The sequence below is a fragment of the Streptomyces sp. ISL-96 genome (genome assembly GCF_018614035.1).
Taxonomy (GTDB): domain Bacteria; phylum Actinomycetota; class Actinomycetes; order Streptomycetales; family Streptomycetaceae; genus Streptomyces.
In genome coordinates, this window is record NZ_JAGGPA010000080.1 from 1 (window position 1) to 57,671 (window position 57,671).

43 protein-coding genes and 1 riboswitch (1 of these 44 running past the window's edge) are annotated in these 57,671 nt (G+C 70.6%); of the genes, 11 read left to right on the forward strand and 32 right to left on the reverse strand.

Annotated features, from left to right (window positions below; translation table 11 throughout):
* Positions 1-68: 68 nt before the first annotated feature.
* From J7E96_RS34520 to J7E96_RS34535, 4 genes are all read right to left on the reverse strand, one after another.
* Entirely contained in the window at positions 69-794 is a 726-nt protein-coding gene (locus J7E96_RS34520; RefSeq protein WP_215137461.1) for a GntR family transcriptional regulator, read from the reverse strand.
* 177 nt (positions 795-971) lie between these two features.
* Positions 972-1,787, reverse strand: a complete 816-nt coding sequence (locus J7E96_RS34525) for a M23 family metallopeptidase (RefSeq protein ID WP_215137463.1) — start codon at positions 1,785-1,787, stop codon at positions 972-974.
* A 12-nt stretch (positions 1,788-1,799) separates the two neighbouring features.
* Positions 1,800-1,967, reverse strand: a riboswitch (cyclic di-AMP (ydaO/yuaA leader).
* Positions 1,968-2,190: 223 nt separating this feature from the next.
* Complete coding sequence (locus tag J7E96_RS34530; RefSeq protein ID WP_215137551.1) at positions 2,191-3,558, reverse strand: pitrilysin family protein; 1,368 nt, start codon at positions 3,556-3,558, stop codon at positions 2,191-2,193.
* A 20-nt stretch (positions 3,559-3,578) separates the two neighbouring features.
* Positions 3,579-4,973, reverse strand: a complete 1,395-nt coding sequence (locus J7E96_RS34535) for a pitrilysin family protein (protein WP_215137553.1) — start codon at positions 4,971-4,973, stop codon at positions 3,579-3,581.
* A 215-nt stretch (positions 4,974-5,188) separates the two neighbouring features.
* Here J7E96_RS34535 and J7E96_RS34540 point away from each other — a divergent pair, with 215 nt between their 5' ends.
* Positions 5,189-7,642, forward strand: a complete 2,454-nt coding sequence (locus J7E96_RS34540; protein WP_215137464.1) for a DNA topoisomerase (ATP-hydrolyzing) subunit A — start codon at positions 5,189-5,191, stop codon at positions 7,640-7,642.
* Between the two features lie 140 nt (positions 7,643-7,782).
* On the opposite strand, the gene J7E96_RS34545 is transcribed toward J7E96_RS34540, so the two are convergent.
* Positions 7,783-8,829 carry a GTP-binding protein gene (locus J7E96_RS34545; RefSeq protein WP_215137466.1) on the reverse strand — a complete coding sequence of 349 codons (1,047 nt, stop codon included), beginning with the start codon at positions 8,827-8,829 and terminating at the stop codon, positions 7,783-7,785.
* 124 nt (positions 8,830-8,953) lie between these two features.
* Between J7E96_RS34545 and J7E96_RS34550 the strand changes: the two genes are divergently transcribed.
* Together J7E96_RS34550 and J7E96_RS34555 are read left to right on the forward strand one after the other, a co-directional pair.
* Positions 8,954-10,648 carry a sensor histidine kinase gene (locus J7E96_RS34550; protein ID WP_215137468.1) on the forward strand — a complete coding sequence of 565 codons (1,695 nt, stop codon included), beginning with the start codon at positions 8,954-8,956 and terminating at the stop codon, positions 10,646-10,648.
* Entirely contained in the window at positions 10,645-11,325 is a 681-nt protein-coding gene (locus J7E96_RS34555; protein WP_215137470.1) for a response regulator, read from the forward strand. Before J7E96_RS34550 ends, J7E96_RS34555 begins: the two co-directional genes overlap by 4 nt.
* A gap of 25 nt (positions 11,326-11,350) precedes the next feature.
* Here J7E96_RS34555 and J7E96_RS34560 read toward each other — a convergent pair whose 3' ends face one another.
* The 5 genes from J7E96_RS34560 to J7E96_RS34580 form a co-directional block, all read right to left on the reverse strand.
* Positions 11,351-12,943, reverse strand: a complete 1,593-nt coding sequence (locus J7E96_RS34560; RefSeq protein WP_215137556.1) for a cation acetate symporter — start codon at positions 12,941-12,943, stop codon at positions 11,351-11,353.
* Positions 12,944-12,963: 20 nt separating this feature from the next.
* Positions 12,964-13,443: a DUF485 domain-containing protein gene (locus tag J7E96_RS34565; RefSeq protein WP_215137472.1), complete on the reverse strand. Its 480-nt coding sequence runs from the start codon at positions 13,441-13,443 to the stop codon at positions 12,964-12,966.
* A gap of 97 nt (positions 13,444-13,540) precedes the next feature.
* Positions 13,541-14,206, reverse strand: a complete 666-nt coding sequence (locus tag J7E96_RS34570) for a response regulator transcription factor (RefSeq protein ID WP_215137474.1) — start codon at positions 14,204-14,206, stop codon at positions 13,541-13,543.
* On the reverse strand, positions 14,203-15,375 hold the full coding sequence (locus tag J7E96_RS34575; protein WP_215137476.1) for a sensor histidine kinase: 1,173 nt from the start codon (positions 15,373-15,375) through the stop codon (positions 14,203-14,205). The genes J7E96_RS34570 and J7E96_RS34575 overlap by 4 nt, the downstream gene beginning before the upstream one ends.
* A gap of 94 nt (positions 15,376-15,469) precedes the next feature.
* Positions 15,470-17,590 carry a type IIA DNA topoisomerase subunit B gene (locus J7E96_RS34580; RefSeq protein ID WP_215137478.1) on the reverse strand — a complete coding sequence of 707 codons (2,121 nt, stop codon included), beginning with the start codon at positions 17,588-17,590 and terminating at the stop codon, positions 15,470-15,472.
* 432 nt (positions 17,591-18,022) lie between these two features.
* Between J7E96_RS34580 and J7E96_RS34585 the strand changes: the two genes are divergently transcribed.
* Positions 18,023-18,253 (forward strand): hypothetical protein, encoded by a 231-nt coding sequence (locus J7E96_RS34585; protein ID WP_028814168.1) that lies wholly within the window; start codon positions 18,023-18,025, stop codon positions 18,251-18,253.
* 108 nt (positions 18,254-18,361) lie between these two features.
* Here the strand turns inward: J7E96_RS34585 and J7E96_RS34590 are convergent, their stop codons facing one another.
* From J7E96_RS34590 to J7E96_RS34620, 7 genes are all read right to left on the reverse strand, one after another.
* Complete coding sequence (locus J7E96_RS34590) at positions 18,362-19,192, reverse strand: serine protease (RefSeq protein WP_215137480.1); 831 nt, start codon at positions 19,190-19,192, stop codon at positions 18,362-18,364.
* A 134-nt stretch (positions 19,193-19,326) separates the two neighbouring features.
* Entirely contained in the window at positions 19,327-20,898 is a 1,572-nt protein-coding gene (locus J7E96_RS34595) for an RNA polymerase sigma factor (protein WP_215137482.1), read from the reverse strand.
* 366 nt (positions 20,899-21,264) lie between these two features.
* The gene (locus J7E96_RS34600) at positions 21,265-22,152 is read right to left on the reverse strand and encodes a FadR/GntR family transcriptional regulator (RefSeq protein ID WP_215137484.1); all 888 of its coding nucleotides are present in this window, start codon (positions 22,150-22,152) and stop codon (positions 21,265-21,267) included.
* Positions 22,153-22,312: 160 nt separating this feature from the next.
* The gene (locus J7E96_RS34605) at positions 22,313-24,049 is read right to left on the reverse strand and encodes an ATP-binding cassette domain-containing protein (RefSeq protein WP_215137487.1); all 1,737 of its coding nucleotides are present in this window, start codon (positions 24,047-24,049) and stop codon (positions 22,313-22,315) included.
* A gap of 108 nt (positions 24,050-24,157) precedes the next feature.
* Positions 24,158-24,922: an NUDIX domain-containing protein gene (locus J7E96_RS34610; protein WP_215137489.1), complete on the reverse strand. Its 765-nt coding sequence runs from the start codon at positions 24,920-24,922 to the stop codon at positions 24,158-24,160.
* Positions 24,923-25,021: 99 nt separating this feature from the next.
* Positions 25,022-27,031, reverse strand: coding sequence for a glycogen debranching N-terminal domain-containing protein (locus tag J7E96_RS34615; RefSeq protein WP_215137491.1), 2,010 nt, complete (start codon positions 27,029-27,031; stop codon positions 25,022-25,024).
* A 108-nt stretch (positions 27,032-27,139) separates the two neighbouring features.
* Positions 27,140-28,444 (reverse strand): DUF4192 domain-containing protein, encoded by a 1,305-nt coding sequence (locus J7E96_RS34620; RefSeq protein ID WP_215137493.1) that lies wholly within the window; start codon positions 28,442-28,444, stop codon positions 27,140-27,142.
* Between the two features lie 111 nt (positions 28,445-28,555).
* On the opposite strand from J7E96_RS34620, the gene J7E96_RS34625 reads away from it, so the two are divergent.
* Entirely contained in the window at positions 28,556-30,718 is a 2,163-nt protein-coding gene (locus tag J7E96_RS34625; RefSeq protein ID WP_215137496.1) for a RecQ family ATP-dependent DNA helicase, read from the forward strand.
* Between the two features lie 293 nt (positions 30,719-31,011).
* Positions 31,012-31,641: a hypothetical protein gene (locus tag J7E96_RS34630; RefSeq protein ID WP_215137498.1), complete on the forward strand. Its 630-nt coding sequence runs from the start codon at positions 31,012-31,014 to the stop codon at positions 31,639-31,641.
* Between the two features lie 60 nt (positions 31,642-31,701).
* On the opposite strand, the gene J7E96_RS34635 is transcribed toward J7E96_RS34630, so the two are convergent.
* The 3 genes from J7E96_RS34635 to J7E96_RS34645 all read right to left on the reverse strand — a co-directional run bounded on the left by J7E96_RS34635 (position 31,702) and on the right by J7E96_RS34645 (position 33,802).
* Positions 31,702-32,340, reverse strand: coding sequence for a hypothetical protein (locus J7E96_RS34635; RefSeq protein WP_215137500.1), 639 nt, complete (start codon positions 32,338-32,340; stop codon positions 31,702-31,704).
* Between the two features lie 60 nt (positions 32,341-32,400).
* The gene (locus J7E96_RS34640) at positions 32,401-33,111 is read right to left on the reverse strand and encodes a ribonuclease HII (protein ID WP_215137502.1); all 711 of its coding nucleotides are present in this window, start codon (positions 33,109-33,111) and stop codon (positions 32,401-32,403) included.
* A gap of 61 nt (positions 33,112-33,172) precedes the next feature.
* Positions 33,173-33,802, reverse strand: a complete 630-nt coding sequence (locus tag J7E96_RS34645; protein WP_215137504.1) for a TetR/AcrR family transcriptional regulator — start codon at positions 33,800-33,802, stop codon at positions 33,173-33,175.
* A gap of 121 nt (positions 33,803-33,923) precedes the next feature.
* Here J7E96_RS34645 and J7E96_RS34650 point away from each other — a divergent pair, with 121 nt between their 5' ends.
* On the forward strand, positions 33,924-35,480 hold the full coding sequence (locus tag J7E96_RS34650) for an MFS transporter (RefSeq protein ID WP_215137506.1): 1,557 nt from the start codon (positions 33,924-33,926) through the stop codon (positions 35,478-35,480).
* An 87-nt stretch (positions 35,481-35,567) separates the two neighbouring features.
* Here J7E96_RS34650 and J7E96_RS34655 read toward each other — a convergent pair whose 3' ends face one another.
* The 4 genes from J7E96_RS34655 to J7E96_RS34670 form a co-directional block, all read right to left on the reverse strand.
* Positions 35,568-37,241 (reverse strand): DUF4153 domain-containing protein, encoded by a 1,674-nt coding sequence (locus tag J7E96_RS34655; RefSeq protein ID WP_215137509.1) that lies wholly within the window; start codon positions 37,239-37,241, stop codon positions 35,568-35,570.
* A 233-nt stretch (positions 37,242-37,474) separates the two neighbouring features.
* Entirely contained in the window at positions 37,475-38,386 is a 912-nt protein-coding gene (locus J7E96_RS34660; RefSeq protein ID WP_215137511.1) for an ADP-ribosylglycohydrolase family protein, read from the reverse strand.
* On the reverse strand, positions 38,383-39,057 hold the full coding sequence (locus J7E96_RS34665; protein WP_215137513.1) for a histidine phosphatase family protein: 675 nt from the start codon (positions 39,055-39,057) through the stop codon (positions 38,383-38,385). The genes J7E96_RS34660 and J7E96_RS34665 overlap by 4 nt, the downstream gene beginning before the upstream one ends.
* A gap of 120 nt (positions 39,058-39,177) precedes the next feature.
* Positions 39,178-39,783, reverse strand: coding sequence for a YdbC family protein (locus J7E96_RS34670; protein ID WP_215137515.1), 606 nt, complete (start codon positions 39,781-39,783; stop codon positions 39,178-39,180).
* Between the two features lie 268 nt (positions 39,784-40,051).
* Here J7E96_RS34670 and J7E96_RS34675 point away from each other — a divergent pair, with 268 nt between their 5' ends.
* The gene (locus J7E96_RS34675) at positions 40,052-40,582 is read left to right on the forward strand and encodes a TerD family protein (RefSeq protein ID WP_215137517.1); all 531 of its coding nucleotides are present in this window, start codon (positions 40,052-40,054) and stop codon (positions 40,580-40,582) included.
* Positions 40,583-40,646: 64 nt separating this feature from the next.
* Here J7E96_RS34675 and J7E96_RS34680 read toward each other — a convergent pair whose 3' ends face one another.
* Both J7E96_RS34680 and nrdR read right to left on the reverse strand, forming a co-directional pair.
* Positions 40,647-43,547: a vitamin B12-dependent ribonucleotide reductase gene (locus J7E96_RS34680; protein WP_215137519.1), complete on the reverse strand. Its 2,901-nt coding sequence runs from the start codon at positions 43,545-43,547 to the stop codon at positions 40,647-40,649.
* Between the two features lie 121 nt (positions 43,548-43,668).
* Positions 43,669-44,184, reverse strand: coding sequence for a transcriptional regulator NrdR (gene nrdR / locus J7E96_RS34685; protein ID WP_215137521.1), 516 nt, complete (start codon positions 44,182-44,184; stop codon positions 43,669-43,671).
* Between the two features lie 425 nt (positions 44,185-44,609).
* On the opposite strand from nrdR, the gene lexA reads away from it, so the two are divergent.
* Entirely contained in the window at positions 44,610-45,395 is a 786-nt protein-coding gene (lexA, locus tag J7E96_RS34690; RefSeq protein WP_214972876.1) for a transcriptional repressor LexA, read from the forward strand.
* A gap of 96 nt (positions 45,396-45,491) precedes the next feature.
* Here lexA and J7E96_RS34695 read toward each other — a convergent pair whose 3' ends face one another.
* The 5 genes from J7E96_RS34695 to J7E96_RS34715 are packed head-to-tail and all read right to left on the reverse strand — an operon-like array spanning position 45,492 to position 53,540.
* Positions 45,492-47,462 carry an ATP-dependent DNA helicase gene (locus J7E96_RS34695; RefSeq protein WP_215137523.1) on the reverse strand — a complete coding sequence of 657 codons (1,971 nt, stop codon included), beginning with the start codon at positions 47,460-47,462 and terminating at the stop codon, positions 45,492-45,494.
* A gap of 56 nt (positions 47,463-47,518) precedes the next feature.
* Positions 47,519-49,384: an IucA/IucC family siderophore biosynthesis protein gene (locus J7E96_RS34700; RefSeq protein ID WP_215137525.1), complete on the reverse strand. Its 1,866-nt coding sequence runs from the start codon at positions 49,382-49,384 to the stop codon at positions 47,519-47,521.
* Positions 49,385-49,444: 60 nt separating this feature from the next.
* On the reverse strand, positions 49,445-50,170 hold the full coding sequence (locus J7E96_RS34705) for a GNAT family N-acetyltransferase (RefSeq protein WP_215137527.1): 726 nt from the start codon (positions 50,168-50,170) through the stop codon (positions 49,445-49,447).
* Positions 50,171-50,210: 40 nt separating this feature from the next.
* Positions 50,211-52,118 carry an IucA/IucC family siderophore biosynthesis protein gene (locus J7E96_RS34710; protein WP_215137529.1) on the reverse strand — a complete coding sequence of 636 codons (1,908 nt, stop codon included), beginning with the start codon at positions 52,116-52,118 and terminating at the stop codon, positions 50,211-50,213.
* Positions 52,119-52,148: 30 nt separating this feature from the next.
* On the reverse strand, positions 52,149-53,540 hold the full coding sequence (locus J7E96_RS34715; RefSeq protein ID WP_308296277.1) for a diaminobutyrate--2-oxoglutarate transaminase: 1,392 nt from the start codon (positions 53,538-53,540) through the stop codon (positions 52,149-52,151).
* Between the two features lie 312 nt (positions 53,541-53,852).
* Here J7E96_RS34715 and J7E96_RS34720 point away from each other — a divergent pair, with 312 nt between their 5' ends.
* Together J7E96_RS34720 and J7E96_RS34725 are read left to right on the forward strand one after the other, a co-directional pair.
* Positions 53,853-55,088: a serine protease gene (locus J7E96_RS34720; protein WP_215137533.1), complete on the forward strand. Its 1,236-nt coding sequence runs from the start codon at positions 53,853-53,855 to the stop codon at positions 55,086-55,088.
* A gap of 98 nt (positions 55,089-55,186) precedes the next feature.
* Positions 55,187-56,368 (forward strand): serine protease, encoded by a 1,182-nt coding sequence (locus J7E96_RS34725; protein ID WP_215137535.1) that lies wholly within the window; start codon positions 55,187-55,189, stop codon positions 56,366-56,368.
* A gap of 87 nt (positions 56,369-56,455) precedes the next feature.
* Here J7E96_RS34725 and hflX read toward each other — a convergent pair whose 3' ends face one another.
* Positions 56,456-57,671 carry the 3' portion of a GTPase HflX gene (gene hflX, locus J7E96_RS34730; RefSeq protein WP_215137537.1) on the reverse strand. Its footprint extends 284 nt past the window's final position, so 1,216 of the gene's 1,500 nt are visible here — the last part of the coding sequence; its start codon lies off the right edge, out of view; the stop codon is at positions 56,456-56,458.

The following is a 57,671-nucleotide window of genomic DNA, read 5'->3' on the forward strand; positions in this document are numbered from 1 at the left end:
CGACCATCCAAAACAGTCACCGGAAATAAGCCCCCGCAAATTCACCCTCTTTGTATACGGCGCGGCTGTTAATGGCGGCCACCCACGGTGTTTACGGCATGTTGCGAAGTCCTCACGCGTCCTTGCCCGCGCTCGCGCTCGCGCTCCCGCTCTCGTTCACGCTCCGGGCCGGGGCGTCGCAACCGGTGCGCGGCCACCGCCCGTTCGGCGTGCAGGGCCGTCAGCGACCGGGCCCGTTCCACGTCGCCGCGCGCCACGGCATCGACGATCGCGGCGTGTTCGGCCCAGGCCTCGGCGGGGCGGGCGTGCTGCTCGACGGCGTACATCCAGGCGATCTTGTGCCTGAGCTGGGTGAGCAGGGCCGTGAGGCCGGGACTGCCCGACGCCTGGGCGAGCGTCTCGTGAAACCAGGTGCCCAGGGAGCGCAGATCCTCGCCCTCGCCCCGGAGGGCCCGCTCCCGACCGAGCCTGACCAGGCCGCGCAGCACCTTGAGGTGTGCCTCGGTGCGCCGCTGGGCGGCGCGGGCCGCACTCAGCGGCTCCAGCAGTGTCCGGACCTCCAGGAGGTCGGCGGCCTCCTGCTCCGTGGGCTCGGCCACGCAGGCGCCCGCGTGCCGGCGCGTAGTGACGAACCCCTCGGACTCCAGCGTGCGCAGAGCCTCGCGCACCGGGACGCGCGAGACACCGTAACGGCGCGCCAGCAGCTCTTCGGTGAGCCGGCTTCCCCGCGGGAAGACACCGGAAACGATGTCGTCACGGATTGCCGTGCATACCGATTGCGCGGGAATGCGCATGACCGAACCTCCGCCTTAATCCCCGCGAAACGCGGTCGATCGACGCTTGTCCGGTGACTCTATTGCAGCATTCCGCAATTTCCGACGGGAACGGGAATCCATGGACGGCTTTTGGACATGCACAAGGCCCCGGCGGGAAGCCGGGGCCTTCTGGACGAGGAACAGTCGACCGAGCCGTCAGACGTTCACGCCGTGCGCGCGCAGGTACGCGACCGGGTCCATGTCCGAACCGTATTCGGGCGACGTACGGGCCTCGAAGTGCAGGTGCGGGCCGGTCGAGTTGCCGGTCGAGCCCGAGAGGCCTATCTGCTGGCCTGAGGCGACGCTCTGGCCGACGGAGACGCCGAGGGACGACAGGTGGCCGTACTGCGTGTACGTGCCGTCGGTCATCCGGATGACGATGTTGTTGCCGTACGCCCCGCCCCAGCCGGCCTCGACGACGGTGCCCGCACCGACGGAGACGACGGAACTGCCCGACGCGGCGCGGAAGTCGACGCCGGAGTGGCTGCCGGAGGACCAGAGGTTGCCGCCGGTCTTGTAGCCGGTGGTCACGAAGGAGCCGGCGACCGGGAGGGTGTAGCCGCCCAGGCGCTTGCGCTCCGCCTCGCGGGCGGCGCGCTCCTTGGCCGCGCGCTCCTCGCGCTCCTTCTTGGCGCGCGCCTCGGCCTCGGCTTTGGCCTTGGCTTCCGCCTTGCGCTTGACCTCGGCCTTGCGCGCGGCCTCTGCCTTGCGCTCCGCCTCCGCCTTGTCGGCGGCCTGCTGCTGCTTCTGGGCCTGAGCGGCGATCTGGTCGGCGAGGGAGTCGCCGATGACGATGGCCTGGGTGAGGCCGGTGTCCTCGACGGCGACGGCCGATTCGGCGGCGAGGGCCGGAGCGGCCAGGCCTCCGATGACGCCGGTCGTCGCGAGGGCCGCGACGCCCGCCATGTTCGCGCTTCTGCGCGTCAGACGGCTCGGACGCCGGTGCTTCCCGGTGGCACGGGTGAACGCCATGGAGTGGCTGATCCTTTCCTTCCTTCTCGCCTACCGGGTTAGCTGACGGGTTCGGAGCAGGAAGGTCTCCTACGGACCCCTCCGTACGTACGCACGCAGGACGTCCGATTCACCCCAGGGACTGATTGGGTCCCCGGCTCCCCTGGCTCGCGCCTGACGGGGACTCGGCGATGGCTGCCCGGTGCCGCGGATGCGGCTCACTGCTGACGGACAGCCGGACAGACGCTAAGCGGGACATCTTTTAATCACCAAACAGACACGGCGTTTTGTAACGCACCCCACAGGCCAGACAGGCAGCCTCCACAACAAACCCGGACATACGGGAAGGACCCCGGCAGCCTTTCGGCCGCCGAGGTCCCTCAATCTCCCGCTTTGGGGTGTAACGCGGTCAGGTGTAGCGCGGTCAGCCCGCGACCACCGTCACATCGCCGATGCCGAGCGCCCTCACGGGCTCCTCGATCTGCGACGCGTCGCCGACGAGGATCGTGACCAGGCGGTTCTCGGGGAAGGCGTTGACCACCGCCGCGGTGGCCTCCACGGTGCCCGTCTCGGCGAGGCGGGCGTACAGCTGGGCCTGGAAGTCGTCCGGCAGCTGCTGCTCGACCTGGTCGGCGAGTGTGCCGGCGACGGCCGCGGCCGTCTCGTACTTGAGCGGCGCGACACCCACCAGGTTCTGTACGGCGACGTCGCGCTCGGCGTCGGTGAGGCCCTCGGCCGCGAGGGTGCGCAGCACCTTCCAGAGGTCTTCGAGCGCCGGACCCGTGGACTCGGTGTCCACCGAGCCGCTGATCGCCAGCATCGCGGCGCCCTTACCGTCGGCCGAGGAGCGCAGCACCTGGCCGAAGGCGCGCACGCCGTACGTGTAGCCCTTCTCCTCGCGCAGGACGCGGTCCAGGCGGGAGGTGAGCGTGCCACCCAGGCAGTACGTACCGAGGACCTGGGCCGGCCAGACACGGTCGTGCCGGTCGGGGCCGATCCGGCCGATGAGCAGCTGCGTCTGGACCGCGCCGGGCCGGTCGACGATGACCACACGGCCCGTGTCGTCGGCCGTCACCGGCGGCACGGGGCGGGGTTCGGCCGTGTCGCCCTTCCACGCGCCCAGGGTGTCGGCCAGGATCGCGTCCAGGTCGGTGCCTTCGAGGTCGCCGACGACCACCGCGGTGGCGGTCGCGGGACGCACGTGCGCCGCGTAGAAGCTCTTCACGGCGGCGGAGTCGATGCGCTCCACCGTCTCCTCGGTGCCCTGGCGCGGCCGCGACATGCGCGAGGTCGCCGGGAACAGCTCCTTGGAGAGCTGCTTGGCCGCGCGGCGGGACGGGTTGGCCGTCTCGTGCGGGATCTCGTCGAGCCGGTTGGCGACCAGGCGCTCGATCTCGCTGTCCGTGAAGCCGGGTGCCCGCAGAGCGTCGGCGAGCAGGCCGAGCGCCTTGGGCAGCCGCGAGACGGGGACCTCCAGGGAGACCCGGACGCCCGGATGGTCGGCGTACGCGTCGAGCGTGGCGCCGCAGCGCTCCAGCTCGGCGGCGAACTCCTCGGCGGAGTGCTTGTCGGTGCCCTCGGAGAAGGCCCGCGCCATGATGGTGGCCACGCCGTCCAGGCCCGTGGGCTCAGCCTCCAGAGGGGCGGCGAGGAAGACCTCGACGGCCACGACCTGCTGACCGGGGCGGTGGCAGCGCAGCACGGTCAGGCCGTTGGGCAGGGCCCCGCGCTCGGGGGCGGGGAAGGCCCACGGCGTGGGGGTGCCCCCCTGCGGCTGCGGGTGGAACTTCATGCTGACGGCTGCGGTGTCGGTCACTTGTCCGCCCCTTCCTGCGTTCCGGTCTCGGCGGCGTCGGTGGTGTCGGCTGCGGCTGCGTCTTCCGCCTCGGAAGCCGCGTCCTCGGCGTGCGTGGGCTCGTACACCAGGACCGCGCGGTTGTCCGGGCGGAGCCTGGCCTTGGCGACCGCCTGGACCTCCTCCGCGGTGATGTCCAGGACGCGCTTGACGGCGGACAGGGCGAGCTGCGGGTCGCCGAACAGGACGGCGTACCGGCACAGTTCGTCGGCGCGGCCCGCGACCGTACCGAGCCGGTCCAGCCACTCGCGCTCCAACTGGGCCTGCGCGCGCTCCATCTCCTCGGGCGTGGGGCCCTCGGCGGCGAAGCGGGCCAGCTCCTCGTCGACGGCTCGCTCGATGTCGGGCACCTCGACGCCGGCCGACGTCTTCACGTCGAGCCAGCCGAGCGAGGGGGCGCCGGCGAGCCGCAGCAGTCCGAAGCCGGCGGCGACGGCCGTCCGGTCGCGGCGGACCAGGCGGTTGTGCAGCCGGGAGGACTCGCCGCCGCCGAGGACGGTGAGGGCCAGGTCGGCGGCGTCGGACTCGCGGGTGCCGTCGTGCGGGAGCCGGTAGGCGGCCATCAGCGCGCGGGCCGGGACCTCTTCGCGGATCTCCTCGCGGATCTCCTTGCCGATGATGTCGGGGAGCGTGCCGTCACGCGGCTGCTGCTTGCCGTCGTGGTGCGGGATGGAGCCGAAGTACTTCTCGATCCAGGCCAGCGTCTGCACCGGGTCGATGTCGCCGACGACCGAGAGCACCGCGTTGTTGGGCGCGTAGTACGTACGGAAGAAGGCGCGCGCGTCTTCGAGGGTCGCGGCGTCCAGGTCGGCCATCGAGCCGATCGGCGTGTGGTGGTACGGGTGGCCCTCCGGGTAGGAGAGGGCGGTCAGCTTCTCGAACGCGGTGCCGTACGGAACGTTGTCGTACCGCTGGCGGCGTTCGTTCTTGACGACGTCGCGCTGGTTCTCCATGGACTCTTCGTCGAGCGCGGAGAGCAGCGAGCCCATCCGGTCGGCTTCCAGCCACAGCGCCAGCTCCACCTGGTGGGCGGGCATCGTCTCGAAGTAATTGGTGCGCTCGAAGCTGGTCGTGCCGTTGAGCGAACCGCCCGCACCCTGCACCAGCTCGAAGTGGCCATTGCCCTTGACCTGCGCCGAGCCCTGGAACATCAGGTGCTCGAAGAGGTGAGCAAGACCGGTGCGCCCCTTGACTTCGTGGCGCGAGCCCACGTCGTACCAGAGGCAGACCGCGGCGACCGGGGTCAGGTGGTCCTCGGAGAGCACCACGCGCAGGCCATTGGCCAGCCGGTGCTCAGTCGCTGTCAGGCCGCCGGAACCGGCCTGCGCTGTGGCCGTGTGACCCATGGGCATGTACGTCCCTTCGATCGCGATATGAAGAAGTCCTGCCACTGTATGCAAGCGCACTGACACCTGGCGAAGTTCCCGGCCGGTGTACGCCCTCAGGGAACGCCCGAGCAGGCGCTACGGACGGGTCGAGGTCGGCGTTGTCAGTGCGTCGGTCCACAATGGTCGGCATCAGACCCAAGAACTCAGCCCGACAGAACCGCGAAGGAGCCGCAGCCGCGATGGCCCGCCGCAGCACGAAGACCCCGCCGCCGGACGATGCGTTCGAGGAGAAGATCCTCGATGTCGACGTCGTCGACGAAATGCAGGGCTCCTTCCTCGAGTACGCGTACTCGGTGATCTACTCGCGAGCGCTGCCCGACGCCCGCGACGGCATGAAGCCGGTGCACCGACGCATCGTCTACCAGATGAACGAGATGGGGCTGCGGCCCGACCGCGGCTATGTGAAGTGCGCCCGCGTCGTCGGCGAGGTGATGGGCAAGCTGCACCCGCACGGCGACGCGTCGATCTACGACGCCCTGGTGCGGATGGCGCAGCCCTTCTCGATGCGCCTGCCGCTCGTCGACGGGCACGGCAACTTCGGCTCCCTCGGCAACGACGACCCGCCGGCCGCCATGCGGTACACCGAGTGCCGGATGGCCGACGCCACGTCGCTGATGACCGAGTCGATCGACGAGGACACGGTCGACTTCAACCCGAACTACGACGGGCAGGAGCGGGAGCCGGTCGCGCTTCCCGCGGCGTATCCGAACCTGCTGGTCAACGGCGCGTCCGGGATCGCCGTCGGCATGGCGACGAACATGCCGCCGCACAACCTGGGCGAGATCGTCGCCGCCGCCCGGCATCTGATCAAGCACCCCGGCGCGGATCTTGAGACGCTGATGCGTTTCGTGCCGGGTCCGGACCTGCCGACCGGCGGCCGCATCGTCGGCCTCGGCGGGATCAAGGACGCGTACGAGAACGGCCGCGGCACCTTCAAGATCCGCTCGACGGCCACCGTGGAGAACGTGACGGCGCGCCGCAAGGGCCTGGTGATCACCGAACTGCCCTTCACCGTCGGCCCGGAGAAGGTGATCGCGAAGATCAAGGACCTGGTCTCGTCGAAGAAGCTCCAGGGCATCGCGGACGTCAAGGACCTCACGGACCGCATGCACGGCCTGCGGCTGGTCATCGAGATCAAGAACGGCTTCGTCCCCGAGGCCGTCCTGGAGCAGCTCTACAAGCTGACGCCGATGGAGGAGACCTTCGGCATCAACAACGTGGCGCTGGTGGACGGTCAGCCGCTGACGCTGGGCCTCAAGGAGCTGCTGGAGGTCTATCTCGATCACCGCTTCGAGGTCGTACGGCGTCGCAGCGAGTTCCGCCGCACCAAGCGGCGCGACCGGCTGCACCTGGTGCTCGGCCTGCTCGTCGCGCTGCTCGACATCGACGAGGTCATCCGCCTCATCCGCTCCAGCGACAACTCGGCACAGGCCAAGGAACGGCTGATCGAGCACTTCTCGCTGAGCGAGATCCAGACGCAGTACATCCTGGACACGCCGCTGCGCCGGCTCACCAAGTTCGACAAGATCGAGCTGGAGGCCGAGCGGGACCGGCTCACCACCGAGATCGACGAGCTGACCGCGATCCTGGAGTCGGACACCGAGCTGCGCAAGCTGGTCTCGACCGAACTGGCAGCGGTCGCGAAGAAGTTCGGCACCGACCGGCGCACCGTGCTGCTGGAGTCCGGAAGTTCGCCGGTCGCCGCGGTGCCGCTGGAGGTCGCGGACGACCCGTGCCGGGTCCTCCTGTCCTCGACCGGCCTGCTGGCCCGTACGGCCAATGGCGAGCCCCTCGCCCTGGACGACGCCCGGCGAACCAAGCACGACGTGATCGTCTCGGCCGTGCCGGCCACGGCGCGCGGCGACGTGGGCGCGGTGACGTCGTCCGGCCGCCTGCTGCGCCTCGCGGTCATCGACCTGCCCCAGCTCCCGGACACGGCCTCCGCGCCCAACCTCTCGGGCGGGGCGCCGGTCAGTGAGTTCCTGACCCTGGAGCCGGACGAGACGCTGGTCTGCCTCACCACCCTCGACGAGTCCTCACCGGGGCTCGCGCTCGGAACCGAGCAGGGCGTGGTCAAGCGGGTGGTCCCGGACTATCCGTCCAACAAGGACGAACTGGAGGTCATCACCCTCAGGGACGGTGACCGGGTCGTCGGCGGGGCGGAGCTGCGCACGGGCGAGGAGGACCTGGTCTTCATCACGGACGACGCCCAGCTGCTGCGTTACCCGGCGGGACAGGTCAGGCCGCAGGGCCGGGCCGCGGGCGGTATGGCGGGCATCAAGCTCGCCGAGGGCGCCAAGGTGATCTCGTTCACCGCGGTGGACCCGGCGGCGGACGCCGTGGTCTTCACGGTGGCCGGCACGGCCGGCACGCTGCTCGGGGACACGGAGACGTCGGCGAAGCTGACGCCGTTCGACCAGTACCCGCGCAAGGGCCGGGCCACTGGCGGCGTGCGCTGCCAGCGGTTCCTCAAGGGCGAGGACATCCTCATCCTGGCCTGGGCGGGCCCGGCTCCGGCCCGCGCGGCAACGAAGAACGGCGCCCCGGTGGAACTGCCGGAGCAGGACCCCCGCCGCGACGGCTCAGGCACCCCCCTGACAACCCCGGTCGCGGCCCTGGCGGGCCCGGTGTAACAAACCGCAGCTGTCCTCACCGCCGGGGCGGGCTGCCTCCGCAGCCCGCCCCGGCGGCCAGGACACCCCCGCTTCCTTCCAGCCCGTCCGGCGGTTGAGGACTTCGGGAAGGGGCGGGGTGGGGAAGAAAAAAGCCGCCCTCAGCTCTCGCCCTGCACGTACCGCAGCACGCCCCACATGCTGTGTTCAGCGGCCGGGGCGTCCTGCGGAGCGTCCGCCCGACAGGCCTCGAGCTCCTTGCCGAGCGCTTCGGCGTCCGTCCCGGACCCGATGAGCACAAGCTGCGTGATCCTCGGCTCGTCGCGCCCCCAGGGCTCTGGGTAGAACCGCAGGAACCGGCCGACCGCATGCACCCCGTACCGGTTCCGCGAGTCGGCCGTACCGAAGTCGACGTACCCCTTGATCCGGTAGAGCCCCTCCGGCCTGGTGTCGAGGAAGTCCATCAGCCGGCGCGGATTCATCGGCACGTCGGAGCTGAAGGAGACGCTTTCGTACGCCGCGTGCAGATGATCGCCGTGGCAGTCGTGCGCTTCGTCCTCGCTCCGCAGGTCGTCGAACGACAGCTGCCGCACCTTCTCCTCGCCGTCCACCCGCACCGCCGGGTCGAAGAGCAGCTCCGGGTCGATCCGCCCGTACGACGCGAGGACGACAGCCGTACCGCCGCTCAGCTCCCCGACCGTGTCCAGGACGCGCCCGAGCTGCTCCTCCCCCACTCGGTCCGTCTTGTTCAGCACGACGAGGTCGGCGACGGCGAGATGCCGGTCCAGCTCGGGATGACGCTCCCGCGTCGCCTCGAACTCGACGGCGTCGACGACCTCGGCCAGCCCCCCGTACACGATCCGATCGTTCTCGCTGGCCAGGATCATCCGGACCAGCTCCTGCGGCTCGGCGAGCCCGCTCGCCTCAATGACGATCACGTCGAGACGCGCGGCGGGCCGGGTCAGCTTCTCCAGGTACTCGTCGAGCTCACTCACATCGACGGCGCAGCACAGACACCCGTTGCCCAGCGAAACAGTGGAGTCCCCGAGCTGCCCGGCAACCGCCATGGCGTCGATCTCGATGGCCCCGAAGTCGTTGACGATCGCACCGATCCTGGTGCCCCGGCTCTGCGCGAGCAGGTGGTTGAGCAAGGTCGTCTTGCCGGAACCCAGGAAGCCCGCGAGGACGATGACCGGGATCTGCTTCATGCTCACCAGGGGGGCCTTTCTCATGGCGCGGGAACGGGCCGCCCCAGGATATTGGCGCCCCGGACGCGCTCCGGACGCCCGCGGAATTTCGGAAAGGTGTGCCAGCCGCTTACCGTTCGTAGACATGAGCGCCGCACCGACCTCCACCCGCAGACGGCTCCGTCTGGGCTGGCCCCAGCGCGTCTTCTCGCAAGTCCTCCTGATGCAGCTCGCCATCGCCACCGGCGTCACCGTGCTCGCCACCGGCCTCTTCCTCGCCCCGCTCAGCGCTCAGCTCGACGACGAGGCGATGCGGCGCGCGCTCGCGATCGCACAGACCACCGCGGCCCAGCCGCAGCTCGCCGGCGCGGTGACCGGGTCCCGGCCCGCGGCCGAAGGGCCCGTACAGGCCGAGGCGGACCGCATCAGGCGCTCCACCGGCGCCGAGTACGTCGTGATCATGGACGAGCGCGGCGTCCGCTGGTCCCACACCGACCCCCGCCAGATCGGCAAGGTCGTCTCCACCGACCCCAGCGAGGCGCTCGCAGGCCGCGAGGTCATGGAAATCGACGAGGGTACGCTCGGCCGCTCCGCCCGCGGCAAGGTCCCGCTGCGCGACGCCGGCGGCGAGATCGTCGGCGCGGTTTCGGTCGGCATCGAGTACGACAGCGTCCGCGCCCGGCTGCTGGCGGCGATCCCCGGGCTGCTGGCGTACGCGGGCGGCGCACTCGCCGTCGGCGCGGTGGCGGCGTATCTCATCTCCCGAAGACTCCAGCGGCAGACCCATGACCTGGCGTTCTCCGACATCTCCGCGCTGCTGGCCGAGCGCGAGGCGATGCTGCACGGCATCCGCGAAGGCGTCGTCGCCCTTGATGGCGCCGGCCGGATCCGGCTGATGAACGACGAGGCCCAGCGATTGCTCGGCCTCGGCGCCGAGGCCACCGGGCAGCCGCTCGACGAGGTGCTGGGGGAAGGGCGTACGGCGGATGTGCTCGCGGGGCGGGTGACCGGCGACGACCTGCTGATCGTGCGCGGGCAGCGCGTGCTCGTCACCAACCGGATGCCGACGGACGACGGCGGCGCCGTGGCGACGCTGCGCGACCGTACCGAGCTGGAGCGGCTCGGCCGCGAGCTGGACTCCACGCGCGGTCTGATCGACGCCCTGCGCGCCCAGGACCACGAGCACGCCAACCGGATGCATACGCTCCTCGGCCTGCTGGAGCTGGGCATGCACGAGGAAGCGGTGGAGTTCGTGACGGAGGTCGCGGGGGTGCACCGCGCCACCGCCGAGCAGATCACCGAGAAGATCCACGACCCGATGCTGGCCGCGCTGCTGGTCGGGAAGGCCACGGTCGCCGCCGAACGCGGGGTCGCGCTCCGGCTCTCCGACGCGACGCTGCTACCGGACCGGCTTGTGGACCCGCGCGGCCTGGTCACCGTCGTCGGCAATCTGGTGGACAACGCGCTGGACGCCTCGGCAGGGTCCCCCGACGCCGAGATCGAGGTCGAGCTGCGGGCGCGCGGGCGTACGGCCGTGCTGCGGGTGACCGACAGCGGGGCCGGTGTCCCGGCCGCTCAACGCGAGCTGATCTTCACGGAGGGGTGGTCGACCAAGCAGCTCCCGGCCCACGGGAAGCGTGGCCTCGGCCTCGCGATGGTGCGCAGGCTCGCGGAGCGGCAGGGCGGCAGCGCCCGGGCCGGCGAGGGGGAGCGGGGCGGCGCCGAATTCACCGTCGTACTGCCGGAGGCTCTGACGGATGCCGGGCTGACGGACGCAGGGCCGAGCGACTCGGACCTGACCAAGGCGGCGGCGCTGGACACGGCGGGAGAGACGCGGTGATCGACGTACTGGTGGTGGACGACGACGTCCGCGTGGCGGAGATCAACGCGGCGTACGTAACCAAGGTCGCCGGCTTTCGCGTCGCCGGCCTGGCCCATTCCGCCGCCGACGCGCTGGCGCAGCTCCGGGCGACCCACGTCGACCTGGTGCTCCTGGACCACTACCTGCCGGACCGGAACGGACTCGCGCTCGTCCAGGAGTTGCGCACCCTCGGCCTCCAGACCGACGTCATCATGGTGACGGCGGCGCGCGACATCGGGACCGTCCAGGCGGCGATGCGCCAGGGAGCCCTCCAGTACCTGGTGAAGCCCTTCAACTTCGCCGGGCTGCGGACAAAGCTCGAGGCGTACGCTGCGCTGCGCCGGACCCTCGACGGCGGCGGCGAGGCGGAACAGGCCGAGGTGGACCGCATCTTCGGAGCGCTCTCCGTGACCGGCTCCGCCGACCTGCCCAAGGGACACTCGCCCACCACGGCGGCCATGGTCCGGCAGGTGCTGCTGGCCGCCGGAGGGCCACTGTCCGCCCAGGAGATCGCCGAGCGGGCGGGCATGAGCAGGCAGACCGCGCAGCGTTATCTGAAGCTGCTGGAACGGTCGGGGCGGGTACGGCTCAGCCTCAAGTACGGCGAGACGGGCCGCCCGGAGCACCGGTACGCGTGGACGGCGAGCGGCAGCTGAGCTCGCTCGTGCGGCCCCCGCCCGGTCACACCGCGCCGGCGCCCGTCAGCGAACGCACCTCTGTCTCCGCGTGTTTGGCCTCGTCCGGCGGTTCGGGCGACAGCACCGTACCGGCCCAGCCCGCGAGGAAGCCCAGCGGGATCGAGACCAGGCCCGGATTCTGCAGCGGGAAGAGCTGGAAGTCGACGCCGGGGAACAGCGCTTCGGGGCTGCCGGAGACGACCGGCGAGAGCAGCACGAGCAGCACGGCCGGGATCAGGCCGCCGTACACCGACCAGACCGCGCCGCGGGTGGTGAAGTTCCGCCAGAACAGCGAGTAGAGCAGCGCCGGCAGATTGGCGGACGCGGCGACCGCGAAGGCCAGGCCGACGAGGAAGGCGACGTTCAGGTCGCGCGCGAGCAGGCCGAGCGCGATGGCCACGGCTCCGATGCCCGCCGCCGCGATACGGGCGACCGCGACCTCGCTGTGCTGCTTGGCGCGGCGCCGCTGGAGGGAGGCGTACAGATCGTGGGCCACGGAGGCGGAGGAGGCCAGCGTGATGCCGGCCACGACCGCGAGGATGGTGGCGAAGGCGATGGCCGCGACGACGGCGAAGAGAACCGTTCCTCCTGTGGAGCCCGCGCCGCCGCCCAGGTCGAGCGCGAGCAGCGGAACCGCCGTGTTCCCCGCCGCGTTGGACGCCCTTACCGCGTCGGATCCGACCACCGCCGCCGCGCCGAAACCGAGCACGATCGTCATCAGGTAGAAGCTGCCGATGAGGCCGATGGACCAGACGACCGAGCGGCGGGCGGCGCGCGCGGTCGGCACGGTGTAGAAGCGGGACAGGATGTGCGGCAGACCGGCCGTGCCGAGGACGAGCGCGAGACCGAGGCTGATGAAGTCGAAGCGGGCCGTCCAGTCCCCGCCGTACCGGAGGCCGGGCGACAGGAAGTCCCTGCCGTGGCCGCTGCGCTCCGCGGCGGAGAGCAGCAGTTGGTTGAAGTCGCCGTGGAAGCGCACCAGGACGAGCACGGTGAGTGCGACCGTACCGGCCATCAGCAGCACTGCCTTGACGATCTGAATCCAGGTGGTGGCCCGCATCCCTCCCAGCGATACATAGATCACCATCAGCGCGCCCACGCCGATGACCGTCCAGGAGCGCGCGGCCTCGCTGCTCCCGCCCAGCAGCAGCGCGACCAGGCTGCCCGCCCCCACCATCTGCGCCACCAGATAGAGAACGGACACGGTGACCGAAGAAGTTCCCAACGCGATACGGACAGGTCGCTCGCTCATCCGCGCGGCGACGACGTCCGCGAGCGTGAACCGGCCGCAGTTGCGAACGAGTTCGGCGACGAGCAGCAGGACGACGAGCCACGCTACGAGGAAGCCGACGGAGTAGAGCATGCCGTCGTAGCCGAAGAGCGCGATCAGCCCCGAGATGCCGAGGAAGGACGCGGCTGACATGTAGTCGCCCGCGATGGCGAAACCGTTCTCCATCGGCGAGAACAGCCGGCCCCCCGCGTAGAACTCCTCCGCGGAACCGCGCCGGTTGCGGCTCACCCAGGTCGTGATGGCCAGTGTCGCCGCGACGAAGGCGCAGAACAGCACCAGCGCGAGCGTCTGGTGCTGCGTGGTCAGCGTTTGCATCGCCTGGCCGCTCATCGCTTGATCCCCCGGGTCAGTTCCTGCGTGTCCCAGCGGAGATCGAGTGCCGCGCGGTCCCTGCGCAGCCGCGCGTGTCGTGCGTACGCCCAGGTCAGCAGGAAGGTGGTGAGGAACTGGCCGAGTCCGGCGACCATCGCGACGTTCACCGCGCCCACGACGGGGCGCGCCATCAGGTCGTGCGCGGTGGTCGCCGCGACGACGTAGACGACGTACCAGGTGAAGAAGGCGAGGGTCGCGGGAACGACGAACCGCCGGTAGCGGCTGCGTACTTCCTGGAAGGCGGCGCTGCGCTGCACCTCCAGATAGATCTCGGCCGCACTGGGACCGGGTTCGGGGCCCGCGGGCGCCGTCGGCGTGACCGGCGCGGGGGCGCCCGTACCGTCCAGTTCGCCCCAGCCCGAGGCGAGGGCGTCGTACCAGGGATCGTCGAACCGCACCGCTGCGGCGGCCTCGCGCCCTTCGTGCTTCTCCACCCGACAACTCTCCTTGTCCGCGAACGAATTGTCCGCGTGCCCAAGGATGGACAGAGTGGGAAGATCCGGGACTCTTCAATCCCTTCACTTCACCCCATCAGGTGACGGATGTACCAGGTGGCTGTGCGAGCCCGTGCCGGTAGGCGTATCGCACCGCTTGGGCCCGGTCGCGCACGCCCGCCTTGGCGAAGAGGTTGTTGATGTGTGTCTTCACGGTGGCCGTTCCGATGTGCAGCGCGCGGGCGATCTCGGCGTTGGACAGCCCCTCCGCGACGAGCGCCAGCACCTCGGCCTCGCGCCGGGTGAGACCGTCGGGCAGCTCGGCCGGCGCGCTCCTGACGGGGGCCGTGACCTGCTCCAGGAGGCGCAGTTGGACCGCGGGCGCGAGCCCCGCCCGGCCCGACATCACATCGGCGACGGCACGCGCGATCTCCTCGCCGCCCGCGTCCTTGGTGAGATATCCGCGCGCCCCCGCCCGCAGCGCCGCGAAGAGCGAGTCGTCGTCCGCGTACGTCGTGAGCACCACCACCTGGGTCGCGGGATGGGCGGCGCGGATACGGCGAGTCGCCTCCACGCCGTCGCAGCGCGGCATCCGCAGGTCCATCAGGACGACGTCGGGCGCGTGCGCGGCGACGAGTGCCACCGCTTCGTCGCCGTCCTTCGCCGCGCCGACCACCTCGATGCCGGGCAACAGTCCGAGGATCAGCACGATGCCCTCACGCACCATCGCCTGATCGTCGGCCACGACGACTCTCGCGGTCATGCCGGCACCCGCAGCAGCACCGCGTAACCCTTGCCGTCCGGACCGGCCTCCAGGCTGCCGCCGAGCAGTTCGGCCCGTTCCCGCATCCCCAGCAGGCCGTAGCCGCAGCCGGAGGCCGTGAGTTCGCCGGCATGGCCCGCCGCGCCGGTCGCGCCCGAGTCCCGTACGTCCAAAACCACTTCCCCCTCCCCGTACACGAGCAGGATACGAACCGTCGCCCCCGGCGCGTGCTTGCGTACGTTCGTCAACGCCTCCTGCGCCACCCGCCGCACCGTCTGCGACGCCTCGGCGGACAGCGGCCTGCGCTCCCCCGACACTGCGAGCGTCACGCCCCCTGAAGGCACCACCAGTTCGCGCAGGAAGGGCTCCACGGCCGCCATCTCACCACGCAGCGCGGAGAGCGCCTGGCGGGTCTCCGCGAGCCCCTCACGTGCCATGCCGCGCGCCGCCACGACCCGCTCCAGGATCTGCGCCCGGTCCGCGCCCTGCTCGATCTGGATCCGCGCGGCCTCGAGGTGCACCATCTGCGCGGAGAGACTGTGGGCCAGAACGTCGTGGATCTCGCGCGCGATGCGGGCGCGCTCGGCCAGCGCGGCGGACTCGGCCTCCGCCGTACGGGCGGCCCGCTCCTGCGCCAGCAGCCGGAACCCGGCGCCGCGGGCCTGGGCGTCGAGACGCAGCGCGTAGCCGATGATCACGATCCCGAACCCCAGGAAGGCCGGCTCCATGCCACCGTCGTCGTTGACGGCGTGCGCCGCCAGGACGGCCGCGGACACGGGCAGGGCGGCGGCGAGCGGCAGCCGCGCCATGGCCTGCACGGCGCACATGATCCACAGAATGGAGGCCGGGCTCCGTGCCCCGGCGGCGTACGAGCCGGCCCCGACCAGGGCCACCACGCCGAGCGCCCCCACCGCCGGCAGCAGCCGGTTGAGCCTCGTGAGCCTTTCGTACGCGTGGGCGGCGACGGCGCACAGCGCGGCCCCGGCCACGGGGACCACGACGGCGGCGCCCCGGAAGACCCCCGCGCCGTACGCCGTCCAGAGGACCCAGATGGTCATCGACGCCCAGACGATGCCGTCGATGACCATCCGCACCCTCGGCACACCGAGCCGCGACAGGGCCTCCGCGGAAGGCCACGCGGTCCAGCCACCGTTCCCCTGCGATGTCATGGAACGACCCTACGGACCGGGCTCGCACACGGGATCGGCTCGTGGGTGGAGCTGTGCGCTCCACCCACGGGTGGACTCCGCGGCCCGTCGGGACTCAGGCGTCGATGCGCGAGCGGTCCAGGGTGGCCGCCGAGCTGGTGATGAACTCCTTGCGGGGCGCGACCTCGTTGCCCATCAGGAGATCGAAGACCTGCTCGGAGGACTCCAGGTCACCGATGTTGATCCGGCGCAGGGTGCGGTGGCGCGGGTCCATCGTGGTCTCCGCCAGCTGGTCCGCGTCCATCTCGCCGAGGCCCTTGTAGCGCTGGATGGAGTCCTTGTAGCGCACGTTCTTGCGCTGGTACTCCAGCAGCTTCTGCCGCAGCTCGCTGTCCGAGTACGTGTAGACGTACTTGTCCTGGCCCTTCTTGGGCTGGATGAGCTCGATCCGGTGCAGCGGCGGTACGGCGGCGAAGACGCGTCCCGCCTCGACCATCGGCCGCATGTAGCGCTGGAAGAGCGTCAGCAGCAGGCAGCGGATGTGCGCGCCGTCGACATCGGCGTCGACGAGCAGCACGATCTTGCCGTAGCGAGCGGCGTCGATGTCGAAGGTCCGCCCGGACCCCGCTCCTATGACCTGGATGATGGCGCCGCACTCGGCGTTCTTGAGCATGTCCGAGACGGACGACTTCTGGACGTTGAGGATCTTGCCCCGGATGGGCAGCAGCGCCTGGAATTCGGAGTTCCGGGCGAGCTTGGCCGTACCGAGCGCCGAGTCTCCCTCAACGATGAAGAGCTCGCTGCGCTCCACGTCGTCGCTGCGGCAGTCGGCGAGCTTCGCCGGCAGCGAGGAGGACTCCAGCGCGGTCTTGCGGCGCTGCGCCTCCTTGTGCTGGCGGGCCGCGATGCGCGTCCGCGCGGCGGCGACGATCTTCTCCATGATCGAGCGCGCCTGCTGCTTGGCGTCGCGCTTGGGGGAGGTCAGGAAGGCCTTGAGCTCCTTGGCGACGACATTGCCGACGATCCGCGCGGCCGCCGACGTACCGAGGATCTCCTTCGTCTGGCCCTCGAACTGCGGCTCCGCCAGTCGCACCGTGACGACCGCGGTGAGGCCCTCCATGGCGTCGTCCTTGACGACGTCGTCCTCGGCGACGCGCAGCAGCTTGGCCGAGCGCAGTGCCTCGTTGACGGTCTTGGTGAGGGCACGCTCGAAGCCGGAGATGTGGGTGCCGCCCTTGGGGGTGGCGATGATGTTGACGAAGGACCGGACAGTGGTGTCGTACCCCGTGCCCCAGCGCAGCGCGATGTCGACGCCCAGCTCGCGGGTGACCTCGGTGGCGGTCATGTGGCCGCGGTCGTCGAGGACCGGCACGGTCTCCTTGAAGGTGCCCTGTCCGGTCAGCCGCAGGACGTCGCAGATGGCCTTGTCCTGCGCGAGGTACTCACAGAACTCGCTGATGCCGCCGTCGAAGCGGAAGACCTCCTCGGTCTTGCCCTCGCCCTCTATGGCGCGCTCGTCGCGTACGACGATGGTCAGGCCGGGGACGAGGAAGGCCGTCTGGCGGGCGCGCTGGTACAGCGTCTCCAGGTTGAGCTTGGCGTCCTTGAGGAAGATCTGGTGGTCGGCCCAGTAGCGCACGCGCGTGCCGGTGCGCGTCTTGGGGACCCGCTTGCCCTTGCGCAGGCCGTTCGCCGGGTCGAAGGGGGAGTCCGGGCCGGACTCGATGAACATGCCGGGGACGCCGCGCCGGAAGCTGATGGCATGCGTGGCGCTGTTGCGGTCGACCTCGACGTCCAGGCGGGCGGAGAGCGCGTTGACGACGGAGGCGCCGACGCCGTGCAGGCCGCCGGAGGCCGCGTAGGAGCCGCCGCCGAACTTGCCGCCGGCGTGCAGCTTGGTCATCACGACCTCGACGCCGGACAGACCCGTCTTGGGCTCGACGTCCACCGGGATGCCGCGGCCGTTGTCCTGGACCTCGACCGAGCCGTCCTCGTGGAGGATGACTTCGATGTGGTCGCAGTAGCCGCCGAGGGCCTCGTCGACGGAGTTGTCGATGATCTCCCACAGGCAGTGCATGAGGCCACGGCTGTCGGTGGACCCGATGTACATGCCAGGGCGTTTGCGGACTGCCTCCAGCCCCTCGAGTACGAGGAGGTGCCGCGCGGTGTAGTTGGAGCCGTCACGGTCTGCACCGGTCAGAAGCGCAGTGGACGGCACGGACGTCTCGGCGGTCACGCGGTTCGCTCCTCGCTGAATTTCAAATGTGTCCCGATGGGGTACGGGCCCGGCGTGGGTCGCCGGTCAGAGGGTACCGAGGCCTGGTAGAGCCGATGTAACGCCACCCTCAGGAAAACTCATGCTAGTCCAGAGTCGTATGCACGTTCGATCCCTCGATGGGGTGACGTGGACATCACGTTCCCTTCTAGGCATGAACCATTTAGGCTCCGGGCACGTCCTCCTGAACAACCGGCAAGCCAGCCGGGAGGGCAAATACCCAATAATCGACGCGAAACCGTAGAGCGACGCAATACGGCTCCTTCGCCGCTAACCGGCAGCAGACAGCCACCTCGGAAGATTTTTCAAGGAAAAGCCACGAGCGGGAACGTTTTCGGCCTGGTTGGATGTTGACCCTGGTACGACAGCTCGTCGAGCTAGAGAAGAGGCGACGTGACTACTGTTCTGACCCCCGCGAGCCCCCTGACGGCCGCTGACCGATGCGACCGCTGCGGCGCCCAGGCTTACCTGCGCGTTGTCCTGGCCAGCGGCGGCGAACTGCTCTTTTGCGCCCACCACGGACGCAAGTTCGAGCCGGAACTCAAGAAGATCGCCGCTGAAATACAGGACGAGACCGACCGGCTGACCCCCGTGCCGCCGTCCCCGGAAGACGAGGAACGCTGACCCCTTCCTCGCGATCCCGACGAGCCAAAAGCCGGCTACCAGCCGGCTGACGGGCGGTCTCCCCGATTTCCGGGGAAGGCCGCCCGTTCTCGTACGCTGCAAGCGTAATCAGCTTCTTGCGGCCCAGGATTCAGGGGCCGCCGAGAGGCGTCCGTACACTCCGGGGTTCTGGGCCTGACCGCAGCCGCTCCCCCAGGAGACGAGCCCGATCAGCCGGCCGTCGGCCACCAGCGGCCCGCCGCTGTCCCCCTGGCAGGCGTCGTGGCCCCCTTTCTCGTCCCCCGCGCACAGCATCGTGGCAGCGCTGTACGTGCCGTCGGCGTGCCCCGGGTAAGCCTTCTCGCAGGCGCTGTCGGGCAGCACCTTCACCGGCGCGGCCCGCAGGTCGTCCGCGTACGCCCCGCCGCCCGTCGTATCGCCCCAGCCGTAGACGACCGCGTCCGTCCCCGCCGTGTACGCGGCATGCCCCGGCCCCGCCGCCTTGATGGCGTGTTCCGCGGGAAGCGGGCTCGCCAGCGTGAGGAGCGCGAAGTCCCCGGCGTTCGTCCCGGGGTCGTAACCCGGATTGAGCAGGACGCCGCTCACCGCGATCTCGCGGCCACCCGACCCCTTCAGCTCGCTGCGGCCCGCGATGACCTCCAGATCGCGCACCTGCCCCAGAGGTACGCCGAGCACCTCCTTGGTCACGCAGTGCGCCGCCGTCAGCACCCTGTCCGGCGCCACCTGCACTCCCCCGCAGAATTGCCCCGCCCGCGTACCCCCGAACCGGTCACGGCTGGAGAGGGCCACCACCCAGGGCGCCTGCGAGATCTCTACCAGCTTGCCCCCGATCACCACACCGTCCGGGATGGTGGTACCGCCCGAGGCCTGTGGCGCCGCAAGGGCCACGGCCGTCAGGGCCAGCGCCCCTGTCAGTGATCCGGCGAAAGAGCGACGCATACGGCCTCCTGGCTCGGTCCTGCGATGGCACCCCCAGCGTCGGCCGGACACCTGCGCGCCGCACCCGCGAAAAACCGCCGGGCCCGGAGTCTCACGTACGAGACTCCGGGCCCGGCGGTGATGGAACGTACGACCTAGTCGAGGTAGTCCCGCAGGACCTGCGAGCGCGACGGGTGGCGCAGTTTCGACATCGTCTTCGACTCGATCTGGCGGATGCGCTCACGCGTCACGCCGTAGACCTTGCCGATCTCGTCCAGCGTCTTCGGCTGACCGTCGGTGAGGCCGAATCGCATGGACACGACACCCGCCTCGCGCTCGGACAGGGTGTCGAGCACCGAGTGCAGCTGCTCCTGGAGGAGCGTGAAGGAGACGGCGTCGGCCGGGACGACCGCCTCGGAGTCCTCGATGAGGTCACCGAACTCGCTGTCGCCGTCCTCGCCGAGCGGGGTGTGCAGCGAGATGGGCTCGCGGCCGTACTTCTGGACCTCGATGACCTTCTCGGGGGTCATGTCGAGTTCCTTGGCCAGCTCCTCCGGGGTGGGCTCGCGGCCCAGGTCCTGGAGCATCTGACGCTGGACGCGGGCCAGCTTGTTGATGACCTCGACCATGTGCACCGGGATACGGATGGTGCGGGCCTGGTCGGCCATCGCGCGGGTGATCGCCTGCCGGATCCACCAGGTGGCGTACGTCGAGAACTTGTAGCCCTTGGTGTAGTCGAACTTCTCGACCGCGCGGATCAGACCGAGGTTCCCCTCCTGGATCAGGTCCAGGAAGAGCATGCCGCGGCCGGTGTAGCGCTTGGCCAGCGAGACCACGAGACGGAGGTTGGCCTCCAGGAGGTGGTTCTTGGCGCGGCGGCCGTCCTCGGCGATGATCTCCAGTTCGCGCTTGAGTTTCGGTGCGAGTTTGTCGCTGCTGGCCAGCTTGTCCTCGGCGAACAGGCCCGCCTCGATGCGCTTGGCGAGCTCCACTTCCTGCTCGGCGTTGAGGAGGGGAACCTTGCCGATCTGCTTGAGGTAGTCCTTGACGGGGTCGGCGGTGGCACCGGCGACAGCGACCTGCTGCGCGGGAGCGTCGTCCTCGTCGTCGTCGGAGAGAACGAAGCCCTTGGCCTCCCCGCCCTCTTCCTCTTCGTCGGTGCCCGGCTTGGCCGGGGTCTCCTCGGCGGAGTCCTCGCCGGCCTCGTCCGCGTCCTTCTTGGCGGAGGTCTTCTTCGGGGCCGTCTTCTTGGCCGCCGTCTTCTTCGCAGTGGTCTTCTTGGCTGCCGTCTTCTTGGCGGCGGCCTTCTTCACCGGCTCCGGGGCGACGGCAGCTACGGCGTCGTCGTCGGCCAGGGCGTCCACGAGTTCCGATGCCGGGGCGGCGGTGGCCGCGACCGTCCTGGCGGGGGCCGGCCGGTCCGTGTCGGTCGCGACGGCCTTGGTGGCGGTGCGCTTGACCGGGCTCTTCGCTGCGACGCTCTTGCGGGGGCGCTTGGGCGACTCCGCGGCAGTGACCATCAGCGTCACACCCTCTTCCTCGAGGATCTGGTTGAGGCTGCGCAGAACGTTCTTCCACTGGGCCGCCGGAATCTGGTCGGCCAAGAATGCCTGGCGCACGTCATCGCCCGCGATCTGCCCATCAGCCTTTCCCCGCTCGATAAGCGCCATCACAGACTCGGACTCGGCGATCTCCGGCGGGAGCGTACGGGATGTGCTGGCCGACACGAACAACCTCTCGGAACGATGGAAACGGCTTCCGGCCCCGCCCTGAGTACGGGCTGCGACCGACGACATCGGCTGGGGATGTACCGACGGCGCAGGTTGAACCTCGGACTGGTTACAGCGCCACGTTCAGCGGCTGTATTCCCTCTTCGGCTGTCACCTCTTAGGTCATCGCACAGTTCCGCGGAGTGTTACGCCCAATCTGCGTGGCCCGAGTCACACCCCGTACGAAATGAGGAGGAACAGAAGGGACATCGGCTCTGAATCAGCTCACAATCGTGTCGCCGGACCCCATGGGATCCGGCGACACGAGGTTCGTTCGTCAGCGCAGCCGGGCCGCAAGGCGCACACCCTGGCCGTGGTCCGCGGTCAGTGCTCGCGCGGCGCCGGCACCACACGCTCCACTTCCGGGTGAACGGTGAGCAGTTGGCGCATGGCGGTCTCGGCGGCCATGGCGTCTCCCGCGGCGAGTGCGTCGACCGTGCGGGAGTGGTGCACGAGCGCGGCCTCGGTGGGGCGGTCACAGCCGGTGAGAGAGCCGCCGGACACCTGGAGGGCGGCGGAGACGATGCCGGAGAGGTGCTCGAGCATGCGGTTGCCCGCGAGCTGGATGAGCAGCGAGTGGAACTCGGCGTCGGCGCGGGAGTACGTCAGGGAGTCGCCCTGAGTGAGGGCGTGGCCCATGATCTCGACCATGTCGCCGAGTCGCTGCTGGAGGTCCTCGCGTCCGTGACCGGCGGCGAGGCGGGCGGCGAGCGGCTCGATCATCCACCGCAGTTCGCCCAGTTCGCGACGCTGGTCGTCACGCTGCGGGCCGAAGGCCCGCCATTCGATGATGTCGGGGTCGAGCAGATTCCAGTCACTGACGGGGCGAACCCGCGTGCCGACGTTGGGGCGGGCGCTGACGAGGCCCTTGGCCTCGAGTACGCGCAGCGATTCGCGTACGACGGTACGGGAGACCTCGAAGCGCTGGCCGATCTCCTCGGGGACGAGCGGACGGTCGGCGCCGAGGTCGCCGGAGACGATCATCTGGCCGAGCTGCTGGACGAGTTGGCCGTGGAGCCCGCGGCCCCGGCTGCCCGCAGAGCGGCGGCCCATCCGGCCCAGGTCCGCGTCGGCCCCTTCCCAGGAGGGCACGCCGACGCGATCGGCGCCCGGCGCCTCTGCGTAGGGGTAGCGGTCGAGTTCGCCCGGCCCGGCGAGGCCGGAATCGGCGGGGCGGGCGGCGGTCATCATGGTGTGCGCAAGGGTACTCACGGATCCTTTGTCGGCGTGACTCCCGCGACCCTTGAGGTCTTTGGTGAAAAGCACACGAAAGGGTGATCGGCGCCCGCCCTGCAATTGACGACTTATCGGAAAGAAACGGGCGCTCTCAGGGGAGTTGTGAGCGGCCGAAGGCCTTCACAACACGAGCCGGTCACCAATAGGTCCTGCGGCGAAGACCGGTGAACAGATACGCACAGAGCAGGGCACACAGCGACAACGTCAGCGCCGCGCCGACCGGTTGGGCCGCGACCCTCATCGCGGCCACCAGCCACGGATCGATCTCGTACGGCCATTGCAGCCACGCCACCTCGCGCAGCCTGCCCGGGAGTCCGGCCACCGACCGTGCGGACGGGCCCACGACCACCTGCTGCGTGAGCGGCGCCACGAGGACGGGTACGGCGAGCACCGCGGCCACACCGGCGGCCGTGGCGCGGAAGACCCCGGCGCCCAGTAGCCCGGCCCAGGCGCAGCCCACGGTGAGGCCGGACCAACTGACCGCCATGGAGAGCCATTTGTCCGGGACGCGGGTCAAGTCTTCGCCGTACACCAGCCTCAGGGCCTGGGCGTCGGCCACCGCGACGAGGAATCCCAGCAGCAGCGCGGCGGCCGCGGAGACGCCCAGTTTGGCGAGAAGCAGTCCGACGCGGCGGGGAACCGTGCCGCGGGCGGCCGCGAGGGCGGGGTACCGGAACTCCTCACCGAAGGCGATTGCTCCCAGCAGTCCGGCGCCGAACGCGGCGGGTGGCAGAGGCAGGATGTCCGGCCAGGCGGCGAGCAGGGCCGGCAGGGGGGTGCTGCCGGTGCGGGCCAGCAGTACGGAGATGGTCACGGAGGCGGCCAGGACGGCGGTGGCGATGAGGAGCGTCGTTCGCGTACCGAGGAGGCGGTGCAGTTCGTAGCGCAGGGGGCGGAGCGGGCTGCGGGACGGGCGGCGGGGCAGCGACGGCAGCGACTCAGCCGGTGCTCTGACCGGCGCCTCGGCCGCGGGTCGCTGTTCCTGCGACACGGGCCCTGGTCCCGTGTCGCCGCTCTCGTCGGCGAGCCGGTGGACCGGGATTCCGTGCCGGAAGGCGATCTCGCCGATCTGTGCGCAGTCGCTGCCGTAGACGGAGAGGCGGGCGCCGCCCTCGGTGACGACCTCGACGGAACGCCGGGCGGCGCGGGCCTCCCGGGTGACCAGGGCGCCGAGCCGGGCGGCGTGCGGTGTCCTGACGGCGACGCGGGGGCGGAGCCTGGTTCTGGCGAACTCGGCGGCGTCCTGGTCCGCGACGAGGCGGCCGCCCTCGATGGTGACGACCCGGTCGGCCGTACGGGCGGCTTCCTTGGCGTCGTCGGTGGTGTAGAGCACGGTGCCGCCCTGGGCGGCGTGGCCGCGCAGCAGCCCGTACAGCCAGCAGTTCTCGCGCGGCGACAGGCCCTTGGCCGGCTCGTCGAGGAGGAGCGTGTGCGGGTCTCCCAACAAGGCGGAGGCGAGGCCGAGTCGGCGGTCCATGCCGAGGGAGAGCATGCTGAGGCGCTCGTCGGCGAGGGCGGCCAGCCCGACGAGGTCGAGCATGTCGTTCGCGCGGGCGGCCGGCACGCCGACCGCGGCGCAGAGCATGCGGAGCTGGCCGCGGGCGGTACGCGCGGGGTGGCCCGGGACGTCACCGAGGAGCGCCCCGACCTCGCGGGCGGGGTGGGCGATCCGGTACAGGGGGCGGCCGCGGAAGTACGTGACGCCGCGGCCGGGCGCGAGGTCGAGCATCAGCCTGAGAGCCGTGGTCTTGCCGGACCCGGCGGCACCGAGGAGGGCCGTGACCTGCCCCGGCCGGGCCTCGAAGGTGAGGTCGTCGACGGCGGGCGGGAGGTCCCGGCGGGGGGCGCTGGTGAGTCCGATGGCCTGGAGCATCGCTTCTCTCGCGTGAGGGGAGGACCGCTCGGCGGCAGGGCGGTACCGCAGCAAGATAACGCGACATATCGGACTTTTGGCGCAACGAAGGGCCTACGGATACGGGTGTCAGACCTCGGGGCGCAGCATGGGCGGATTGAGCAGCGTCGCCCCGCCGGCCCGGAACAACTGCGCGGGCCGGCCGCCCTGCCGGGTCGTGGTCCCGCCCGAGGGGACGAGGAAACCGGGGGTGCCGGTGACCTTGCGGTGGAAGTTGCGGGGGTCGAGCGCGACTCCCCAGACGGCTTCGTACACCCGGCGCAGCTCCCCGACGGTGAACTCCGGGGGGCAGAACGCGGTGGCGAGGGACGAGTATTCGATCTTGGAGCGGGCGCGCTCCACGCCGTCCGCGAGGATCTGGGCATGGTCGAAGGCCAGCGGGGCCGGACTCTCGTCCTCGCGGGCGTAGCCACCCTCCTGGGTGAGCAGGGCCTCCACCGGCGCCCAGCGCGCACTGTGCGCGTCGCCGCCGGCCCGCGGGGCGGGAAGGTCCGGCGCGAGCACCAGGTAGGCCACACTCACCACCCGCATACGGGGATCACGTTTCGGATCTCCGTACGTGGCGAGCTGTTCGAGGTGCGCCCCGTTCCCGACCGAGGGGGTACCGGGTTCGTGCGCGCACAGCCCCGTTTCCTCGGCGAGTTCGCGAGCCGCCGCCGCCCCGAGATCCTCCTCGGCCCGCACAAAGCCGCCCGGCAGCGCCCACCGGCCCTGATAAGGCTGCTCGCCGCGACGTACGACCAGCGCGCAGAGCGCGTGACGGCGCACGGTGAGCACGACCAGATCCACGGTGACGGCGAAGGGAGGAAAGGCCGATGGGTCGTAGGGGGACATGCCGCGATCATAGTCGTCTGCCTGACGATAAACAGTGTTCTCGCCGCGGAAACGGCCGTCCGCGGCGACCTCTTCGCGCCACTCGTCGACATCCATGGTTCAGACCCCCAACTGGAGTGCGCCGGCGGCTTCCTCGATCATGCCGAGGCCGAGCCTGCTGATGCGTACGGCGAAGGGTTCCCCCGCCACGCGCAGTCCGGAGAACTGCACGGCGCCGAGCGGCGCGCTGCGCACGGGGAACAGCGCGACCGTGCCCGCGGGAGCGTCCGGGCGGATGCCCGCCAGCGTGGTGAGCAGGTGAATCCCGGCAGCGGCTGACACCGCCGCGGGCCGGCACGCGGCCGGATGCGGCACCGGAAGACTGTCCGCGGTGCGCTGTTCACCGGCGTACATCTCCGGCAGCCGGTTGCCGAACGCTTCCGCCGCGTCGAGGACACCGCTCAGCAGAGCGGTCGCCTCCCGCTCGTACCCGGCCGCCGCGAGGCCCGCGACGGCGACGGCCGTTTCGTGCACGCGCACCGCGCCGCCGCGGTGGCCGAAGGGGTTGTGGCCGCTCTCCTTGGCACCGAGGCTGCGCAGTCCCCAGCCGGAGTCCATCGCGGGACCGCCCAGCAGCCTCGCCACCTGCTCGGTCTGCACCTTGTCGAGCAGCCCCGGCGCCTGCCGTCCCGCGCCGAGCAGGCCGGTGTCCAGAAGGTGCGCGGCGGCGCCACCGAGGTGCGGGACGAGCCGTCCCCCGGCGGTGCTCGCCGCCGCCGGCCGCCCGCCCGCGCGGTCGTCGATCCAAAAGCCCTCCCGGAACGTACGGCGCAGCATGCCCGCCCATTCGCACCATCCTTCGGCGCCGGGCCGGCCGCACTCGGCCAGCAGGTCGGCGCCGAGCACCGCCGCGCGGTGGGCGTGGGCCTGGGTCTCGCTGCGCCGGGGCCCGTCGGGTCCCCGTTCCCGCAGACAACCGTCGTCGTCCGCGGATCTGCGCAGCCAGAGCAGACAGCGCTCGGCCACGGGCAGCAGCTCCTCCAGGTCCTGCTCTGCCAGCCCCCACCGCCGCGCCTCCGCCAGAACCACCGGGAAGGCCAGCGTCGCCTCCACGCCCGTACAACCGGGCGGCAGATGCGGCCCCGCGTCCCTCAGCGGGCCCGGAAGCCGCCCGTGGTCGGGCCCCCGGCCCGTCAGCTGCGTACGGGCAACCGCACGCAGCGTGGACCCGGCCAGCCGGGTGCCGAGCGGCAGCGTCATACGCGCGGCCCACAACGCCTCCGCGGACGCGAGTCCGCAGCGCCAGGGCACTCCCGCGGCCGGATACACGTCCGCCGGATTACGGGGATCGCGCATCAGCAGGGCCCGCAGATCGTCGAGGCTGCTCCGCAGCAGCTTCCCGACCCGCGGATCGTCTCCTTCCGCCGTCGCCTCGGAGAGCGGCCCCGCGGCGCCGGCCTTCGCGAGTGGCCGGGCGCCACGGTCCGCACGGATCCGCAGCTCGATGATGCGCGAGGCGCCGGGCAGCAGCTCGAATTCCCAGCGCAGCAGACCGGCGGAGGCGATCGCGTCCTGGGGCGGCGGATCGGCGGTCACCAGGGACTGGGCGCCCCCCGCCGACCACCGCATTCCCGAGGCGTGGACGCTGGCGGGCAGCTCGGGCCCCTGACGGCCCGCCGCGACGGCGCCGAGGTCCGCGAGATCGGTGCCGAGCCCGATCTCCACGCGGAGCCGAAGGGGGCGGCGCGCCGAGCTGCGCAGGATGATCCGTTCCGTGCCCTCGGCGTGCCGCAGCCGCTCCACGGCGATCTCGGGGTCCGGGCCCGCACCGGCCGGGGTGCGCACCACACCCAGGAACCGGGCACGGCCGGCCGAGACCAGCCTGCCCTGCACGGCGACCGGTTCGCGCCCCGCGACCCGCAAGTGGCAGCGGGAGAGCAGCCGGCGCCCCGACTGGTAGAAACCCTCCAGCCCGTGCCCGGTGAGCTGCCCGTCTTCGGCGGAGAGTGCGAGCCCCGGCAGATCGGCGCAGACCAGCAGCGCATGCACCGAGGGCAGCTCACCCGGAGGCCGGGGGCCTCCCCCTGGCGGCCGTCCCACGGCGGCGGGGGACGGGACGGTGAGGGTCATGCGGTGCCTCCTCTGCGCTCGTGACAGCCGCACCGGTCTGGGCGGCGCGGGGCGTTCGCGCTACCGCCACCCGTGTGAACGTCCGAATCGGCACCCTGGTCACGGCCGTCATCGCCCGCTCCTCCCCCGCTGTCCGTCGCGTCGGCGGGTGCGGCCGCGCGCGGCGGCCGCTGCGGGCCGCACCTTGGCGCTCGGGGTGCCCTGCTTTCCGGCTGCCTGCGGCCGTACGGAGCGCGTGGCAGGCCGGGTGCGTGCGGCACGTGTGTGGGGCGGCCGCTTGCGCTCCGCGCGCTCCTGGCGCAGGCAGCGCCGCAGCGATTCCGGATCGATGCCTTCGTTGCACGCCTGGTGCAGGAGCTGCGCGAAGGTGTACTCCGGGTCGGATCGCAGGGCGCGGCTGAGCGCGACCCTCGCCCCCGGCTCGTCCCCGGTCGACCAGGCGACCCATCCCGCGAGCGTGAGCGGGGCGGCGGCATGGGTTTCGTACGCTCCGGCGCACCGGCGGGCGAGCGCCCGCCACAACCGCAGCGCGGGATCGGCGTCGGGGCCTTCCATCCACTCCGCGGCCCGGTCCCTGGTCTCCCGGTCCTGAAGTCCGAGGATGACGGCGGCGGCCTCGTCGTGGGCGATGAGTGCGTCGTCTCCTGCGTCCGCGTCGGGCCAGCCTGCCGAGCCCGGCCTGTGCTCGCCGAGGCGCTTCATCAGCCGGCGCGCCAGCGCGAGCGTCTCCGCACCGACCTGCTCACGCTCGGCCCCCGCGAGGATCCGGGGCACCAGCGCGAGCCCCGCCGCGTCCAGTGCCCGTACCTGCTCCTGGTCGGCCGGCCGCTGCGGGGGCGGCGCCAGCCTGGCCTCCATCTCCCGCAGGGAGCCGCGCACTTGGATACCGGCGTAGGCGGCGGCCGCGGCCATCACCGAGGTGCCGGGCAGGGCCAGTACGTTGCCCTCGGGTGGGCAGCAGCGCCCGTCGGGGCAGCAGTAACTCCAGTACCTCCCGTCGGAAATGCACAGCGCCTCGAACACCGGGACGTCGAGCGCGCCGCACGCGGTGCGCAGGCGTTGCGCGAAGGGGCGCAGCCGCTCCATCACCTGCTTGCCCGACTCTCCTTCGGCCGGGTCCTGGCAGAGGAAGACGACGATGCCTTCGGGGCGGCCTCCACGGCGCTCGCTGCCGGTCACCAGGCAGTCGGCGAGCTGGTCGGAGACGAACGGCCATTCCCTCGGCGAGCGCGGGATGCCGAGCCTGAGCCGCCCGCCGAACCGGCCGCGGCGGCCGTGCAGCGCGACCATCACCACGCTGTCGGTCGGATGGAAGCCCATGAGGTACGGGAGCGCGTCGGCGAGTTCGGCGGGGCCGCGCAGGGTGATCTGGTCGCCGGCGGAGGGGCCTGTGGGTTCGTGGTGCTTGTTCATGGCTCGACGGTCCCGCAGACACCGCCAACTCCGCCAACCCTGTGGATAACTTTATCCACAGGCTGGAGGCCGCATTCGCACAATGTCCGAGTCATCAGGTTGCATGGGGGCATGACCAACGCAGATCTCAGGTCCTCAGCCGATTCCGTACTCGCCCGCCTCGTCGGCGACACCACGGGCACCGCCCGGCTGCGCGAGGACCAATGGCTGGCGATCGAGGCTCTCGTCGCCGACAAGCGCAGGGCGCTGGTCGTACAGCGGACCGGCTGGGGCAAGTCCGCGGTGTACTTCGTGGCCACCGCGCTGCTGCGCGAGCGCGGCGCCGGGCCCACCGTGATCGTCTCACCGCTCCTCGCGCTCATGCGCAACCAGGTCGAAGCCGCGGCCCGCGCCGGTATTCACGCCCGGACGATCAACTCGTCCAATACCGAGGAGTGGGACACGGTCCAGGCCGAGGTCGCCGCGGGCCAGGTGGATGTACTGCTGGTCAGCCCCGAGCGGCTCAACAATCCCGATTTCCGCGACGAGGTGCTGCCCAAGCTCTCCGCCGCCACAGGCCTGCTGGTGGTGGACGAGGCCCACTGCATCTCGGACTGGGGGCACGATTTCCGGCCCGACTACCGGCGGCTGCGCACCATGCTCGCCGACCTGCCGCCCGACGTGCCGGTCCTCGCCACCACGGCCACGGCCAACGCGCGGGTCACCGCCGATGTCGCGGAGCAGCTGGGCACCGGCGGTGGCTCCGACGCCCTGGTGCTGCGGGGGCCGCTCAACCGCGACAGTCTCAGCCTCAATGTGCTGCGCCTGCCCGACGCCGCGCACCGGCTGGCCTGGCTCGCCGACCACCTCAAGGAGCTCCCCGGCTCCGGGATCATCTACACCTTGACCGTGGCCGCCGCCGAGGAGATCACCGCCTTCCTCCGCCAGCGCGGACACGCCGTCGCCTCGTACACCGGGAAGACGGAGAACGCCGACCGGCAGCAGGCCGAAGAGGATCTGCTCGCCAACCGGGTCAAGGCTCTGGTCGCCACCTCCGCCCTCGGCATGGGCTTCGACAAACCGGACCTGGGCTTCGTCGTCCACCTCGGCTCGCCCTCCTCCCCCATCGCCTACTACCAGCAGGTGGGACGCGCGGGACGCGCCGTGGACCACGCGGAGGTCCTGCTGCTGCCGGGCAAGGAGGACGAAGCGATCTGGCAGTACTTCGCCTCGGTCGCGTTCCCGCCCGAAGAGCTGGTCCGGCGCACCCTCGACGTGCTCGCCCGCGCGCAGAAACCGCTGTCGCTGCCCGCACTGGAGCCGCTGGTGGAGCTGCGCCGCTCCCGCCTGGAGATGATGCTGAAGGTCCTCGACGTGGACGGCGCGGTCCAGCGGGTGAAGGGCGGCTGGACCGCCACGGGCCGGCCCTGGACGTACGACGCCGAACGGTACGCCTGGGTGGCCCGGCAGCGGGCGGCCGAGCAGCAGGCCATGCGGGACTACGCCACGACGTCCGGCTGCCGGATGGAGTTCCTGCAACGCCAGCTGGACGACGAAGGCGCGGCGCCCTGCGGCCGCTGCGACAACTGCGCGCAGCCCCGGTTCACCGCCGATCTGTCCCCGGAGGCGCTGGACACAGCGCGCGGCGAACTCGGCCGAGCGGGCGTCGAAGTGGAACCGCGCCGGATGTGGCCCACCGGACTCGCCGCGGTCGGCATAGACCGCAAGGGCCGCATCCCGGCCGGCGAACAGGCGCTGCCAGGACGGGCGTTGGGGCGGCTCTCGGACATCGGCTGGGGCAACCGGCTGCGCCCGATGCTGTCAGCGAGTGCTGCCGACGGACCGGTGCCGGAGGCGGTGGCCCAGGCAGTAGTGGGTGTGCTGGCCGACTGGGCGAAGGGCCCGGGCGGTTGGGCATCGGGCGATCCTGACGCCCCCGCACGCCCCGTCGGGGTGGTCACGCTCGCCTCGCGCACCAGGCCCGAGCTGATCCACACCCTCGGCGCCAGGATCGCCGAAGTCGGCCGGATGCCACTGCTCGGCTCGCTCCAGTACACGGCTGCGGCGGAGGTCACTCCCCCGCAGCGCAGTAACAGCGCACAGCGGCTCCGCGCACTGGAGGGCGCCTTCACTGTGCCGCCTCAGCTGGCTTCGGCACTGGCCGGCGCCGATGGCCCGGTGCTCGTGGTGGACGACTTCTTGGAGACCGGCTGGACGTTGGCGGTGGCGGCCCGGCTGCTGCGCCAGGCCGGCGCCCCGGCGGTGCTTCCGCTCGTGCTCGCGGTGCAGGGCTGACGTCCGGGCCGGACGGGAGGATGCGTTTCCGCTGGTCCTCGCTGTTCAGACGTGACGGGAGCGTGAGGGGAGGGTGACGGGAAGCATCGCAGGCGGCCGGACTGGGCAGGGATATCCACGTCATACCAGCAGAATTCAGTCGGCCAGGCCAATTGCTCGTTGCCGCATACCCCACAGGCCAGCGAGAATTGGACCGCTCCCCGCACGGCCCGCCTGCTGACCGGAAGGGCTGTGCCGCGGCGCGCCCCAACCGACCATGCCCGCATTGTGGGCGCGTATGCGAAGGGAGGACCGTGACCTTCGGATTCGCTCCGTCCGCCGGCTCGTTGAACTCCACGTCCGCCGATCCCGCCAGCCGTCTGGGGCGCACGCTCGAACCGTCCGAGTGGGCAGCCGCCGGTATACCGCTGCTGCGCAATCCGCGTGAAGTCGTCAGCGGGCTCCACGCACGGCATCATCCGGAGCCCGCCACGGCAGTCGTCGCCGTCCTCGACACCGAGGAACGGCTCACCGCCAGCGCCTCGTTCGCCCGGCGGTCCGTCCCGGCCGACGGCTGGGAGTTCCGCAACGCCCTGCTCGCGCACCTGCGCCGTGTCATCCCGCACGACCTGCGCCGCCGCACGCCCGTACGGACCGCCGTGCTGCTCTACTGCCGCGACGGCGACGAGCGCTGGACGGAGGAGGACGGGGCGTGGATGTGGGGCCTGCGGGACGCCTGCACGCTGCACGGGCTGCGCTGCGGCGCGTACATCACGCTCACGCACGGCGGCTGGCAGGTGCTGGGCGAGGGCCGTGGCGGCCGCCGCCCGAGCACCGGATCACGCCCCTTCGGCCTGGCGGAAGCCGAGGCCGAGGCCGAGCCGCCCCCGCCGCGCACGGGTGGCGGGGCGGCGGACGCGCTGCGGCGGGCGGCTGCCCGCTGAAGCGGTCCGCCGGCCTGCGCGTCCCTCACGCACCGAGCGGGGCGTACGGAGGCGTACGGCTCAGACGGCCGCTCCGAGCACGGCGTTGACCCGCTGCGGGTCTCCGCACACGATCAGCAGTGCGCCCGCACGTGCCTTGGCGAACGCCAGCGCACGGTTGAGCGCGTCGTCCCCCTCGGCACCCTCGCCGTTGACCGCGACGACGACCACGGGCCGGGCGGCAGCCCGCTCCGCGACGGCGGCGGCCGCGTAGAAGACGTCGTCACGGGCATCGTGCTGCGCCCAGTAGGCGGCTTCGCCGAAGGACAGCTCGTGGGCGGCCCAGGGGTGCTGCTCACCGGTGGTGAGCACCAGGATGTCGCCCGGCGCGCGACCCGAGTCGAGCAGTACGTCGACCGCCTCGTCGGCGGCGTCGAGCGCGCCGCCCGTCGGAGCGGGGATCAGCTGGGTCTGCGGCGGCGCGGAACGATTCTCCTGCCGCGGGGACGGGGACCGGCCACCGGGCGTGTGCGACCGCTGCGCCGCGGGCGCGGGCCTGACCGGGCCGGGGCCGGGTACGGGACGTCCGGGACGCGGCGTGGCCGCGGTGCGCGGACCGGGTACGGGACGGGGGGTCGACGCGGGACGGCCGGTGGCCGGAGTGACGCGGGGACCCTGGGCGCTCTCGTGAATCTGAGGCTCCTCGGGGGAGAGAGGCATAAGTGGTTTTCTATCAAATGCCACCGCTGAACGCAGCAGTGGGTGGGTACATGCGTGCGATCAGAAATCGAAGCCGAGTTGGCCCCCGCTTTCCAGGGCTGCGGCCTCCGCCGAGATCCGGGTCTTCTTGAGGTGCGCCCACTGGGGCAGCGCGTCGAGATAGATCCACGAAAGCCGGTGGTACGGGGAGGGCCCCCGCTCCGCCAGCGCCGCCTTGTGAACGGGCGAGGGATAGCCCGCGTTGGCCGAGAAAGCGTACGCGGCCAACTCCTCGGACTCCTTCTCCAGTTCGGCCATCATCGCGTCCCGCCGCACCTTGGCGATCACCGACGCGGCCGCGACCGCGATGCAGGACTGGTCACCCTTGATCACGGTACGGACCTTCCACGGCAGTCCGAGATAGTCGTGCTTCCCGTCAAGGATCACCGCGTCCGGCCGCACCGGCAGCGCCTCAAGGGCGCGTACGGCGGCGAGCCGCAGCGCGGCCGTCATCCCGAGCTCGTCGATCTCCTCGTGCGAGGAGTGTCCGAGGGCGTACGAGGTGACCCACCCCTCCAGGACAGCGGCCAGCTCGGTACGGCGCTTCGGGCTGATCAGTTTGGAGTCGGTGAGCCCGTCGGGCGGACGGCGCAGTCCGGTGACGGCCGCGCACACGGTGACGGGTCCGGCCCAAGCGCCGCGCCCGACTTCGTCGACACCAGCGATGATCTTGGCACCGGTGGTGGCGCGCAGTGAGCGCTCGACGGTGTGGGTGGGTGGTTCGTACGGCATGGCGCCTGCCAGGTTACGCCGCCGAGGGCCACCGGCGACACCCCGGGCCCACCCCCTGGATTCAGCCGGCCACCGGACGCAGCAGCGGCACCATGATCCGGTCGATCATTTCGGCGATCTCCTCGTCCGTCCATTCACTTCCGCACACCTTGGACCGGTACATCATCAGGCCCGGGATCACATCGAAGACCAGCTCGCTGGTGGCGTCGGGGCGGACGTCGCCCCGCTCCATTCCGCGGCGTACGACCTCACGGAAGAGCCGGGTCGAGGGCTCGATCACGTGCTGCACGATCACTCCGCGGAACCGCTCGGCCATCTCGCTGTCGCATTCGTAAAGCACCGAGCGCAGTGCGAAGCCGGGCTTGGAATACATCGCTCCGCGTACCTGCCGACAGAGGTGATAAAGGTCCTCGCGGATGCTGCCCCGGTCCGGCGCCTCGTCGAGGTCCGGCAGCCCGGCCCGCAGGGCGTCCGCGACAAGGTCCTCCTTGGACGGCCACCGTCGGTATACGGCGGCCTTCCCGGTCTGCGCGCCGGCCGCGACGCCCTCCATGGTGAGCGCGTTCCAGCCGACCGTACTCAACTGCTCCAGCGCGGATTCGAGAATCGCCCGCTCCAGCACGAGCCCGCGGCGACGCAGCGAGACCGGCCGAACCTGACCGGCAGCGGCGGTCCAGCGCGAAGTAGCCATCTTTTTCTCTCCATTGAGGACAAGGGCTCTAGTGAACGCTTGCGTTCACTGAGGGGGAATCCCTACCGTTGGCATGACAGTGAACGCATCCGTTCACTAATCCACTTGTGGGGGAACCATAGTGACTACCTCTCAGTTAGCCGCACCACACAAGCCGGGCGCAGCCCGTCGGCAGGGGCGTCCGGGGATCGCCCTCACCGTCATCGCGGCTCTCCAGCTCATGGTGGTCCTCGACACCACGATTGTGAATATCGCCCTCCCGCACATCCAGACCGCTCTCTCCTTCAGCACGACCGACCTGTCCTGGGTGGTCAACGCCTACACCCTCACCTTCGGCGGCCTGTTGCTGCTCGGCGGACGGGCGGGCGACATCCTCGGCCGCAGGCGGGTTTTCGTTTCCGGCGTTCTGCTCTTCACCTTCGCCTCGCTGCTCTGCGGCATCGCGCAGGAGCCCTGGCAGATGCTCGCCGCGCGGGCCCTCCAGGGCGTGGGAGGCGCCATCGCCTCGCCCACCGCGCTCGCGCTGATCACCACGACGTTCCCTGAAGGCCCCGAGCGCAACCGGGCGTTCGGCATCTTCGCGGCCGTCTCGGCCAGCGGCGCGGCGATCGGCCTGCTGGCGGGCGGCATGCTCACCGAGTGGCTCGACTGGCGCTGGGTGTTCTACGTCAACCTGCCCATCGGCATCCTGATCGCCGTCCTGTCCCCGGTGTTCATCAATGAGTCGGAGCGGCATCCGGGCCGCTTCGACGTGACCGGCGCGCTCACCTCGACCGTCGGCATGGCGTCTTTGGTGTACGGATTCATCCGCGCCGCCGACGACGGGTGGCGGGACAGCCTGACCCTCGGCTCGTTCGGCGTGGCTGTCGTCCTGCTGATCGCGTTCGTACTCAACGAACGGCGGGCGCCGGATCCGATCACGCCGCTGCGGATGTTCGCCGACCGCAACCGGTCCGGTACGTACGCGATCATGATGAGTCTCGCCGCGGCGATGTTCGGCATGTTCTTCTTCATCGTCCTCTTCGTGCAGAACGTGCTCGGCTACAGCCCCATCTCCGCCGGTCTGGCGTTCCTGCCGGTGACCGTGATGATCGTGGTCGCGGCAGGTCTCTCCTCGAAGCTGCTTCCGGTACTCGGCCCGAAGCCGTTCCTGGTGGCGGGCGCGGTCTTCAGCGGATCGGGCATGGCGTGGCTGACCGCGATCGATCCGGCCAGTTCGTACCTGGGCGGCGTACTCGGCCCGATGCTGCTCTTCGGTTTCGGCATGGGTCTGGTCTTCGTCACGGCGACACTCACGGCGGTGTCCGGTGTGGCGCAGCACGAGTCGGGAGCGGCCTCCAGTCTGCTCAACGCCACACAGATGGTGGGAGGTTCCCTGGGACTGTCGATTCTCATGACCGTCTTCGGCACCGCCGGCCGCGACGAGGCCGCGCGGCAGCTGCCGTCGTTCCTCAAGGAGGCGACACCGGCGCAGCAGGAAGCTTTCGCCAAGTCGCACGAACTCCCGGCCCCCTGGGGGCACCACGTGCTCGCCGAGGGCATATCGACGGCGTTCTGGGCGGGTGTCGGCCTGGTCGCACTCGCCGTCGTCATCGCGCTGTTCGTCATCCGGGTACGCAAGAGCGACCTGGAGGCACTGAGCGGATCGGCGGGCGCCGCGGGCCCCGGGGCCGCTTGAGGCGCCGCGACCGGCGCGAGCGGAAACCGGCCAGGGGCGCAGCCCTAATCCGGCTCCGCCCCTGGCCGTTCTGCCTCGAAGGGCCGGTCAGTACTCGTCGTAGAGCCCACGCCCGTCGCCGTACGTGCCGAGCTTCCGGCACTCGGTCTCGTCCACGTCCAGGGGACGCTCTTCGAGGATTTCGCGCGCCCTCGCCACACCGAGACTCGTCGCGTACCAGGGCTCGTTCCGGCCGTCCAGACGTTCCGCGATACGCACCAGCGCGCAGGAACGCTGCGGTTCCGGCAGCCTGTCCAATGCCGGTACGGCGTCGGCCGAGAGGTCCTGGAAGTAATGCACGTCGAGCTTCTCGGTGGCGCGGTAGCGCGCCACGTTCTGCTCCGCGACCAGCCCGTCCGGCGAGATCAGGCCGAAGGCCAGCACCGCCGCCGCCGCGCTCACCGCGACCGCGCGCGGCAGCCACCGGGATCCCAGGATCCCGGCCGCCATCATCAGTACGATCACCAGGCCCAGCCAGAGCTCGACCGCCGCCACCGAGACGCGCAGCCGCGTCAGGCCGTACGCGTCGACGTACAGGTCCATGCGGCGCAGCGCGGACGCGACGACGACGAGCGTGAGAACGCACAGGGTGCCGAGCACCGAGCGGACCAGGCCGCGGTCGCGCTCCGCGCCGCGCGGGGCCCAGCGCAGGGCGAGGGCGATGACCAGGAGGACCAGGAGAGTGGCCCAGAGCAGCTGCCAGAAGCCCTGCCGTGCGTACTGGGCGTACGTCAGTCCGGTCTCGCTGAGCACCTTGTCGTAGCCGCCGAACAGGACGGCGAGCTGGACCGCGATGAAGGCGGCGAAGAGGAGATTGAGCACGACCAGCGGAAGTGCCCATTCCGCTCGGCCGCGGGCCCGCCCGGGACGTATCTCCAGGCGGTCCCAGCGCATCGGCGCGGCGGCGGTACGGGCGGCGGCGAGGGCGCCCAGCAGGCCGAGCGCGAAGAGGAACGTCCGCCAGGGGCCGTCGGCGACGGAGACCTCGGGCGTGAGGCCGCCGAGCAGATCGGCGAAGGCGGCGTCCGCGGAGGCGAAGAGCGCGCCGAAGACGATCAGCAGTACGAAGGCGACCAGGGTCGTACGCACCATGGGCGCCCAGCGGCCACGGGACACCTCCGCCCGCTCGCGCAGACCGCGCCAGGCCCAGGCCGTACCGGAGCCGATGGAACCGAGGATGCCCAGGGAGCCCACGAAGACGCCTGCCCACGTGCGGTTGCCGTGCAGGGCGAGCGAGCCGAGCGCCAGCGCGGAGATGACGGCGAGAAACGTCGGCCAGCCCGCGTCGCGCAGCGCCGGAATGGCCAGCAGGCCCAGGCCGCCGACAGCCCAGACGAGCGTCCAGGGACGGAGGCGGCGGCCGGCCGCCTGAGCGGCGAAGTACGCGGCGAGCGCGGCCGGAACCGCTACGACCAGCAGGTTCAGGCCCAGCCCCTCACCGAGCAGCAGGGCACTCAGGAGGGCGGTGGCCAGGGCCGCCAGGAACGTGGCGGGACGGATCTTGGCCGGCGGTTCGGGCCGTACGTCGGTCAGCCACTTCGGCGGGCCCGCCGGTGGCCGCGGTCCGGCCGGTGGCGGCGGCCAGGGCTGGTGGCGCTGGGGCTGCGTAGCCCTGCTGTGCTGCTCGTGGTACGACAGCGTCGCCGGGGACTGCCGCTGAGTGCTGTCGCCGGCACCCACTTCTGTGGACGGCTTGGACGGCGTAGACGGCGTATCGGACACGGGCCCCCCCTCCCGACCGGGCGGGTGGACGGCAGGGTGCCGTGGCTGTGGGCCCGGTGTCTCGTCGGCGCGCGCCCGACATGATCAACAGGGCGGCGTGGCCCGTCAGACTAGCCCTGGCGCACACGTCCGGCGCCGCCAGAACCGGGCTGTGGCAGGACCGTGACAGTCGCGGAACCGCCGAGTCCCACCGGCCGACGCCAGCCGCCGGCCGGCGTCAGATCACCGGAGCGTCACCTGAGCGCCTGAGCGGGAGTCCATCCAGGCAGCTGTTCCGTCCGCTCCAGCCAGGCTGCGGGCGGCGCACCGGCCTGCCCGGCCGCGACGACTCCACCGAAAATGGCGCAGGTCGTGTCAACGTCGCCGCCCACCTGCGCGGTCACCCAGAAGCCCTGCTCGAAGTCGCCGAGCGCCCGCGCGGCCGACCAGAGGGCGAACGGCACGGTGTCGTGCGCACTCGTACGCCGTCCACAGCCCAGCACCGCGGCCACTGTCCCGGCGTCGCCGTAGTCCAGCATGTCGCGGGCGCGGCGGAGGCCGGCGCCCACGGCGCTGCGCGGCACCAGCGCGATCACGCCGTCCAGCAGCGCGGCCGGCGTCGGCGGCCCGGCCGGATCGGCGGCGAGCGCGGCGGCGGCCGCGACGGCCATGGCGCCGACCACGGCCTCACGGTGCTGATGCGTGACGTACGCCGAGATCTCGGCCTGGTGGGTGGCCTGCTCGGGGTCGTCCGCGTACCAGGCGCCCAGCGGCGCGATGCGCATCGCCGCGCCGTTTCCCCAGGAGCCCTGGCCGTTGAAGAGCGCGGCGGCGAGCTCTCGCCAGTCGCCGCCCTCCCTGATCAGCCGGAGCATCCGGTTGACGGCGGGGCCGTAGCCCCGGTCGAAGTCGTGGTGCTCGGCGAAGGAACGGGCGAGCGCGTCCTGGTCGATGCGGCCGTGTTCGGCGAGCACGGCCAGGACCGAGCAGGCCATCTCGGTGTCGTCGGTCCACTGCCAGGGAGCGGGCGGCAGCTCGCGCCTCTTGAGCAGCGGATAGTTCACGGGTACAAAGAACTGGGAGCCCAGGGCGTCTCCCAGGGACAGCCCACGCAGGCTGGCCAGGGCGCGTTCGAAGCGCCGGACGGTGGAGGAATCAGCGGTCATCGCTCCGCCACTCTATCCGGACAGCCGTACGGCCCGGGAGTCCGTCGGCGTTCGAACGGCCGGTCAAGGGTGTAGCGCCCGTCTTTCCCCAGCAGCAGCGACCGCGTTTCCCCGTTGCCCGGATTGCAGAGCGACTCGAAATCCGCCACCGTCCAGTGAAACCAGCGCATGCAGAACAGCCGCATGGTCAGACCGTGCGTGACGAGCAGTACGTTCGGCGGGTGGTCGGGCGCTTCAAAACTGCGGTACAGGCTCTCCAGGAAGGCCCCGACCCGGTCGTACACATCGGCCCCGGACTCTCCCTGGGCGAAGCGGTAGAAGAAGTGCCCGTACGCGTCCCGGTAGGCCTTCTGCAGCCGTACGTCGTCCCTGTCCTGCCAGTTTCCCCAGTCCTGCTCGCGCAGCCGCGGCTCCTCCCGCACCCGCACCCGCTTCGGATCGAGCCCGAACGCCTCGAAGGTCTCGTGCGTGCGGCGGTACGGCGAGACGTAGGCGCTGACCCGCTCGTCGCCGAAGAGCTCGCGCAGCCGCGCGCCGGTCTCCCGGGCCTGCCGCAGACCGGTTTCGGTGAGCCTGAGCGCGTGGTCCGGCTCACGTTCGTACACCGAGTCGTCGACATTGCCCTCCGACTCCCCGTGCCGAACGAGGACGATGCGCCGCGGTCGTGCCATGCCGAAACCCTAGAACGTGCGATCGGATGCGGCTCAGCCGAGCAGCCGCCCAGCCACTTTCCAGCGTATCCGGCCGGTGAAACGAGCGCGCGTACGGCCTGATCACCGCGTACGGCCCGATCACACCGTCCAGGACGGGTCCAGCTGAACGACCGCGCCTGCCAGTTCCGCCACATCGGCATCGGTCTGCGCGCGCAGCGACAGACGCTCCACCCGCTCGGCGCGGTACTTGCCGTGCTCGGCGGCGGAATGCCACATCGACAGCACCAGGAACTCGTTGCCTGGCGCCTCACCGAACACCCCCCGCAGCATCCCCGGCGATCCGGCCATCGCCGGATTCCAGACCTTCTCCTGCATCAGCGAGAAATGCTCGACCCGGCCCTCATGCACCTTGCAGTGCGCGACACGCACCACATCGGCGTCGGTGAACCGCGGTTCGAAGCCCGTCTTGACGTCGAACCGGTAGTCGAAGAGCCCGGTTTGGATGTTCTTGTACGTACCCGACTGGGCGGCCGCGAGCCGGTCGTGCGAGCGCGCCATGAACGAGTCGTAGAAGGCGCGGCTCTCCCAGAAGGAGAAGATGTGCGCCACCCCCGGCCGCTCGCGGCTCCAGCCGCCGCCCTGCCCCCGGAAACCCGGTTCCCCCAGCAGCCCCGCCCACTTCCGCTGCCCCCGCTCGAAGCCCCGACGGTCGATCACTGTGCAGCGAATCCACTTGACCAGCACCGCGCCATCGTACGGCCAGGAAGGTGCACCCGGTTACGCTCGGGCGCACTTCGCACCCACGATGCGGCTCAGAGCGATTCCCCTGTCAGGGCCCCCAGTTGCGCCTCATCGCCGGCGCCCTGCCCAATGCCGAACAGCCGTGAACGGGGGCGAACAGGCCCGAGTGCCGCCCGAGTTGTCGGTGATCGGGGCTAGCCTGGTTCCAAGTGCACATTCGCACAGCTCGCGCCGGTGACAGCCGGCCGGGTTCCAAGGGAGGGAAAGACCGGTGGGCAGTCTCAACAAAGGGGTGGGCAAGGTCGAAGTTACGCTCAGGTGGGACCCCACCCCCCTGGGCAAACCGGCCCACGACCTCGACATCATCGCCGCGACGTACGCCGCCGAGGACCCGTACGGCAGCCCGGCGTACGTCGTGCACTTCGACAGCCGCTCGCCGGACGGCACCATCACCCTCAACAGGGAAAGCCGGGACGGGCAGGGCTTCGGCTTCGACGAGGCCATGACCCTGGAGTTCGACCGGCTGGCGCCCGCCTACGCGCGGGTGGTGGTGGGCGTAGCCATCCAGCAACGCGAGGGAAGGACGACGTTCGGCGAAATAGTGAATTCGGGCTTCCGCATCCGCGAGGGCTACACCGTGCTCGCGGAGAACGACTTCACCGGCGTATCCGCCTCGACTGCCGCCACCATCGCCGAGTTCACGCGAAACAGTTCAGGAGGCTGGGAGTTCCGCACCGTCGTCCGGGGATTCGACACCGACCCGAATTCCTTCGCCGGATCGATGGGAAGCAGCCTGACCTGACGAAGGGCGGCGAGCCCGTCAGGCCCGCCGCCCCTCATGTCATGCTTCCGTGTCTACCGGCCGGTCAGCTGCAACCGCTGGTCGAGCCGCAGCCCTCGCAGATGTAGCAGCTGCCCGCACGCTGCATCTTCGTACCGCAGGAGAAGCACAGCGGCGCGTCCGCGCTGATGCCCAGCTGCATCTCGACGAGCTCCGCCGAGGTGTGCACCTGCTTCTGCTCCGGCACGGCCTCCACCTTGGGGGCGGGGACCGGCTTCAGCGTCTCCGTCTGGCGCGGGGCGGACTGGGCCAGGCCCTCGACGTCGATGTCGTCGATGTCGCTGTCCTCCATCGACGGCTCGTACGAACCGGTCTCCAGGTGACGCTGACGCTCGTCGGCGGAGTGGATACCCAGCGCCGAACGGGTCTCGAAGGGCAGGAAGTCCAGCGCCAGGCGGCGGAAGATGTAGTCGACGATCGACTGCGCCATCCGCACGTCCGGGTCGTCCGTCATGCCGGCCGGCTCGAAGCGCATGTTCGTGAACTTCGAAACGTACGTCTCCAGCGGGACGCCGTACTGCAGACCGACCGAGACGGCGATCGAGAAGGCGTCCATCATGCCCGCGAGGGTCGAGCCCTGCTTGGACATCTTCAGGAAGACCTCACCGAGACCGTCGTCCGGGTAGGAATTGGCGGTCATGTAACCCTCGGCCCCACCCACCGTGAAGGAGGTGGTGATCCCCGGGCGGCCCTTGGGAAGGCGCTTGCGCACCGGGCGGTACTCGACGACCTTCTCGACCGCGGCGCGGATCGTCTCCTCGGTCTTCGCCGTGACCTCAGCCTTGACGTCCTTCTTCTTGGCGGAGAGCGGCTGGCCGACCTTGCAGTTGTCGCGGTAGATCGCGAGCGCCTTGACGCCCATCTTCCACGCCTCGAAGTAGACCTCTTCGACGTCCTCGACGGTGGCCGTCTCCGGCAGGTTCACCGTCTTGGACAGCGCACCGGAGATCCACGGCTGGATGGCCGCCATCATGCGGACGTGGCCCATCGCGGAGATGGAACGCTCGCCCATCGCGCAGTCGAAGACCTCGTAGTGCTCCTGCTTCAGACCGGGGGCGTCGATCACATTGCCGTGGTCGGCGATGTGGGCGACGATCGCCTCGATCTGCTCCTCCTGGTAGCCCATGCGACGCAGCGCCTGCGGCACCGTGCCGTTGACGATCTGCATCGAGCCGCCGCCGACGAGCTTCTTGAACTTGACCAGCGCGAGGTCGGGCTCAAGGCCGGTGGTGTCGCAGGACATCGCGAGACCGATGGTGCCGGTGGGCGCGATGACCGAGGCCTGCGCGTTGCGGAAGCCGTTCTTCTCGCCGAGGCGGAGCACGTCCTGCCAGGCCTCCGTGGCAGCGGCCCAGATCGGCGAATCCAGGTCGTCCACGCGCGGGGCGGTGGCGTTGGCGTCGGAGTGCTGCTTCATGACGCGCTTGTGCGGCTCGGCGTTGCGGGCGTAGCCGTCGTACGGACCGACGACCGCGGCCAGCTCGGCCGAGCGCCGGTACGACGTACCCGTCATCAGCGAGGTGATGGCGCCGGCCAGCGAACGGCCGCCCTCGCTGTCGTACGCGTGGCCGGTCGCCATGAGCAGGGCGCCGAGGTTGGCGTAACCGATGCCCAGCTGACGGAAGGCGCGGGTGTTCTCACCGATCTTCTGCGTCGGGAAGTCCGCGAAGCAGATGGAGATGTCCATCGCGGTGATGACCAGCTCGACGACCTTGGCGAAGCGCTCGGACTCGAACGACTGGTTGCCCTTGCCGTCGTCCTTGAGGAACTTCATCAGGTTCAGCGAGGCCAGGTTGCACGAGGTGTTGTCCAGGTGCATGTACTCGCTGCACGGGTTCGACGCGGTGATCCGGCCGGACTCGGGGCAGGTGTGCCAGTTGTTGATCGTGTCGTCGTACTGAATGCCGGGGTCGGCGCAGGCCCAGGCGGCCTCGGCCATCTTGCGGAAGAGCGACTTGGCGTCGACCTCCTCGATGACCTCACCCGTCATACGGGCGCGGAGGCCGAACTTGCCGCCGGTCTCGACCGCCTTCATGAACTCGTCGTTCACACGGACCGAGTTGTTGGCGTTCTGGTACTGGACGGAGGCGATGTCGTCGCCGCCCAGGTCCATGTCGAAGCCCGCGTCACGCAGCGCGCGGATCTTCTCCTCTTCCTTCACCTTGGTCTCGATGAAGTCCTCGATGTCGGGGTGATCGACGTCGAGAACGACCATCTTGGCCGCGCGGCGCGTGGCGCCGCCCGACTTGATCGTTCCTGCGGAGGCGTCGGCGCCGCGCATGAAGGAGACCGGACCGGACGCGTTGCCGCCGGAGGAGAGGAGCTCCTTGGAGGAGCGGATACGGGAGAGGTTCAGGCCGGCGCCGGAGCCGCCCTTGAAGATCATGCCCTCTTCCTTGTACCAGTCGAGGATCGACTCCATGGAGTCGTCGACGGCCAGGATGAAGCAGGCGGAGACCTGCTGCGGCTGGGGCGTTCCGACGTTGAACCAGACCGGCGAGTTGAAGCTGAAGATCTGGTGCAGGAGCGCGTACGCCAGCTCGTGCTCGAAGATCTCGGCGTCAGCGGGAGAGGCGAAGTAGTTGTAGTCCTCACCGGCCTTCCGGTACGTCTTCACGATCCGGTCGATCAGCTGCCGCAGACCGGTCTCGCGCTGAGGCGTACCGACGGCCCCGCGGAAGTACTTGCTGGTGACGATGTTGACCGCGTTCACCGACCAGAAGTCGGGGAACTCGACGCCACGCTGCTCGAAATTGACCGAGCCGTCGCGCCAGTTGGTCATGACGACGTCACGACGCGCCCAGACCACCTCGTCGTACGGATGCACGCCGGGCGTGGTGTGGATGCGCTCGATGCGCAGGCCCTTGCCGGTCTTGGATCCCTTGGTGCGGGAACCCCGTGCCGGGCCGCTCGCCGTCTCTGTCATGCCGCCTCCCATATACGTACAAAAACGCTCTGACGTGCCCTGTTCTTCCCGGGGCACGCTGTGTGTCTGATGTTCCGGACGCCGCAAACAGCGGCCGGAGCAGGTCTGGTTTTCCCGCCGGTCAGTCGGCGGCGGCGGGCGCGGGGACCTCAGGGGTCACGCCGGGTCCGCAGCCACAGTCACTCGCGGGCGGCCGCTCTTCGCGGAGCTCCGCGATGGCGGCCTCAAAGTCTTCGAGCGAATCGAACGCCCGGTACACGGATGCGAAGCGCAGGTACGCGACAAGATCGAGTTCCCGCAACGGGCCGAGTATGGCCAGCCCCACGTCGTGGGTGGTCAGCTCGGCGCTTCCGGTGGAGCGCAGCGCCTCTTCGACCCGCTGGCCGAGCTTGGCGAGGGCATCCTCGGTGACCGGTCGCCCCTGGCATGCCTTGCGCACGCCGGAGATGACCTTGGTACGGCTGAAGGGCTCGGTGACTCCGCTGCGCTTGATCACCATCAGTGAGGCGGTCTCCACCGTGGTGAAACGGCGGGAGCAGTCGGGGCACTGACGGCGCCTGCGGATCGACGTTCCGTCGTCGGTGGTGCGACTGTCGACGACGCGACTGTCGGGGTGCCTGCAGAAGGGGCAGTGCATGGATCCCAACCCTCCCTCACAGCACGACTGAATAGCCTCGACCGGCCCCACCGGGGGCCCTCCGAAGCAGCCCCAAGCATAGGGGATCGTGGGGCTCCTGATCGCACTGGGGGACCACATGTAGGCGACTGCGGCCATGTGACCACTAGATCTTGGGTCTGAGTGCTTTTGGCCCTCCGCGCGTGTCGCGGCGCTCCCCGCGCGGCGACACGCTGACGACACCCCCGCCACCCCTCGGCCCAGCCGCGAAGGTTACCGTAATGGCCCGAATTGCCATTCGGCTCAAAACGGCCACTCATACACCCCACTGCGCGTTCGAGAAAGGCATTCCCTGCTTTTTCACTCGAACGTGTGTTTGGCGCAACCTTTCGAAAGCAACTACCGTTGTCCAACCAGGGAGAGAGACAATCTCGAGAGGGGCCGACGTGACCACCACCGCTGACAGTGCAACTATCACTGCCCAGGACCGATCCCAGAGCCGACTCGAGCCGGTGCATGCCATGAATGAAGCAGCCACAAATCCTGAGGGCCCCAAGCCCTCGCGCTCGCTGCCCGGCCGACCTCCAGGAATCCGGGCGGACAGTTCCGGCCTCACTGATCGGCAACGACGGGTCATCGAGGTCATCAGGGACTCGGTGCAACGGCGAGGATACCCGCCGTCCATGCGCGAGATCGGTCAGGCGGTGGGCCTCTCCAGCACCTCTTCCGTGGCCCATCAGCTGATGGCCCTCGAACGCAAGGGCTTCCTGCGCCGTGACCCGCACCGCCCCCGGGCGTACGAGGTGCGGGGCTCGGACCAGCCGAGCAGCCAGCCCACCGACACGGCCGGCAAGCCTGCCGCGTCGTACGTCCCGCTCGTCGGCCGGATCGCGGCCGGCGGACCCATCCTCGCCGAGGAGTCGGTCGAGGACGTCTTTCCGCTCCCCCGGCAGCTCGTGGGCGACGGCGAGCTCTTCGTCCTCAAGGTCGTCGGTGACTCGATGATCGAGGCGGCGATCTGTGACGGCGACTGGGTGACGGTACGCCGCCAGCCGGTCGCCGAGAACGGCGACATCGTGGCCGCGATGCTGGACGGCGAGGCAACGGTGAAGCGGTTCAAGCGCGAGGACGGCCACGTGTGGCTGCTCCCGCACAACGCCGCCTACCAGCCGATCCCCGGCGACGAGGCGACGATCCTCGGCAAGGTCGTGGCGGTGCTGCGGCGGGTGTGACCCCCGCCGGTCCGGCGGCCCGCCGGCCAAAGACCGAGCCCCTGGAACCCACTGCGCCGGTTCCAGGGGCTCGCTGCTTTTCGCCGCTGATCAGCCCTACTGCCCGTCGGCCTCCGCCTTGGCGTTGATCGCGGCCAGGGAGCGGCGTACCTGATTACGGTCCGTGGTGTACCAGAAGTCCGGCAGGGACGCCCGCAGGTAGCTGCCGTAGCGGGCATTGGCCAGCCTCGGATCGAGCACGGCGACGACACCGCGGTCCCCCGTGGCCCGTACGAGCCGTCCCGCACCCTGGGCCATCAACAGCGCCGCATGCGTGGCGGCGACAGCCATGAAGCCGTTGCCACCGGCCTCCTCGACCGCCTTCTGCCGGGCGCTCATCAGCGGGTCGTCGGGCCGGGGGAACGGAATCCGGTCCATGACGACGAGCTGGCAGCTGGGCCCGGGCACATCGACGCCCTGCCAGAGCGACAGCGTGCCGAACAGACACGTCTTCGGGTCAGCGGCGAAAGACTTGATCAGCTCACCGAGTGTTTCCTCGCCCTGGAGCAGGATCGGCATGTCGAGCCTGCCGCGCAGTTCCTCGGCCGCCTCTTTCGCCGCCCGCATGGAGGAGAAAAGGCCCAGCGTGCGGCCTCCGGCGGCCTCGACCAGCTCGGCGAGCTCGTCCATCATGTCGCCACGCGAACCCTGGCGGCCCGGCGTGGCGAGTTGCCGGGCGACGTACAGAATGCCCTGCTTCGGATAGTCGAAGGGCGAGCCGACGTCCAGGCCCTTCCAGACCGGGACGTCGTCCCCCTCGGTGCCCTCGGGCGACAGGCCGAGTGAGGCGCCGACGCCGTTGAAGTCCCCGCCGAGCTTGAGCGTGGCGGAGGTCAGGACGACGGACCGGTCGCTGAAGAGCTTTTCTCGCAGCAGCCCCGATACGGAGAGCGGGGCGACGCGCAGGGAGGCCCCGTAGCGGTCGTGCCGCTCGCACCAGACGACGTCGTACTCGGAACCGTTGGCGATCCGCTCCGCGACGCCGTGGATGCTTTCCACGGCCGCGAGCGCCTGCTTGCGGACGGCGTCCTCGTCCTGGACGGACTTGTCGCGAGTCGACCCGATGGCCGAGATGACGTTACGGGCAGCGTCACGCAGCGCCATGATGGCGTACCCGAGGTCCTCCGGGATCTCTTCGAGACGCCCGGGAAGCGCGAGCTCCATCAGCCGCTCGAAGGACTCCGCGGCTGTCTGGAGCGCGTCGGCGACCTTCTCGTTGACCAGCTTGGCGGCGCGGCGCACGGCCCGGTTGACCTGCCCGGGGCTGAGCTCGCCGGTCGCGACGCCGGTCACCCGTGAGACCAGCTCATGGGCCTCGTCGACGATCAGGACCTCGTGTTGCGGGAGCACGGGAGCGCCCTCGATGGCGTCGATGGCGAGGAGGGCGTGGTTGGTCACGACGACATCGGCGAGCTTGGCCCGCTCGCGGGCCGCCTCGGCGAAGCATTCCGCTCCGTACGCGCATTTCGACGCGCCCAGGCACTCGCGGGAGGAGACGGAGAGCTGGCCCCAGGCGCGGTCGGAGACACCGGGAGTGAGGTCGTCGCGGTCGCCCGTCTCGGTCTCGTCCGCCCAGTCGCGCATGCGCAGCAGATCCTTGCCGAGCTTGCTGGTCGGAGCGGCGGCTTCGAACTGGTCGAAGAGTCCGTCTTCCTCTTCCTGCGGTACGCCCTCGTGGAGCCGGTGCAGGCAGAGATAGTTCGACCGCCCCTTGAGCATGGCGAACTCGGGGCGCCGGCGCAGCAGCGGATGCAGCGCCTCGACCGTACGCGGAAGATCACGCTCCACGAGCTGGCGCTGCAGGGCCAGGGTCGCCGTCGCCACGACGACACGCTCGCCGTGTGCCAGGGCCGGCACCAGATAGCCGAGTGACTTTCCGGTGCCGGTGCCGGCCTGGACGAGCAGGTGGGCATTGTCGTCGATGGCTCCGGCCACGGCCTCGGTCATGGCGACCTGGCCGGGCCGCTCCGTGCCGCCGACGGCGGTGACGGCGGCATGGAGGAGCTCGGGGAGTGAGGGCTTCGTCATAGCCCGTCCAGCCTACGGGGCACCACTGACAACCCGGGTCACACCTGGGATGCGCATCAGGACAGGTGGAGAGGGTTGGGGACGGTGCCGTGCACCGCGGCGTGCGGGCGGCTGGGGCGGTCGCGATAGCCGTCGAGGTGCAGACGATTGCGGTTCAGGCACAGGCGCTCGATCCGCGGGGTGAGCAGGTCGAAGATCTCGTACCGGTCCTTGAGCTCCGGGAAGCGGGCCTGGTGCCGCAGGATTTCAGCCCGTACGAGTGACCAGAACTCATTCTCGGGAACGCCCAGTTGATCTTCGCACAGGGGGGCCAGATAGCGGAACACACCGACGAACAGGCCGGAATGGATGAACTGCGTGAGGAAGGCGGGAGGCTCGGTCAGCAGGACCTCGCGCACGTCGTCGGGCATGGAGTCGTGCTCGGGCAGGCTCTGCGCGCTCACGTTCACGTCGTCGACGAAGTCCTTGATCGCCAGACGCACCGGGATGTCGTGGTCGTCGAAGACAACGATGGCGTTCTCACCGTGCGGGGAGAAGACAGTGCCGTAGCGGTACAGGAAGTGCAGCAGCGGGGGCAGCAGCGCGGTGAAGAGCCGCTGGAGCCATACGGCGGGTGCGAGGCCGGAGCGGGCGACGAGTTCCGCGGTGAAGGCCCGTCCCGCGGGGTCTGTGTGCAGCAGGGATGCCAGCGTGCGGGCGCGCTCTCCGGGGGCCAGCCTGCCCGTGAGCGGCTCGCGCCAGATCGCCCCCAGGAGCTCTCTGTACTGGTACGGGACCTCAGGGAGGCCGTCGTACAGGGGGTGCTCGACGGCGACGGACGCGACCTCGCCGAGGAGGATCACCCCGCACTCGTCACGCAGGAAGGGGTCGGCGTCGCGCAGTCCGTGCACCCAGGCGGTGACGGCGGGCGCCGCCAGGGTGCGCTCGGTGGGCAGTCCTCGCCAGACGAGCGTGTTGAGGACGGCGAGCGGCAGCTTCACCGTGTGCCGGTCGGGACGGCTCGTATTGAGGAACGTACGGATGGACTGCTGCGGCAGCCGTACGTCGCCGTCGGTGGGGAGCGGCACGATGGCGCCCTGGGCGACGGCGGGGGCGAAGAGCGGCAGGACCACTTCTTCCCACTGCCAGGGGTGCACGGGCAGGTAGAGGTACCGCTCGGGGTCCAGGCCGCGGGCGAGGAGTGCGGCTGCGAACGACTCGCGGGTGGGGACGTCGAGTTCGCGTGCGTAGAGGCGCTCGGGCGTGGCCAGTAAGGGGACTCCGCGGTAGCCCGCGAGCTCGGTGCTGACGGCGATCCAGGGAAGCGTGGACGGTGTACGGGCTTCGGGGGCCCAGCGGGCGGTGTCGGTGGCGGAGAAGCCGAGGCGGCCCTTGTTGAGGACGAGCCAGGGGTGGCCGGTCTGGTGCCCTTCGAGCTCCGCGTACCCGAGGTCGGCGAGGTGCGCGGCGGACACGGCGGTGTGGTCGAGGCGGGCGTCGGCGGCGAGGGTGGCGCTCAGCTCGCGGATGAGGTGGCCGAGGGTGGCGCCGTCGAGGGCAAGGAGGCGGCGGGCGAGGACCAGGAAGCGGAGGGGGTCGCCGAAGGGGCGGCCTTCGGCGGTGGCGTTGGGGTCGGCGTCCACGTCGGCGTCCGCGTCGGCGTGGCGCTCGTGCAGTTGGATCGTTTCCGGGTTCACGCGCCAGCTGCCGTAGGCGCCGCGAACCGCCCGGAAGGAGAGTGTGCCGCCGTCGTCGAGCGGGAGGGTGTGACGGTCGCCGACGGGCGGCGGGACGGGCTCGATGATCTCCTCGTACGCGAACTCGCCGAGCATCTTGGCGAGGAGGCGTCGGGCTGCCACGTCCCAGGAGCCCGGTTTCAGCTCGGGCGGAGCGAGCAGCGGCAGCGGATCCTCGAAGTCATGGGCGACGGCGGGCTTCTGCACGGGGACTCCTCGGGGTGGAACCTATTCGGGGCGAGCGGTGTATGAGAAGTAGCGGGTTGTTCACAGCAGGTTTCGCAGGGCGCGGTCGCGGACCATGAGCGCGGCTCGCTTGTCGGGGAGGTCGAGTTCTGCTGAGAAGCGGAAACCGGCCCGGAGGAAGGCGGAGACGGAGGGGGTGTTGCGCAGGTCCGGTTCGGCGACGACGCGTGCGCAGAGGGGGCGCCTGTCGAGTACGAGGTCGGCGACAGCTCGCAGGAGGGTGGTGCCGAGACCGCGGCCGCGGTCGGCGACGCCGCCGACAAGGAGGTGGATGCCGGTGTCGTGCGGGCGGGCCGGGTAGTGGCGGGCCAGTGGGTCGAGGTCGGCGCGGTAGACCTCCCAGTAGCTCATGGGTACGCCGGCCAGTACGCCGAGGCAGGGTGCGCTGCGGCCGTCACCGTCGAGCTGGGTGCGCAGGTGGGCGGCGGCGACCTCTTGCGGACCCGCCAGTTCCCAGAAGGCGGCGACAGCCGGATCGTTCATCCACCTGCTGATGAGCGGCAGGTCCCGCTCGATGCGCACGGGAACGAGCTGGAAGACGCCGCCGGAGGTAGTCACGGGACCCCAGTCGGCGGGGGTGTCGAGGAGGTCGTCGCCGGCGGCCCGGGGGCCGGTCACCGGGCCGTCGTCGCCGAAGAGCGCGATGAGCTCTTCGGTGAGCCGCAGGTCGAGGGTGTCCTCGGTGCTGGATCCGGCGCGGGGAGCGGAGTTGGTTCCTGCGTCGGTGCTCGCATCGGGGGGAGGCACGGCGACGCTCCTCTCAGCAGTTCGGTTGGGACATGTTCCTTCAGGTACGAAGGGGGTTGGCGATGGTGACGTAGACGGACTGGGTGTCGACCGGGCCTTCGAGTTCGTCGAGGCCGTGCAGCCGGGTGAGCAGGTTGGCCTTGCAGCGGAGGCTGGGGCTCTCCAGGAGTTGAGGGGGGAGCGAGGAGCCGAGGGCGCTGTTCTTCGCGAGGAACCGGCGGAAGGCGGCGATCAGGACGCGCTCGTCGGCCAGCCGCTGGGCACCGAACGCTCCGATCAGGCCGAAGACGTTGTTGATGCCGAGGTAGTAGGCGAAGCGTTCGTCGGTGACGTCGTCGGGGACGAAGGTGTCGCTGGTGGCGCCGATGCCGGGAAGGCGGCGTTCGAGTCCGGCGCGGTGGGATTCGCGGAAGTAGTAGCCCTGGTTGTCGCGGTAGCGGCCGCCGACGGGCCAGCCGTCGGGGTCGAGGAGGACCAGGGTGTTCTGCTGATGGGCCTCCAGCGCGACCCCTGCCGTGCCGTCCAGCCAGAGCACGGGGCGTACGACGTGGTCGAGGTAGCGCAGGAACCACTCGGCGGCGACGGCTCCGGTGGGCCGGCCGGTCCGCGCGGCGAGCCGGGCGACGACTTCGGCGAGGCGGGAGTGCATGCCGGTGCGGCCCGGCCAGGGGCGCGGGGCGGTGAGGCCCGCGATGCAGACGGCGTCGTCACCGGGGCCGAACGGGTTGTGGCGCAGCAGGGCGTCGAGGCCGGGGATCGGTTCGCCGTCGGTCGTGTCCACGGCGAGCCACGCCGGGTCGCGGACGATGTCGAAGCCGGGGTGGGCGGACTGCCATTCCTCGGCCAGCCCGCCGCGCAGCAGCCGGTGGACTTCGACGCCGCGGTGGAGTTCCTTGCGGAGGTTTTCACGACGGGAGTTGGTGATGCGTACGCCGAGCGAGAGCTTGAGCATGGCGGGTGCACCGGGGCGGTGCACGGTACGGACGGAGGAGGTGGGGTGCCACGGGGCGCCGTGCGGGCCGAGGTCGTGGAGGAGGCCCTGCTCCAGGAGCGCCGCGACGGCGGGCCGGTGCGTGAGCTCGCGGGCCTGCCAGGGGTGGAGGGGCAGGGGCACCGTGTGGTCGGGCAGCGGAAGGCCGCCGGCCAGCCGGACGACGAGCTGCTCGACGGAGACAGCGCGGCCGCGTTCGGTCCAGGCCGAGTCCCCGGCCAGTACGGACCGGTCGACAGCCATCCAGTGCAGCGGAAAGGAGCCGTGCAGCTCGGGTGAGTACAGGAGCGCTTCGGCCTCGGAGAGGCCCTCTCGGCTCTTGGGCGTGGGGTGCAGCGGGTGCCCGAGGAGAAGGGACTGCTCGGCGTTGAGGAACAGGTCCGCCTCTGCGGCGGGGCCGGGGTGCCGGCGCCGCTCGGCGATGAACGCGGCGGTGCGCCGCACCGAGTCGGCGACCCGGCCGACCAGGTCCGCGCCTTCGCGCTGCCCTGCCTCGCGGCCAAGGAGGGCGGCGACCGTGACGGCGTCGGCGGAAGGGGCGCCCTGCGGTCCGCCTTCCAGCGCCGGCATACCGAAGCGGTGCCATCCGGTGGCCGACCAGTAGCGGACGGGGACGAGCAGCGCGGTGCCGCTGGCGTCGAGCGGGATGCGCAGGGTGGGGCCCGGGGGCCGGGTGAGGTCGTTCTCCCGGACCCAGCAGCGCAGCAGGTTCTCGACGGCTGCCGCCTCCGCCGCCGTGTGCGGATCGGGGTGGTCGAGGAGGTCCGCGGCCGTGCCGGCGGCCTGCGGGCGTGCGCCTGGCCCCGGCGTGCGCGGCTCCCCGTGGGCGCTGCCCTTCTGCCGGGGCACCTTGGCCTCGTCGACCGCGAGGCGGCCGTGCGTACCGCCCTGTCGTCGGTCGTGGACGGTGGGACGGTCTTCGGCCTCGGACGCATCGGGTGCGGGAGTGAGGTTCACGGGGGGTCTTCCTTGGGACGAGGTCCGGGGTCAGTTCGACAGCCCGGTCTGTGGCCGGTGGTACGAAGAGCGCTCGGCGGCCGACAGAGCGTCGGCCAGTCGGTCGAGGACCGCCGAGGCCTGTTCATCGGTGAGGGTGAGAGGAGGCAGCAGGCGTACGACGGCGGAGTGACGCCCGCCGAGCTCGACGATGAGTCCGCGCTCCAGACACTCCTGCTGGACGGCGGCGGCCAGAGCGCGCGCGGCCGGGGGAGCGCCCGTGGACGTACGGCCGTCCGTGTCCGGATCGGTGTCCGGGTCGACGAGCTCGACGCCGATCATCAGTCCCCGGCCGCGTACGTTCCCGATGCAGGGGTGGTCGGCCGCCAGCCCCTGCAACTGGCCCATCATGCGTGCGCCGAGCACGCCGGCGCGCTCGGCGAGCCGGTTCTCGCGTACGTACGCCAACGTGGCCGCGCCCGCCGCCATGGCGAGCTGGTTGCCGCGGAACGTACCGGCGTGGGCACCCGGCTCCCAGGCGTCGAGGTCCGCCCGGTAGACCACGACGGCCAGCGGGAGGCTGCCGCCGATGGCCTTGGACAGGACCATCACATCGGGCACGACGCCACTGTGCTCGACCGCCCAGAAGGTGCCGGTCCTGCCGACTCCGGTCTGCACCTCGTCCGCGATGAGCGGGATGGAGCGGTCCGCCGTGATCCGGCGCATCCGCCGCATCCACTCGTCCGGCGCTGGGATCACGCCGCCCTCCCCCTGCACGGGTTCGAGGATCATCCCGGCCGGGGCCGCGACCCCGCTCTTGGGGTCGTCGAGGAGGTTCTCGGTCCAGCGGGCGGAGAGTTCGGCGCCGCGTTCGCCGCCCACCCCGAAGGGGCAGCGGTAGTCGTACGGATAGGGCAGACGCGTCACCCGTACGTCCTGCGCACCGCCCGACGCGTCGAGGGCGCCCGCCGTCATGCCGTGGTACGCCCCGGTGAAGGACAGCAGTCCGCTGCGGCCGGTGGCCGTGCGTACGAGCTTGAGCGCGGCCTCGACCGCGTCCGTGCCCGCCGGGCCGCAGAACTGCACCCGCGCGTTGTCGGCCAGTCCGCGTGGCAGCGTCGCGAAAAGCTCGGTGATGAACGCGTCCTTCACGGGGGTCGCGAGGTCCAGCACATGGAGCGGGGCGCCGGAGTCGAGGACCTTCTTGATGGCCTCCAGGACTACGGGGTGGTTGTGCCCGAGAGCCAGGGTCCCCGCCCCGGAGAGGCAGTCGAGGTAGCGGCGCCCGTCCGCTCCCTCGATCGTGAGCCCCCGCGCGCGTACGGGAACGATGGGCAGCGACCGCGCGTACGTACGGGCGGAAGACTCGCGCAGCGACTGGCGCCGCAGGATCCCTTCGCGCGCGGTGGTCAGCACCGCAGCGGCAGGTTCGGTCACGGCCACGTCTCTTGGTCCTCCCGCGGTGAAGCTTGCGTCGTGCGCAGTTGTCTCCAAGTGCGTGCCCATTAGGGCTGAACGCCGACCCTGCGTCCCCCGTACGTACCAACGACGGTGGCGCCGGGGGATCACGGGCAATAAGAAGATCCTTACGTCGGGGGAACCGCGCCCCTGCCGCGCGCCGTCCCCATCGGCACCGGCATAGTGGGGACCGCACTCCGGCCCGGAGCTCCGCCGTCGGGGTGCGCGATGTGTGCATCGCTCGCAGAGTTCGCAGAGTTCGCTGATGAAGATTTCGAAGTCCCAGGGGGATCAAGCATGCGACCCAGTCGCCCGACCATCGCAACACGTGGCGGGAGGAGTGCGCGTCGCCGAACCTCCCCTGTATTCGCCGCTGCCGGCCTTGCCGCCGTCCTCGCCCTGACCGCGACAGGCTGCGGTCCGAGCGGCGAGGAGGACAACGCGAGCGGCGAGCCCAGCGCCACCACCAGCCAGGCCGCCGACGGCAAGATCGTCATCCCCGACCACCTGAAGGACCGGCTCAAGGAGCACGGTGTCGATCTGGACAAGTGGAAGGGCGGCGCGTGGAAGGACTGGAGCAGGGACGACTGGCTCCGCGAGGCCGAGGACTACATCAACCCCATCATCGAGGACCTCTGGGACCCGGAGCGGATGCGGGAGGCGGAGCAGCCCGACAAGCCGGTGGACAACGACATTTCCGGTGACGAGGGTGTCACCGACCCGACGCCCGCTCCGGTCCAGGCACAGCCCGTGAAGACCCCGTACACGACGAACACTCCCGAGGCCGGGAAGCTCTTCTTCGACGGGCCCCAGGGTTCGATGGTCTGCTCCGCGACCGTCGTCAAGGACCCGGCGCACCCCGGCAAGTCCAACATGGTGTGGACGGCCGGCCACTGCGTGCACGCCGGCAAGAAGGGCGGCTGGTACCGCAACATCGCCTTCGTCCCGTCGTACAACGACACCGGCAAGTCGGCCAAGGAGCTCGACGCCGCGCCGAAGAACGAGAAGGAAATCATGCCGCACGGCGTGTGGTGGGGCGACTGGGCGCAGACCTCCGAGCAGTGGATCGCCCAGGGCGGGCCGACCGGCGGCGATGGCGCCCCGTACGACTACGCGGTGCTGCACGTCACCCCGGAGAAGGGCAAGGGCGACGGCAAGTCTCTTGAGGAGACGGTCGGTTCGGCCCTTCCGGTGGAGTTCAACGCACCGGCCGCACCCCAGATCCCGAGTATGACGGCGACCGGTTACCCGGCCGCCCCGCCCTTCGACGGCCAGAAGCAGTACCAGTGCGCCGACAAGCCGGGACGCCTGTCCATCAAGGCCGGTGACCCGACGATGTACCGCATCGGCTGCACCATGACGGGTGGTTCCTCCGGCGGTGGCTGGACGGCCCTCGGCCAGGACGGCAAGCCCGCGCTGGTCTCCAACACCTCGATCGGCCCGGTGACGGCCGGTTGGCTGGCCGGTCCGCGCCTGGGCACGGAAGCCAAGGGCATCTACGACACGGTGAGCGGAAAGTTCGCCGGCCAGTAGCAGAACCAGTAGGTCCAGCCGTTACGTGAATGCTGGTCAGGGGCCCTCGGCGGGTGCGCCGGGGGCCCTTGGCCTGAACTACAGGGGGAACCTTTTCCATGCGCTCCATACGCCCGTTGCCTGTCGCCGCCGCGATGGCGGCGGTTCTCGCGCTGACGGCCACCGCGTGCGGCCCCGGCGAGGAAGAAGCCGTCGGCAAGGCGGCCGACAGGCCCAGCGGTTCCGCACCCGCCGCAGGCGCGGAGGCCGCCCTTCCCGCCGACCTCGCCGACAAGCTCAAGGAGCACGGAGTCGACGTCGGCAAGTGGAAGGACGGCGGCTGGAAGGACTGGGACAAGAAGGACTGGCTGCGCGAGGCCGAGGACTACGTCAACCCGGTCATCGAGGGCCTGTGGAAACCCGAACGGATGAAGACGGCGAAGGCCCCGGCCAAGACGATGGCCACTGCCGGCACATCCGGCGGTCAGGGCGTCTCCGACCCCGAGCCGCGCCCCGTCGAGGCCGAGCGGGAGAAGACCCCGTACCACCATCACGCGGCCCCCGTCGGCAAGGTCTTCTTCGACTCGCCCGAAGGCTCGATGGTCTGCTCGGCGACCGTCGTCAAGGACCCCCGGAACCCCGGCAGGTCCAACCTGGTGTGGACCGCCGGCCATTGTGTGCACGCGGGTCAGGCCGGCGGCTGGTGCCGCAACATCGCGTTCGTTCCCGCCTACAACGACCTGGGCAAGTCGGCGGCCGCGCTGGAGAACGCCCAGCAGCGGGAGATCTCCCCGTACGGCGTCTACTGGGCCGACTGGGTCTCGACCTCGGGCGAGTGGATCCGGGACGGCGGGCCGACCGGCGGCGCGGGCGCTCCGTACGACTACGCCGTCATGCACGTGAAGCCCGAGAACGGCGGCAAGTCGCTCGAGGAGACGGTGGGCAAGGCCCTGCCGATCAGCTTCGACGCCTCCGGGACCAAGAACAGCATCAGTGCGATGGGCGCCTGGGGTTACCCGGCCGCGCCCCCGTACAACGGCCTGATCATGCACAAGTGCGTGGACCGTCCGACGCGCCTGTCGATCAGTCCCGGTACGCCCACGATGCACCGCATCGGCTGCACCATGACCGGCGGTTCGTCCGGCGGCGGCTGGTTCGCCACGCAGCCGGACGGCAAGTTGGCGCTCGTCTCCAACACCTCGATCGGCCCAGTGACTTCGGGCTGGCTGGCGGGCCCTCGCCTGGACGAGAGTGCTGAGCGGGTGTTCACGACGATGAGCGAGAAGTACGGCAGCAAGTAGCCACCGCCAGCACGCACAACGCCGCACAGCCCGAAGGCCCGCCCCCCCCGTCGTGAGGGGGCGGGCCTTCGGTATCGCTTTGCCGTATTAGCGAGTGGCCGGGACGTACGGCGCCAGGTCCGCCGCCAGTTCCTCGTGCACCCGCACCTTGATCAGCGTGCCTTCCCCGGTGTGCTCCTCGGAGATGACCTCGCCCTCGGCGTGCGCCCGCGAGACCAGCCCGCCGTGCGTGTACGGCACGAGAGCCTCGATCTCGACCTCGGGGCGGGGCAGCTCCGAGTCGATGAGCGCCAGCAGCTCCGCCATGCCCGCGCCCGTACGGGCCGATACCGCGATCGCGTGGCGCTCGATCCGCAGCAGCCGCTGCAGGACGACCGGGTCTGCCGCGTCCGCCTTGTTGATCACCACGATCTCGCGCACGTTCAGCGCGCCGACGTCGCGGATCACTTCACGTACGGCCGCCAGCTGCTCCTCCGGCGCCGGGTGCGAACCGTCCACCACGTGCAGGATCAGGTCGGATTCGCCGACCTCCTCCATCGTGGAGCGGAACGCCTCGACGAGGTGGTGCGGCAGGTGCCGGACGAATCCGACGGTGTCGGCGAGCGTGTAGACCCGCCCGCTCGGCGTCTCCGCGCGGCGCACGGTCGGGTCGAGGGTGGCGAACAGCGCGTTCTCCACCAGCACGCCCGCGCCCGTGAGGCGGTTGAGCAGCGAGGACTTACCGGCGTTGGTGTATCCGGCGATCGCGACCGACGGCACCTGGTTGCGCTTGCGCTCCTGGCGCTTGATGTCGCGGCCGGTCTTCATCTCCGCGATCTCCCGGCGCATCTTCGCCATCTTCTCGCGGATCCGTCGCCGGTCGGTCTCGATCTTGGTCTCACCGGGACCACGGGTGGCCATACCGCCGCCACCACCGGAACCGGCGCCGCCCATCTGCCGGGACAGCGACTGACCCCAGCCGCGCAGTCGCGGCAGCATGTACTGCATCTGCGCGAGCGCGACCTGGGCCTTGCCCTCGCGGGACTTGGCGTGCTGGGCGAAGATGTCCAGGATCAGGGCGGTGCGGTCGACCACCTTGACCTTGACGACGTCTTCGAGGTGGATGAGCTGGCCGGGGCTGAGCTCACCGTCGCAGACGACGGTGTCGGCCCCGGTCTCGAGAACGATGTCGCGCAGCTCGATCGCCTTGCCCGAGCCGATGTACGTGGCCGGGTCCGGCTTGTCACGGCGCTGGATGACGCCGTCCAGCACGAGGGCGCCCGCGGTCTCCGCGAGGGCCGCCAGCTCGGCCAGCGAGTTCTCG

Bases quoted from the DNA above. Each gene is read 5' to 3' on its own strand.
- J7E96_RS34520 (WP_215137461.1), bottom strand. From the start codon at position 794: ATGCGCATTCCCGCGCAATCGGTATGCACGGCAATCCGTGACGACATC.
- J7E96_RS34525 (WP_215137463.1), bottom strand. From the start codon at position 1,787: ATGGCGTTCACCCGTGCCACCGGGAAGCACCGGCGTCCGAGCCGTCTG.
- J7E96_RS34530 (WP_215137551.1), bottom strand. From the start codon at position 3,558: ATGAAGTTCCACCCGCAGCCGCAGGGGGGCACCCCCACGCCGTGGGCC.
- J7E96_RS34535 (WP_215137553.1), bottom strand. From the start codon at position 4,973: ATGCCCATGGGTCACACGGCCACAGCGCAGGCCGGTTCCGGCGGCCTG.
- J7E96_RS34540 (WP_215137464.1), top strand. From the start codon at position 5,189: ATGGCCCGCCGCAGCACGAAGACCCCGCCGCCGGACGATGCGTTCGAG.
- J7E96_RS34545 (WP_215137466.1), bottom strand. From the start codon at position 8,829: ATGAAGCAGATCCCGGTCATCGTCCTCGCGGGCTTCCTGGGTTCCGGC.
- J7E96_RS34550 (WP_215137468.1), top strand. From the start codon at position 8,954: ATGAGCGCCGCACCGACCTCCACCCGCAGACGGCTCCGTCTGGGCTGG.
- J7E96_RS34570 (WP_215137474.1), bottom strand. From the start codon at position 14,206: ATGACCGCGAGAGTCGTCGTGGCCGACGATCAGGCGATGGTGCGTGAG.
- J7E96_RS34575 (WP_215137476.1), bottom strand. From the start codon at position 15,375: ATGACATCGCAGGGGAACGGTGGCTGGACCGCGTGGCCTTCCGCGGAG.
- J7E96_RS34590 (WP_215137480.1), bottom strand. From the start codon at position 19,192: ATGCGTCGCTCTTTCGCCGGATCACTGACAGGGGCGCTGGCCCTGACG.
- J7E96_RS34605 (WP_215137487.1), bottom strand. From the start codon at position 24,049: ATGCTCCAGGCCATCGGACTCACCAGCGCCCCCCGCCGGGACCTCCCG.
- J7E96_RS34610 (WP_215137489.1), bottom strand. From the start codon at position 24,922: ATGTCCCCCTACGACCCATCGGCCTTTCCTCCCTTCGCCGTCACCGTG.
- J7E96_RS34615 (WP_215137491.1), bottom strand. From the start codon at position 27,031: ATGACCCTCACCGTCCCGTCCCCCGCCGCCGTGGGACGGCCGCCAGGG.
- J7E96_RS34620 (WP_215137493.1), bottom strand. From the start codon at position 28,444: ATGAACAAGCACCACGAACCCACAGGCCCCTCCGCCGGCGACCAGATC.
- J7E96_RS34625 (WP_215137496.1), top strand. From the start codon at position 28,556: ATGACCAACGCAGATCTCAGGTCCTCAGCCGATTCCGTACTCGCCCGC.
- J7E96_RS34635 (WP_215137500.1), bottom strand. From the start codon at position 32,340: ATGCCTCTCTCCCCCGAGGAGCCTCAGATTCACGAGAGCGCCCAGGGT.
- J7E96_RS34640 (WP_215137502.1), bottom strand. From the start codon at position 33,111: ATGCCGTACGAACCACCCACCCACACCGTCGAGCGCTCACTGCGCGCC.
- J7E96_RS34645 (WP_215137504.1), bottom strand. From the start codon at position 33,802: ATGGCTACTTCGCGCTGGACCGCCGCTGCCGGTCAGGTTCGGCCGGTC.
- J7E96_RS34660 (WP_215137511.1), bottom strand. From the start codon at position 38,386: ATGACCGCTGATTCCTCCACCGTCCGGCGCTTCGAACGCGCCCTGGCC.
- J7E96_RS34665 (WP_215137513.1), bottom strand. From the start codon at position 39,057: ATGGCACGACCGCGGCGCATCGTCCTCGTTCGGCACGGGGAGTCGGAG.
- J7E96_RS34680 (WP_215137519.1), bottom strand. From the start codon at position 43,547: ATGACAGAGACGGCGAGCGGCCCGGCACGGGGTTCCCGCACCAAGGGA.
- nrdR (WP_215137521.1), bottom strand. From the start codon at position 44,184: ATGCACTGCCCCTTCTGCAGGCACCCCGACAGTCGCGTCGTCGACAGT.
- J7E96_RS34695 (WP_215137523.1), bottom strand. From the start codon at position 47,462: ATGACGAAGCCCTCACTCCCCGAGCTCCTCCATGCCGCCGTCACCGCC.
- J7E96_RS34720 (WP_215137533.1), top strand. From the start codon at position 53,853: ATGCGACCCAGTCGCCCGACCATCGCAACACGTGGCGGGAGGAGTGCG.
- J7E96_RS34725 (WP_215137535.1), top strand. From the start codon at position 55,187: ATGCGCTCCATACGCCCGTTGCCTGTCGCCGCCGCGATGGCGGCGGTT.